General features: G+C 61.9%; 56 protein-coding genes (1 of these 56 only partly in view). 18 read left to right on the top strand and 38 right to left on the bottom strand.

All coding sequences use genetic code 11. The features are described from left to right. A protein-coding gene (locus NKH67_RS22105; RefSeq protein ID WP_352502398.1) for a molybdopterin molybdotransferase MoeA crosses the window boundary here: on the top strand, positions 1–715 show its 3' portion. It extends 491 nt beyond the left edge of the window; 715 of the gene's 1,206 nt are visible here — the last part of the coding sequence; the start codon falls outside the window, past its left edge; the stop codon is at positions 713–715. Positions 716–722: 7 nt separating this feature from the next. On the opposite strand, the gene NKH67_RS22100 is transcribed toward NKH67_RS22105, so the two are convergent. Together NKH67_RS22100 and kynU are read right to left on the bottom strand one after the other, a co-directional pair. Then, positions 723–1,553 (bottom strand): hormone-sensitive lipase, encoded by an 831-nt coding sequence (locus NKH67_RS22100; protein ID WP_352502397.1) that lies wholly within the window; start codon positions 1,551–1,553, stop codon positions 723–725. A gap of 95 nt (positions 1,554–1,648) precedes the next feature. Beyond that, entirely contained in the window at positions 1,649–2,896 is a 1,248-nt protein-coding gene (gene kynU, locus NKH67_RS22095; RefSeq protein WP_352502396.1) for a kynureninase, read from the bottom strand. Positions 2,897–3,343: 447 nt separating this feature from the next. Between kynU and lexA the strand changes: the two genes are divergently transcribed. Then, complete coding sequence (gene lexA, locus NKH67_RS22090) at positions 3,344–4,078, top strand: transcriptional repressor LexA (RefSeq protein ID WP_023674949.1); 735 nt, start codon at positions 3,344–3,346, stop codon at positions 4,076–4,078. Here the strand turns inward: lexA and NKH67_RS22085 are convergent. Next, positions 4,072–6,537, bottom strand: a complete 2,466-nt coding sequence (locus tag NKH67_RS22085; RefSeq protein WP_352502395.1) for a ComEC/Rec2 family competence protein — start codon at positions 6,535–6,537, stop codon at positions 4,072–4,074. The two genes, lexA and NKH67_RS22085, sit on opposite strands and share 7 nt — an antisense overlap. Before the next feature lie 96 nt (positions 6,538–6,633). Here NKH67_RS22085 and gltX point away from each other — a divergent pair, with 96 nt between their 5' ends. Next, on the top strand, positions 6,634–8,055 hold the full coding sequence (gltX, locus tag NKH67_RS22080) for a glutamate--tRNA ligase (RefSeq protein ID WP_352502394.1): 1,422 nt from the start codon (positions 6,634–6,636) through the stop codon (positions 8,053–8,055). A 179-nt stretch (positions 8,056–8,234) separates the two neighbouring features. Then, complete coding sequence (gene gltA, locus NKH67_RS22075) at positions 8,235–9,563, top strand: citrate synthase (protein WP_023674946.1); 1,329 nt, start codon at positions 8,235–8,237, stop codon at positions 9,561–9,563. 120 nt (positions 9,564–9,683) lie between these two features. On the opposite strand, the gene lpxB is transcribed toward gltA, so the two are convergent. The 13 genes from lpxB to NKH67_RS22010 form a co-directional block, all read right to left on the bottom strand. Beyond that, entirely contained in the window at positions 9,684–10,850 is a 1,167-nt protein-coding gene (gene lpxB, locus NKH67_RS22070) for a lipid-A-disaccharide synthase (protein ID WP_352613724.1), read from the bottom strand. Beyond that, positions 10,840–11,742, bottom strand: coding sequence for an LpxI family protein (locus NKH67_RS22065; protein ID WP_352502392.1), 903 nt, complete (start codon positions 11,740–11,742; stop codon positions 10,840–10,842). Before NKH67_RS22065 ends, lpxB begins: the two co-directional genes overlap by 11 nt. Positions 11,743–11,748: 6 nt before the next feature. After that, a complete protein-coding gene (gene lpxA, locus NKH67_RS22060; RefSeq protein WP_352474276.1) occupies positions 11,749–12,582 on the bottom strand; it encodes an acyl-ACP--UDP-N-acetylglucosamine O-acyltransferase in 834 nt (277 codons plus the stop codon). Between the two features lie 13 nt (positions 12,583–12,595). Then, entirely contained in the window at positions 12,596–13,060 is a 465-nt protein-coding gene (gene fabZ, locus NKH67_RS22055) for a 3-hydroxyacyl-ACP dehydratase FabZ (RefSeq protein ID WP_352502391.1), read from the bottom strand. Then, entirely contained in the window at positions 13,053–14,111 is a 1,059-nt protein-coding gene (gene lpxD, locus NKH67_RS22050; RefSeq protein ID WP_352474278.1) for a UDP-3-O-(3-hydroxymyristoyl)glucosamine N-acyltransferase, read from the bottom strand. The genes fabZ and lpxD overlap by 8 nt, the downstream gene beginning before the upstream one ends. A gap of 179 nt (positions 14,112–14,290) precedes the next feature. Beyond that, the gene (gene bamA / locus NKH67_RS22045) at positions 14,291–16,654 is read right to left on the bottom strand and encodes an outer membrane protein assembly factor BamA (protein ID WP_352474279.1); all 2,364 of its coding nucleotides are present in this window, start codon (positions 16,652–16,654) and stop codon (positions 14,291–14,293) included. Positions 16,655–16,871: 217 nt separating this feature from the next. After that, positions 16,872–18,014: an RIP metalloprotease RseP gene (gene rseP / locus NKH67_RS22040; RefSeq protein WP_023674938.1), complete on the bottom strand. Its 1,143-nt coding sequence runs from the start codon at positions 18,012–18,014 to the stop codon at positions 16,872–16,874. 104 nt (positions 18,015–18,118) lie between these two features. Beyond that, positions 18,119–18,952, bottom strand: coding sequence for a phosphatidate cytidylyltransferase (locus tag NKH67_RS22035; RefSeq protein ID WP_352448820.1), 834 nt, complete (start codon positions 18,950–18,952; stop codon positions 18,119–18,121). Positions 18,953–18,955: 3 nt separating this feature from the next. Then, a complete protein-coding gene (locus tag NKH67_RS22030) occupies positions 18,956–19,678 on the bottom strand; it encodes an isoprenyl transferase (RefSeq protein WP_023674936.1) in 723 nt (240 codons plus the stop codon). Positions 19,679–19,710: 32 nt separating this feature from the next. Continuing rightward, positions 19,711–20,265: a ribosome recycling factor gene (frr, locus tag NKH67_RS22025; protein ID WP_084640965.1), complete on the bottom strand. Its 555-nt coding sequence runs from the start codon at positions 20,263–20,265 to the stop codon at positions 19,711–19,713. 91 nt (positions 20,266–20,356) lie between these two features. Beyond that, positions 20,357–21,079, bottom strand: coding sequence for a UMP kinase (pyrH, locus tag NKH67_RS22020; protein WP_352502390.1), 723 nt, complete (start codon positions 21,077–21,079; stop codon positions 20,357–20,359). 132 nt (positions 21,080–21,211) lie between these two features. After that, on the bottom strand, positions 21,212–22,318 hold the full coding sequence (locus tag NKH67_RS22015) for an aldo/keto reductase (RefSeq protein ID WP_352502389.1): 1,107 nt from the start codon (positions 22,316–22,318) through the stop codon (positions 21,212–21,214). Between the two features lie 53 nt (positions 22,319–22,371). Continuing rightward, on the bottom strand, positions 22,372–22,800 hold the full coding sequence (locus tag NKH67_RS22010) for a nuclear transport factor 2 family protein (RefSeq protein WP_352502388.1): 429 nt from the start codon (positions 22,798–22,800) through the stop codon (positions 22,372–22,374). A 114-nt stretch (positions 22,801–22,914) separates the two neighbouring features. On the opposite strand from NKH67_RS22010, the gene NKH67_RS22005 reads away from it, so the two are divergent. Then, positions 22,915–23,865: a LysR family transcriptional regulator gene (locus tag NKH67_RS22005; RefSeq protein WP_352502387.1), complete on the top strand. Its 951-nt coding sequence runs from the start codon at positions 22,915–22,917 to the stop codon at positions 23,863–23,865. Here the strand turns inward: NKH67_RS22005 and tsf are convergent. The 5 genes from tsf to NKH67_RS21980 form a co-directional block, all read right to left on the bottom strand. After that, positions 23,855–24,778 (bottom strand): translation elongation factor Ts, encoded by a 924-nt coding sequence (tsf, locus tag NKH67_RS22000; protein ID WP_352471655.1) that lies wholly within the window; start codon positions 24,776–24,778, stop codon positions 23,855–23,857. The genes NKH67_RS22005 and tsf overlap by 11 nt on opposite strands. A gap of 119 nt (positions 24,779–24,897) precedes the next feature. Then, entirely contained in the window at positions 24,898–25,695 is a 798-nt protein-coding gene (gene rpsB, locus NKH67_RS21995) for a 30S ribosomal protein S2 (RefSeq protein WP_031211288.1), read from the bottom strand. A 204-nt stretch (positions 25,696–25,899) separates the two neighbouring features. Continuing rightward, positions 25,900–26,178 carry a DUF4031 domain-containing protein gene (locus tag NKH67_RS21990; protein WP_352471792.1) on the bottom strand — a complete coding sequence of 93 codons (279 nt, stop codon included), beginning with the start codon at positions 26,176–26,178 and terminating at the stop codon, positions 25,900–25,902. Between the two features lie 43 nt (positions 26,179–26,221). After that, a complete protein-coding gene (locus NKH67_RS21985; RefSeq protein ID WP_352502386.1) occupies positions 26,222–27,520 on the bottom strand; it encodes a lysophospholipid acyltransferase family protein in 1,299 nt (432 codons plus the stop codon). A gap of 135 nt (positions 27,521–27,655) precedes the next feature. Continuing rightward, positions 27,656–28,483 (bottom strand): cell envelope integrity EipB family protein, encoded by an 828-nt coding sequence (locus NKH67_RS21980; protein WP_023674927.1) that lies wholly within the window; start codon positions 28,481–28,483, stop codon positions 27,656–27,658. Between the two features lie 138 nt (positions 28,484–28,621). Here NKH67_RS21980 and NKH67_RS21975 point away from each other — a divergent pair, with 138 nt between their 5' ends. The 4 genes from NKH67_RS21975 to NKH67_RS21960 all read left to right on the top strand — a co-directional run bounded on the left by NKH67_RS21975 (position 28,622) and on the right by NKH67_RS21960 (position 31,636). Then, the gene (locus tag NKH67_RS21975) at positions 28,622–29,086 is read left to right on the top strand and encodes a RidA family protein (protein WP_352448812.1); all 465 of its coding nucleotides are present in this window, start codon (positions 28,622–28,624) and stop codon (positions 29,084–29,086) included. A 14-nt stretch (positions 29,087–29,100) separates the two neighbouring features. Continuing rightward, positions 29,101–29,829 carry a glycerophosphodiester phosphodiesterase gene (locus NKH67_RS21970; RefSeq protein WP_023674925.1) on the top strand — a complete coding sequence of 243 codons (729 nt, stop codon included), beginning with the start codon at positions 29,101–29,103 and terminating at the stop codon, positions 29,827–29,829. Positions 29,830–29,869: 40 nt separating this feature from the next. Beyond that, the gene (locus tag NKH67_RS21965) at positions 29,870–31,084 is read left to right on the top strand and encodes a GNAT family N-acetyltransferase (protein ID WP_352502385.1); all 1,215 of its coding nucleotides are present in this window, start codon (positions 29,870–29,872) and stop codon (positions 31,082–31,084) included. 120 nt (positions 31,085–31,204) lie between these two features. After that, positions 31,205–31,636, top strand: coding sequence for an HIT family protein (locus NKH67_RS21960; protein ID WP_352502384.1), 432 nt, complete (start codon positions 31,205–31,207; stop codon positions 31,634–31,636). A gap of 93 nt (positions 31,637–31,729) precedes the next feature. Here the strand turns inward: NKH67_RS21960 and clpA are convergent, their stop codons facing one another. From clpA to NKH67_RS21945, 3 genes are all read right to left on the bottom strand, one after another. Continuing rightward, positions 31,730–34,198 carry an ATP-dependent Clp protease ATP-binding subunit ClpA gene (gene clpA, locus NKH67_RS21955; protein ID WP_352502383.1) on the bottom strand — a complete coding sequence of 823 codons (2,469 nt, stop codon included), beginning with the start codon at positions 34,196–34,198 and terminating at the stop codon, positions 31,730–31,732. A 6-nt stretch (positions 34,199–34,204) separates the two neighbouring features. Continuing rightward, on the bottom strand, positions 34,205–34,531 hold the full coding sequence (clpS, locus tag NKH67_RS21950) for an ATP-dependent Clp protease adapter ClpS (protein ID WP_352502382.1): 327 nt from the start codon (positions 34,529–34,531) through the stop codon (positions 34,205–34,207). 273 nt (positions 34,532–34,804) lie between these two features. Further along, positions 34,805–35,134: a phasin family protein gene (locus tag NKH67_RS21945; protein ID WP_352502381.1), complete on the bottom strand. Its 330-nt coding sequence runs from the start codon at positions 35,132–35,134 to the stop codon at positions 34,805–34,807. 298 nt (positions 35,135–35,432) lie between these two features. Between NKH67_RS21945 and NKH67_RS21940 the strand changes: the two genes are divergently transcribed. Further along, positions 35,433–36,821 (top strand): SPOR domain-containing protein, encoded by a 1,389-nt coding sequence (locus NKH67_RS21940; protein WP_352502380.1) that lies wholly within the window; start codon positions 35,433–35,435, stop codon positions 36,819–36,821. A gap of 48 nt (positions 36,822–36,869) precedes the next feature. Here the strand turns inward: NKH67_RS21940 and NKH67_RS21935 are convergent, their stop codons facing one another. The 4 genes from NKH67_RS21935 to NKH67_RS21920 form a co-directional block, all read right to left on the bottom strand. Beyond that, the gene (locus tag NKH67_RS21935; RefSeq protein ID WP_352448805.1) at positions 36,870–37,568 is read right to left on the bottom strand and encodes a DnaJ domain-containing protein; all 699 of its coding nucleotides are present in this window, start codon (positions 37,566–37,568) and stop codon (positions 36,870–36,872) included. Then, positions 37,568–38,299: a vWA domain-containing protein gene (locus tag NKH67_RS21930; protein ID WP_352502379.1), complete on the bottom strand. Its 732-nt coding sequence runs from the start codon at positions 38,297–38,299 to the stop codon at positions 37,568–37,570. The genes NKH67_RS21935 and NKH67_RS21930 overlap by 1 nt, the downstream gene beginning before the upstream one ends. 125 nt (positions 38,300–38,424) lie before the next feature. Beyond that, positions 38,425–38,862: a DUF1489 family protein gene (locus NKH67_RS21925; protein ID WP_352466463.1), complete on the bottom strand. Its 438-nt coding sequence runs from the start codon at positions 38,860–38,862 to the stop codon at positions 38,425–38,427. An 85-nt stretch (positions 38,863–38,947) separates the two neighbouring features. Further along, complete coding sequence (locus NKH67_RS21920) at positions 38,948–40,351, bottom strand: L-serine ammonia-lyase (RefSeq protein ID WP_352502378.1); 1,404 nt, start codon at positions 40,349–40,351, stop codon at positions 38,948–38,950. 170 nt (positions 40,352–40,521) lie between these two features. Between NKH67_RS21920 and NKH67_RS21915 the strand changes: the two genes are divergently transcribed. Further along, positions 40,522–41,277: a DUF599 domain-containing protein gene (locus tag NKH67_RS21915; RefSeq protein WP_352502377.1), complete on the top strand. Its 756-nt coding sequence runs from the start codon at positions 40,522–40,524 to the stop codon at positions 41,275–41,277. Here NKH67_RS21915 and NKH67_RS21910 read toward each other — a convergent pair. The 6 genes from NKH67_RS21910 to NKH67_RS21885 form a co-directional block, all read right to left on the bottom strand. After that, entirely contained in the window at positions 41,214–42,023 is an 810-nt protein-coding gene (locus NKH67_RS21910; protein ID WP_352502376.1) for a YdcF family protein, read from the bottom strand. The two genes, NKH67_RS21915 and NKH67_RS21910, sit on opposite strands and share 64 nt — an antisense overlap. Positions 42,024–42,051: 28 nt before the next feature. Next, positions 42,052–43,617: an amidase gene (locus tag NKH67_RS21905; RefSeq protein ID WP_352502375.1), complete on the bottom strand. Its 1,566-nt coding sequence runs from the start codon at positions 43,615–43,617 to the stop codon at positions 42,052–42,054. Continuing rightward, entirely contained in the window at positions 43,617–44,075 is a 459-nt protein-coding gene (locus NKH67_RS21900; protein WP_352502374.1) for a GNAT family N-acetyltransferase, read from the bottom strand. Before NKH67_RS21900 ends, NKH67_RS21905 begins: the two co-directional genes overlap by 1 nt. Before the next feature lie 7 nt (positions 44,076–44,082). Then, positions 44,083–44,370 carry an Asp-tRNA(Asn)/Glu-tRNA(Gln) amidotransferase subunit GatC gene (gene gatC / locus NKH67_RS21895; RefSeq protein WP_023674910.1) on the bottom strand — a complete coding sequence of 96 codons (288 nt, stop codon included), beginning with the start codon at positions 44,368–44,370 and terminating at the stop codon, positions 44,083–44,085. Positions 44,371–44,445: 75 nt separating this feature from the next. Next, entirely contained in the window at positions 44,446–44,862 is a 417-nt protein-coding gene (locus NKH67_RS21890; RefSeq protein WP_352471669.1) for a hypothetical protein, read from the bottom strand. 24 nt (positions 44,863–44,886) lie between these two features. Continuing rightward, a complete protein-coding gene (locus tag NKH67_RS21885; RefSeq protein WP_352471670.1) occupies positions 44,887–45,594 on the bottom strand; it encodes a metal-dependent hydrolase in 708 nt (235 codons plus the stop codon). A gap of 116 nt (positions 45,595–45,710) precedes the next feature. On the opposite strand from NKH67_RS21885, the gene ruvX reads away from it, so the two are divergent. After that, the gene (gene ruvX / locus NKH67_RS21880) at positions 45,711–46,196 is read left to right on the top strand and encodes a Holliday junction resolvase RuvX (RefSeq protein WP_352471671.1); all 486 of its coding nucleotides are present in this window, start codon (positions 45,711–45,713) and stop codon (positions 46,194–46,196) included. Here ruvX and NKH67_RS21875 read toward each other — a convergent pair. The 3 genes from NKH67_RS21875 to NKH67_RS21865 form a co-directional block, all read right to left on the bottom strand. Beyond that, positions 46,163–46,474 (bottom strand): DUF6105 family protein, encoded by a 312-nt coding sequence (locus tag NKH67_RS21875; RefSeq protein ID WP_352502373.1) that lies wholly within the window; start codon positions 46,472–46,474, stop codon positions 46,163–46,165. The genes ruvX and NKH67_RS21875 overlap by 34 nt on opposite strands. Further along, positions 46,474–47,028 carry a hypothetical protein gene (locus NKH67_RS21870; RefSeq protein ID WP_352502372.1) on the bottom strand — a complete coding sequence of 185 codons (555 nt, stop codon included), beginning with the start codon at positions 47,026–47,028 and terminating at the stop codon, positions 46,474–46,476. The genes NKH67_RS21875 and NKH67_RS21870 overlap by 1 nt, the downstream gene beginning before the upstream one ends. Positions 47,029–47,187: 159 nt before the next feature. Then, positions 47,188–48,816 carry a DNA alkylation response protein gene (locus NKH67_RS21865; RefSeq protein ID WP_352502371.1) on the bottom strand — a complete coding sequence of 543 codons (1,629 nt, stop codon included), beginning with the start codon at positions 48,814–48,816 and terminating at the stop codon, positions 47,188–47,190. 155 nt (positions 48,817–48,971) lie between these two features. Here NKH67_RS21865 and NKH67_RS21860 point away from each other — a divergent pair, with 155 nt between their 5' ends. From NKH67_RS21860 to NKH67_RS21840, 5 genes are read left to right on the top strand one after another with little or no spacing between them, the layout of a single operon-like run. Next, complete coding sequence (locus NKH67_RS21860) at positions 48,972–49,934, top strand: aspartate carbamoyltransferase catalytic subunit (protein ID WP_352502370.1); 963 nt, start codon at positions 48,972–48,974, stop codon at positions 49,932–49,934. Then, on the top strand, positions 49,934–51,220 hold the full coding sequence (locus NKH67_RS21855) for a dihydroorotase (RefSeq protein WP_352502369.1): 1,287 nt from the start codon (positions 49,934–49,936) through the stop codon (positions 51,218–51,220). Before NKH67_RS21860 ends, NKH67_RS21855 begins: the two co-directional genes overlap by 1 nt. Before the next feature lie 58 nt (positions 51,221–51,278). Beyond that, on the top strand, positions 51,279–51,866 hold the full coding sequence (gene plsY / locus NKH67_RS21850) for a glycerol-3-phosphate 1-O-acyltransferase PlsY (protein ID WP_352502368.1): 588 nt from the start codon (positions 51,279–51,281) through the stop codon (positions 51,864–51,866). After that, on the top strand, positions 51,863–52,987 hold the full coding sequence (gene dprA / locus NKH67_RS21845; RefSeq protein WP_352502367.1) for a DNA-processing protein DprA: 1,125 nt from the start codon (positions 51,863–51,865) through the stop codon (positions 52,985–52,987). Before plsY ends, dprA begins: the two co-directional genes overlap by 4 nt. A gap of 46 nt (positions 52,988–53,033) precedes the next feature. Continuing rightward, entirely contained in the window at positions 53,034–53,429 is a 396-nt protein-coding gene (locus NKH67_RS21840) for a hypothetical protein (RefSeq protein ID WP_352502366.1), read from the top strand. Positions 53,430–53,594: 165 nt separating this feature from the next. On the opposite strand, the gene NKH67_RS21835 is transcribed toward NKH67_RS21840, so the two are convergent. Beyond that, complete coding sequence (locus tag NKH67_RS21835) at positions 53,595–54,671, bottom strand: type I restriction enzyme HsdR N-terminal domain-containing protein (protein ID WP_352502365.1); 1,077 nt, start codon at positions 54,669–54,671, stop codon at positions 53,595–53,597. 309 nt (positions 54,672–54,980) lie between these two features. Here NKH67_RS21835 and NKH67_RS21830 point away from each other — a divergent pair, with 309 nt between their 5' ends. Next, the gene (locus NKH67_RS21830) at positions 54,981–56,153 is read left to right on the top strand and encodes a TIR domain-containing protein (RefSeq protein WP_352502364.1); all 1,173 of its coding nucleotides are present in this window, start codon (positions 54,981–54,983) and stop codon (positions 56,151–56,153) included. Positions 56,154–56,352 lie beyond the last annotated feature (199 nt).

Genomic DNA, 56,352 nt, shown 5'->3' with positions numbered 1-56,352 from the left:
CAATCACCCCGAGGTGCGCGTGGTCAAACGGCCGCTGGTGGCCATCATCGCCACCGGCGACGAATTACTGCCGCCGGGCAGCGATCTTGGCCCCGACCAGATCATCTCCTCCAACGCCTATGGTGTCGCCGCTGCCGCACAGTCGGTCGGTGCGCGCGCGCTCGACCTTGGCATCGCGCCGGACCGCAGGGAGGCGATCGCTGCGCTGGTTGAAAAGGCCGTGAAGGCTGGCGCGAACGTCATCGTCACGCTGGGCGGTGCCTCGGTCGGTGACCACGACTTCGTCCATGAGGTGCTGACCGGGCAAGGCATGACGCTCGATTTCTGGAAGATCGCCATGCGGCCGGGCAAGCCACTGATGTTCGGGCGGCTGGGAGACATTCGCTGCATCGGCCTGCCCGGCAATCCGGTGGCAAGCCTGGTCTGCACTCAGCTCTTCCTGAAGCCGCTGCTGGCGCGGCTCGGCGGCCGCGCCTTTCAGCAGGATATACGTCGGGCACGGCTCGGTGCCGCCATGCCGGCCAATGATCTCAGGCAAGATTATGTGCGGGCTGTTGTCATAGATGACGCCGGTACGCCCGTGGCGACGCCGTTCGGCATCCAGGACTCCTCGATGCTGAAAATCCTGGCCGATGCCAACGGGCTGATCGTTCGCGCGCCGTTCGCGCCTGCCGCGGCGGCGGGCTCCCCCTGCGACGTGCTGATGTTACGCTGAACCTGCCTCACTCCGAAATCAAGGTCCGGGTCAGCGGATGGTCTGGATCGGCCAAACCGTCGATGATGTTGAAATGATGCCGGTCAGGTTCGACCACCGAGCTGGTCGCGGAACCCAGGCCGATCCAGATGTTGGCCAGCAACGCGCTCTGACGCAGGAATTCGGCGCGCTCGCCGCCGCCGGCCCAGCAGGTCAGGCGGGCCTTGTCCATCGGGCGCAGCAGCACCGGACTTTCGGCCTGCGCCTCGGCCTCATCGATCGCCAGCGTCTCGTTCATGCCGGTGCGCATGATCGGGCGCAAATCGTGCACCCCCGAGATCGACACCACATGACGAACGCGCCGGACCACTTCGGTCGCCAGCGGCGTCGTCGCCGTAACCATCCGGCTAACAAGATGGCCGCCGGCCGAGTGCCCGGTCAGCATCAGCGGCCCTGCAACCATCGCCGCCGCCTTGCCGATCGCCGCGCCGACCTCCTTGACGATGCCGCCAATGCGTATCTGCGGACAGAGCGTGTAGGACGGCATCGCCACCGCATAGCCGCGATCAACAGGGCCAGCGGCAAGATGCGACCAGAAATTCTTGTCGAATTCCATCCAGTAGCCGCCATGAACGAACACCACGAGTCCCTTAGGCTTGATGGCCGGCAGGAAAAGATCGAGCCGGTTGCGTGGATTGTCGCCATAGGCCATGTCGAGCCGCGCCCTGCCCTCGGTCGAAAGCACGTCGCGGAAAACCCGCGCGGGCTCGATCCAGGCCGCCGGCCAGCGATCGCTGCCGGCTATGTTGGCGCCGTTGGCATAGGCGTTGTCCCAATCGGCAATGTGACGTTCGAACACCCTGCGCCCTCCCTGGCATATGGCCTTGCAGCGTAGCCGTAAGCATCGCGCGGCGCGTCGTCGCCAGCCTCACGATTCCAGCTCTCGCATCAATCTCAAGTGACAGCTGCTTTGATGGCGAAGCGCGCATCCTTCCACGCACCGGTGTGCAGGATGTCCTCAAGCACTTTGACGGCCTGCCAGACATCGGCGTAGCCGACATAGAGCGGGGTGAAGCCGAAGCGCATGGTCGATGGCGCGCGAAAATCGCCGATCACGCCTCGTTCGATCAGCGCGCGCATGACCTGGTAGCCATGCTCATGCATGAATGAAATCTGGCTGCCGCGTTTTTCCCCATCGCGCGTGCTTTCGAGCGTGAGCCCGTAAGTGCCGCACTTTGCCTCGACAAGCTCGATGAACAGATCCGCCAGCGCGATGCTCTTCTTGCGCACCGCCGTCATGTCGACATCGTTCCAGATGTCGAGCGCGCCCTTCAGCGTGCGCATCGACAGGACCGGCTGTGTGCCGCACAGAAACTGGCGGATGCCGGTGCCGGCCGCATAGCCTGGCTCGAAGGCGAAGGGCCGTGCATGGCCCCACCAGCCGGTGAGCGGCTGCTGGATGTCGGAAAGATGCCGCTCAGCCGCATAGATGAAGGCAGGCGCGCCCGGGCCGCCATTCAGATATTTGTAGGTGCAGCCAACGGCAAAATCGGCGTTTGCCTTGTCGAGTTCGACTGGCATCGCGCCGGCGGTGTGGCAGAGATCCCAGACGATCATCGCCCCGGCTTCCTGAGCCCTGCGCGTCAGCGCCGGCATGTCGCGCAGTTCGCCCGACTTATAGTTGACGTGGTTGACCAGCACCACAGCGGTGCGTTCGTCGATCAGCTCTTCGATGGTCGGCGCGTCGACTCCCGAGAGGCGCAGCAGCGTATCTTTTCGCGTCGAAACCACACCCTCGGCCATGTAGAGGTCCGTCGGAAAACTATCGCCCTCGGCGACGATGACCTGCCGCTCCGGTCGCATGGCCATGGCGGCGTGCAGCAGCTTGTAGATATTGACCGATGTCGTGTCGCAGACCACTGTCTGGCCGGCCGCGGCCCCGATCAGGCGCCCGAGCTGGTCGCCAAGTTCAAGCGGCATGTTGAACCAGCCGGCCGTGTTCCATGCGCGGATGAGATCATGCGACCATTCTTCGGTCGCGGCCTTGTGCAGTTCATCGAAAGCGGCACGTGAAGCAGCTCCTAGCGAATTGCCGTCGAGATAGATCACTCCTTGCGGCAACACAAAGCGGTCGCGCATCGCGCGCAGCGGATCCGCGGCATCCATCGCCTTTATGGCCACGAGATCGGGAATTCCTGTCATGATTTGTCTGCTCCCCCAAGATCCAACGCAACGCCGGACACGCATCGACTGTTCTTCCATTACTTGGTTGCGCGCAGCAAGGCTCCACCGGCGAGAAGCAGCCTGACCAGGCGGTGGAAACCGGGACTTAACCCGAGGTTGGCGTTTTGAGTTCGTTTCGTTCACGGTGCATTGACCAAACCGCACAGTCGATACGGGTTCAATTCCGTGCCTTTTGCCGACCGACGGCCGATGCCAGTGCCGCCTTCTAGGAGGCCAGAAGGGCGCAAACGAAAGCAGAATCAAGGCGATGAGGCTCGCGGCGGTGAAAATGCGTTACGCCGGTAGGGGACGTCGTTTGTTTCCCGAGCCTTAACGCATTCATTAAACTTTAAACAGTTGCGGAACACAACTGGAACAGATAGTGTTTGTTCTGGGTTTGTTTTTCTGATTCTGTTGGGGGTCGCTATGCTGACACGCAAACAACACGAACTGCTTATGTTCATCCACGAAAGGTTGAAGGAAAGCGGTATCCCGCCTTCATTCGACGAGATGAAGGAAGCGCTCGACCTGGCTTCCAAATCCGGAATCCACCGGCTGATTACGGCGCTGGAGGAGCGCGGCTTCATTCGCCGTTTGCCCAACCGGGCCCGTGCGCTGGAGGTGCTACGCCTGCCTGACTCGATCGCCCCCGGCCTCAATGCGGCACGCAAGTTCTCGCCGAGTGTCATCCAGGGCAGCCTTGGGCAAGGCGCCCCTCGGCAGGGCAAGCCGACATCGTCGCGCGTGCCCGCAGCCGGAAATGACGACGATGTCGTCGCCGCCGTTTCGATCCCGGTAATGGGCCGCATCGCTGCCGGTGTGCCGATCGACGCCATCCAGCACCAGACGCATTCGATTTCGGTGCCGCCGGATATGATCATGGGCGGCGAGCATTATGCGCTCGAGGTCAAAGGCGATTCGATGATCGAGGCCGGCATTTTCGACGGCGACACGGTGATCATCCGCAATGCCGATACGGCGAGCCCCGGTGAGATCGTGGTGGCACTGGTCGACGAGGAGGAAGCGACGCTGAAGCGGTTCCGCCGCAAGGGCGCCTCGATCGCCCTGGAAGCCGCCAATCCGGCCTACGAGACGCGCATCTTCGGACCAGACAGGGTCAAGGTGCAGGGCAAGCTCGTCGGACTGATCCGCCGCTACTGAGTTCCGCCCTTGGCGCCGGCTTTGGGATTGTCGGCCCTGCGGTATGGCGGCAGGCCCCGTGCCGCGCGTGAAAATTTCCGTTGCACGTGCCAGGGCCGGTATGATTTTTCGACGGCGAAGCGGATCTCGGCGCGTGTTGCCGCTTGTGGATCGAAATAGACGGCGGCACTTCCCGCGCGCGCCAGTTGCCGTTTGGTGACGACGAGGACCAGCCGGTCGTAGTAGCAGGGGTTATGGGCGGTGGCGTCGTCGATGACGATCAAGCTGGCAAAGGCGCAGGCTGGCCGCGCAGTATCGCGGTCCGTGGCTTGCGCGATGATCGCGCCGGATGGATGCCTGGCAAGGCAGAGGCCGTCCGTGCAAATGAACGGCATGCCCGGCGGCAGGTCGGCCGGATCGGCAATGTCGAATTGCGGGTCGTTCTTTCCAGGGGTTTCCGGCGCGACGATGGCCTCCGATGTGAGCGCGCGTTTCCAGTTGTCGATGGTGAACTCATTCGGGCGTGCCCGGTTGACCGCGAGTTCACCGCTGCCGATCGACAGCGCGACCAGCCGTGCGTCCTCCGAGACCAATACGTCGGGAATGCGTGTCTGCGTTGTCGTCAGCAAGCCGGCGAGCGCAAAAGGAAGTGCCGCCAGCCGCAACCACGTCGTCGCCATGCTGGCAATGACGAGGGCGATCGTCACCAGAAGGACGGATCTCAGCGAAATCAGCCCGACCGCATCGATCGGCGAGCGCTCCGAGATCCACCCGGACAGGGCGATCATCGCCGTCAGCCCCTTGCCCATGACATAGAGGAAAGGGCCATCCGCACCGAACGGCATCGCCAGCGCGCTGAGAACGGCGAAGGGCATGACGACCAGTGAGACGATGGGCATGATGGCCAGATTGGCGAACAGGCTGAGCGGCGCCACGCGCTGGAAATGCCATATGGCGAAAAGCGCCGTGGCGCTCCCTGCAATGATCGAGGTCATCGCCAGACCGCACATGCCCAGCAGGACCTTTCGAGTGGCAAGGCGTAGCGGCGACTGCCGCGGCGGCGGCGTGGTGGCCCTCCCGGCGCGGTAATCGGACCAGCCTGCATAGGCGCCGACAAGGGCCGCCGTCGCGGCGAAGGACATCTGGAAACTCGGACCGACCACCTCGTGCGGCGACACCAGGATGACCGCGATGGCCGAGATCGCCAGGTTGCGCATGGTGAGCGCGGCCCGGTCGACCAGCACGGCGATAAGCATCACCGCCAGCATGATGAAGCTGCGTTCGGCCGCCACGACAATGCCGGAAAAGACGAGGTAGGCCGCAATCGAAAAAAGCGCGGCGGCCGCGGCATACTTCTTGACCGGCCGTCGCGATGAGAAATCGGGAAACAGCGCAAAGGCACCCCGCAGCAGCGCCATGATGGTGCCGGCGACCAACGCCATATGCAGCCCCGAGATAGAGATGATGTGGTAGATGCCGGTGCGCCGCATCGCTTCGTTGATCTCCTCGGGAATGCCGGCGCGCACGCCGACGATCAGCGCAGCAGCAATCTCGCCCTCGGCACCGCCGATGCGGCTGCGGATATGGTCGGCGATGGATTCGCGCGCGTCTTCGATCGCGGAAGAAAGCTGCGCGGCAAGCGGCATGCTGCCCGACGACACGACTTTCGGATTGCCGAGAAAAAAGCCGCTGCCGCCGATACCGGCGAAATAGCTGTCGAACGAGAAATCATAGCTGTCGGGCCGCACCGGGCCGGTCGGCGGCAGCAGCAGCACATAGCCGGTGATCTCGGAACCGGCGGTCAGCTCAGCCGGTATCTTCATCGCCGAAACGCGGACCCGTTCCGGCATGTAGCGCAGTGTCGGCCTGGCCGTTGAGATCACATCGATTGTCAGCCTGATGCGGCCGCTCGCCATGGGCTCGTACGATACAACGCGACCCGTCAGCCGCGTCGAGATTTCGGAGCCGAGCATATGCGTTCCGACACGCCATGTCTCGAACTTGGCGGCAAGTACGCCAAGCGCGCAGAGCAGCGCCACCATGAAGCACAGGCGCGTCCTGGGCCATGACCGCGAGACGACGGCACAAAGGGTCGCGAGGAGCGCGATTGCGATCGGCTGTGGAAAGGCCGGCTCCACCGACAGCCCGAAATAAACGACCACCCCGCATGCGAGGAACACCGGCACCAGCAGGAAGGCGATGCCGCGGTCGAGTTCCAGACCGGCCGCCGTGGTTACGCTGTTGCGGATACGGGACGGTGACGGGAGGCGGAAACGCCTGGGCAGGCGTACGATGGGCTCGCCCGCGGGCACGAGAACCGTTGCTGGGTCGCTGGCCGGCAGCGACGGAGCATCGAAGCGCGGAGCAGGTAGCAATGCCGGTGCCGGCAGGACAGGCGGGGGAGCGGCAAACAGCAAGCGTTCGCTGACGTCGCTGCCAACGTCCTCGCCCTCGCCCGCACCACGGCCTCGCACAGCCATCGGGTCTGCCCCTTGCGCCCTCGACCTCCTATGCTACATGAACGCGCAACGCGCGAAAGTCCGCAAACCCACTTCCTTCGCCCGCCTGAGAGTTCCATGCCCGATAAGGTCGTCACCCGTTTTGCCCCCTCGCCCACCGGCTATCTGCACATTGGCGGCGCGCGCACGGCGCTGTTCAACTGGCTGTACGCCAAGCACACGGGCGGCACGATGCTGCTGCGCATCGAGGATACCGACCGTGAGCGGTCGACGGATGCGGCGACGGCAGCCATTCTCGACGGACTTTCCTGGCTCGGACTCACCTGGGACGGCGCGCCTGTCTCGCAGTTCGAGCGCGCGCCGCGCCATCGCGAGGTGGCCGAGGAGCTGGTGCGCGTGGGCAAGGCCTATTACTGCTACGCGACGCCGGCGGAGCTGGAGGCGATGCGCGAGGCAGCGCGAGCCAAGGGGCTTCCGCCCCGCTATGATGGGCGCTGGCGCGACCGCGACCCGTCGGAGGCGCCGCCCGGCGCCAAGGGGGCGATCCGCATCAAGGCGCCGACAGACGGCGAGACGGTGGTGCATGACCGCGTCCAGGGCGACGTGCGCTTTCCCAACAAGGATCTCGACGATTTCATTATTCTGCGCTCGGACGGCAATCCCACCTACATGCATGCCGTCGTCGTCGACGATCACGACATGGGCATCACCCACATCATCCGCGGCGACGATCATTTGACCAACGCCGCACGCCAGACCGTAATCTATCAGGCCATGGGCTGGGAGGTGCCGTCGATGTCGCATATCCCGCTGATCCACGGTGCCGACGGCGCCAAGCTGTCGAAGCGGCACGGTGCGCTTGGCGTCGAAGCCTATCGCGCCATGGGCTACCTGCCGGAGGCGCTGCTCAACTATCTGGCGAGGCTTGGCTGGAGCCACGGCGACGATGAGATCATGTCGATCGCCGACATGATTACATGGTTCGACATTGGCGACGTCAACAAGGGCGCCGCCCGTTTCGACTTCGCCAAGCTCGAGGCGCTTAACGGCGTGCATATGCGCCGGATGAACGACGCGGCGCTGCTCGACATCTTCATCGCCACTCTGCCCTATCTAGAAGGCGGCCCGGCAATCGCCGCTCGCCTCGACGACAGACGCAGGGCGCAACTGCTTGCCGCGTTGCCGGGCCTGAAGGAGCGCGCCAAAACGCTGGTCGAACTTGTTGAAGGGGCTGCATTCCTTTTCGTCGAACGGCCGCTGCCGGTCGACGAGAAGGCGGCGGCGCTGCTCAGCGGTGAGGCGCGCGCGATCCTGCGGGGCGCTCATGCGGCACTAGCCACGGTTTCGGGGTGGTCTGCCGCCTCAGCCGAAGCCGCGATCCGCGACTATGCGCAGGCCGCCGGCCATAAACTCGGCGCCGTGGCCCAACCTTTGCGCGCCGCGCTCACCGGCAAAAGTACCTCGCCAGGTGTGTTTGATGTGCTTGCCGTGCTTGGCCGCGAGGAAAGCCTGGCGCGGATCGCTGATCAAATCGATTAGCAAACTGGCCCAAGAAGATTGGCATTGAAAGGTGTGTTTCGCAGTGCAACATTGGGTCTTGGCCTAATCTGCCGCGCAGATTCAATTGCGGGCGCAAATGTGCGTATTCCGATGCTTTTGACGTGTTGGGTTCAGATATTTTGCCTTTGCCGGCCTGAGGAAACAAAAAGGAGTTTGCTATGACCGAACCTGCGACAAAAATGGAATTTGGCGGCAAAACCCAGGCATCGACGGCCAAGCTGGAACTCGGCGGCAAAACCCATGAATTCAAGATACGAAGTGGTTCGGTAGGACCGGACGTCATCGACATCGGTTCGCTCTACAACACCGCCGGCGTCTTTACCTACGATCCCGGTTTTACGTCGACGGCGAGCTGCGAATCGGAAATCACCTTCATCGATGGCGATGCTGGCATTCTTTTGCACCGCGGCTACCCGATCGACCAATTGGCCGAGCACGGCGACTTCCTCGAAGTCTGCTATCTCTTGCTCTATGGTGAACTCCCGACCAAGGCGCAGAAGGACGATTTCGACTACCGGGTGACGCGCCACACTATGGTGCATGAGCAGATGTCGCGCTTTTTCACCGGCTTCCGCCGTGATGCGCATCCGATGGCGGTGATGTGCGGCGTGGTCGGCGCGCTGTCGGCCTTCTATCACGATTCCACCGATATCTCGGACCCCTATCAACGCATGGTCGCGTCAATGCGGCTGATCGCCAAGATGCCGACGATCGCGGCGATGGCCTATAAATACCACATCGGCCAGCCATTCATTTACCCGAAGAACGAGCTGAATTTCGCAGCCAACTTCCTGCATATGTGCTTCGCCGTGCCTTGCGAGGAATACAAGATCAATCCGGTGCTGGCCCGCGCGATGGAGCGCATCTTCATCCTGCACGCCGATCACGAACAGAACGCCTCGACTTCGACCGTCCGCCTGGCCGGCTCGTCGGGCGCCAATCCTTTTGCCTGTATCGCTGCCGGCATCGCCTGCCTGTGGGGTCCCGCACATGGCGGCGCCAACGAGGCAGCCCTGAACATGCTGGGCGAGATCGGTCATGTCGATCACATCCCGGAATTCATTGCGCGCGCCAAGGATAAGAACGATCCGTTCCGATTGATGGGATTTGGCCACCGCGTTTACAAGAATTACGATCCGCGCGCCAAGATCATGCAGAAGACCGCGCACGAGGTCCTGGGCGAGCTCGGCATCAAGGACGATCCACTGCTCGACATCGCCATGGAGCTGGAAAGGATCGCACTGACCGATTCCTATTTCATCGAGAAGAAGCTCTATCCGAACGTCGATTTCTATTCCGGCATCACGCTGAAGGCGCTGGGCTTTCCCACCACCATGTTCACCGTGCTGTTCGCGGTCGCCCGCACCGTCGGCTGGATCGCGCAGTGGAAGGAGATGATCGAGGATCCGCACCAGAAGATCGGTCGCCCGCGCCAGCTCTATACCGGCGCGCCGGAACGGGACTACGTGCCAATCGCGAAGCGGTGAAGGTGGTGAATGGTGAATGGTGAATGGTGAATGGTGAATGGTGAATGGGAGTAGCGAAGCGTCGCTCCCTGTCCATAGAAACCGCTATTCACAATTCACTATTCACAATTCATAATTCACTCACTTCCTCACCATCCCCATCACCACCCCCGCGGCAATCTCGCCTGACGGCTTGGCGGTTGCCATACGCCCGGCAATGTCGGCAAAACCATGCTTCTGCCAGGTGCGGTAGGCGGTATCGGAGCACAGCGCTTCCAACTGCCGCGCCAGATAATGCGGCCGCACATATTGATTGTAGTGTTCCGGCACAACCGGTCGGTCGGCAATGAGATTGGGCAAGGCTGCGCTCCATACTTTGATCAGCGGCTGCGCCATGCGCATGACCGGATCGAGCCGGTAGCAGGAGATCATTGGCACACCCGCCAGTGCCAGTTCCAGCGATACCGTCCCCGACGCGATCAGCGCCGCATCCGCCTTGCCGAAGGCCTGCCATTTGCGTTCGGCATCAAGGATGATCTCCGGCTTCTCGTCCCAGCTCGCGACCGAGGTCCTGACCAGGTCGGCGACGTGCGGCACCGTCGGCAACAGCAGGCGCAAGCGGTGCCCGCGCGCCCGCAGGATCGACAGCGTTTCGCCGAACGGCCCGACCAGGCGCCGCACCTCGCCGCGACGCGAACCTGGCAGTACAAGCAACGTTTTGACGTGATCTGCGGACAGGTCACGCGGCTGCGCCTGCGCCCTGGCGGCACTGATTATGCCCGGATCGTGTGCAAGGCGATGCCCGACATAGGTGCCGGGCGGCCCGCCCAGGCGAGCGAGTTCCTTCACCTCGAACGGCAGGATGCAAAGAATGTGATCGACATATGGCTTCATCGCCGCCGCCCTGCCCGGCCGCCACGCCCACACGCTCGGGCAGACATAGTGGACGATCGGGATAGTCGGATCGGCGGCACGCACCTTCTTGGCGACGCGCAGCGAGAAATCCGGACTGTCGATGGTGATAAGGCAATCGGGCTTTTCACCGGCAATCGCGTTTGCCGTCTGGCCGATCCGCCGTATCAGGCGCGGCAGGTCGCGCAGGATGGCGCTAAGCCCCATCAGTGCGATCTCGCTGCCGTCGAACAATGGCGCCAGGCCGAGCGCCTGCAAATGGCGGCCGCCGATGCCGACAAGCCGAACTTCGCGCCCGGTCATGCGCTTGAGCGCCTGCACAAGGTCGGCGCCAAGCAGGTCGCCGGACTCCTCGCCGGCGATGATGGCTATCTTCAACGGCCGCTCATTCGCCATGCGCCGGCTCCGCAGCAGGCAGGCCAATCACGAACAGGCCGAGCGCATTGGCACGTCCGATGGTGGCGGGACCTTCGAGCACTAGCGAGCGACCGGCTTCGACGGCAATGCCGGCCAGTCCGGCGGCATGCGCCGCCTCGACTGTCAGCGGGCCGATGGAGGGCAGATCGGCACGCAGTTCCTGACCGGGCTTGGCGCATTTGACCAGAACACCGCGGCTCCCGCCGGCCAGCCTGCCGTGCCCGCGCAACTCCCTTGTCCGCTCGAGCAGCCCGTCGGTGCCTTCGACGCCTTCCAACGCAATGGCGCGGCCGCCGACCGCAACAGCCGCTTGGCCGATATCCAGCGCGCCGATGGCTTGTGCCGCCGCGTGCGCCGCCTCGATGTCGCGCCAGTCGGATTTGCGTGGCGCCGCCTTGGTCAGCAGGCCTTCGGCGGCGACCAGCTCCGGCACGATCTCGTGAGCGCCGACGACCTTGATGCCGCTGCGCTCGATCCTGCGCACGAACAGTTTCAGCACCGTATCGTCCCCCCGGGTTACACCGACGAAGAGGCTGGGTAGCCACGCGAGCAGGCCCAAATTGAGGCGCATGGCGCTCAGCCTGGGGCGGCGCGTGATATGACCCGCGGTTACGAGATGCGTGACGTGGTGCCGCTTAAGGATCGGCAGCAGCGAGCCGACGTCTTCCAGCCTCAAGGTTGCCTGCTCATAGGGCTCGAAATCGCCTATGCGATCGACCTCGCCGGCCGCCATCACGACGAAGGGCAATTTGCCTTGCCGGGCGAGCGCTCGGGCAATTTCGACCGGGAGACTGCCGCCGCCGGCGATGATGCCGACCTTGGCATCTGGCGCGAGATCAAGGCCTTTTCCGGCAGCCTCAATCTTCGTCATCTGCCCTCAGTCTTCATCATCGGTATCGTCGCCGTCGCTACCCTTGAGGGACGGCACGGCGTAGTGCCGCTTGCCGCGACCGGCGATGAAGTCGACGATCTTCATGGCAGTCGGCGACGAGGCGAATTCCGCCTTGGCAAATTCGATGTTTTCGCCGACGGTCCGGGAGCGATCGAAGATCGTCTTGTAGGCTTTGCGCAGCAAGTGGATCTCCGAACGCGGCAGGCCGGCGCGCTTCAGGCCAATGATGTTGAGGCCGCGAAGGCTGGCACGGTTGCCAACGGCGATGGCGTAAGGAATGACGTCGCCGACGATCGCCGAGCAACCGCCGAGAAAGGCGTTATCGCCGATGCGGACAAACTGATGAACCGCGGTAAGGCCGCCGATGTAGACATTGTCACCGACTTCGCAATGCCCGCCTAACGTCGCTTGATTGGCGAAGGTGGCGTTCTTGCCGACCACGCAGTCATGGGCAATATGGGCATAGGCAAGGAAATTGCCGTTGTCGCCGATCGTCGTCTCGCCGCGGCTGGAATCGGTGCCGACATGCATGGTGACACCTTCGCGGATCGTGCAGTTCTCGCCGATCACCAGCGTGGTACGGCCGCCCTTGTGCTTGGTGTTCTGCGGCGGCCCGCCCAGTATCGCCATCGGATAGACCTTGGTCGATGCACCGATGGTGGTCGCGCCAATCACCGAGACATGGCTGACCAGTTCGACGCGGTCGCCGATCACGGCGTCGGGGCCGACGTGACAGAAGGGCCCGATGCGGGCGCCTTCGCCGATTTGGGCGCCTGCCTCGATGACCGAGGATGGATGGATGACTGTCTGGATTTTCATTAGCATTCGTTTGTCAGCCGCTTGCGACCATCATCGCCGAGATCTCGGCTTCCGCCGCCTTGGCGCCATCGACGAGGGCCTCGCAAGCGAATTTGAGAAGATTGCCGCGTTTCTTGATTTTCTTCACATGAATTTTCAGCTGGTCGCCTGGAACGACCGGCTTCCGGAACTTGGCATTGTCGATGGTCAGGAAATAAACCAGCGACGGCTTTTCCGTACCAAGGCTGCGGATGCAGATGGCGCCGGCCGTCTGCGCCATCGCCTCGATGATCAGCACGCCGGGCATGACCGGCTGGTCGGGGAAATGACCTTGGAAATGCGGCTCGTTTATGGTGACGTTCTTGATGCCGACGGCGGATTCGTCGCCATCTATGTCGACAATACGGTCGATCATCAAGAACGGATAGCGGTGCGGCAGGAGCTTCATCAGCCGCATTATGTCAACCGCTTCGAGCGTCGCCGCTGCGATGTCAGCCATTTCCCCCCTCACCCTGTTTGCGCGTCCGTGCAAGTCTGCGCAAGGCCGCTATCTCGCGCATGGCTTCCGCCATCGGCTGCGCCGGATATCCTCCCCAAATCTCACCGGCAGGCACATTGCTCATAAACCCGCTTCTTGCCGCAAGCTTGGCCCCGGACCCGATGGTCAAATGATCCGCAAGGCCGACACCGCCACCCATGGTGACGTTGTCGCCTACCGTCACGGAACCGGAAATACCCGAAAGCCCGGCTATAATGCAATTGCGGCCGATGCGAACGTTGTGCGCGATCTGCACCAGATTGTCGATCTTGGTGCCCTGGCCGATGATCGTGTCGGACATGGCGCCGCGATCGACGGTCGTATTCGACCCGATCTCGACGTCGTCCTGGATGATGACACGGCCGATCTGCGGAACCCGCTCCGGACCCTTGGCGCCGGCCACGAAACCGAAGCCATCCTGGCCGATCCTGGCACCGCCATGGATGATGACGCGATTGCCAATCAACGCATATTGCACGCTGGCACCTGGACCGACATAGCCGTCACGGCCAATCTGCGAGGACGGACCGATGACCGCATGCGGGGCAATGACGGTCCCGCTGCCGATGGCAGCGCGAGGTCCGATGATCGCACCCGCTTCGATGATCGCACCGGCCTCGACATGGGCGGTCGCATCGATATGGGCGTGCGGCGAGATACCGGTTTCGCCGGTCATCGGTCCAGGCGTTGCAGCGGCCGGAAAAAGCAGACGCCCGACCATTGCGAAGGCCTGCTGCGGGCGCGGATGCACCAGCACCGCGATGCCCGCCGGCGCCTTGCCGGCAAATTCGGCAGGGCAGAGAACCGCCGCCGCCCGCAGTGACTGCATCAGGGCGAAATTGCGCCTGCCATCGACGAAGACAAGGGCGTTCTCGCCGCCTTCGTTGGCGGGCGCCAGAGCCTCGATCGATACATCGAAGAGACCGGAATCAACAAGCGTCGAGCCGGTCAGATTCGCGACTTCGCCGGCCGTATACCGGCGTGAGGGCGCGAAGAACACCGGATCGGTCATTCCAGAAGCAATATCCAGCTAGCGCATGACCCCGAAATCGGAAATCGACCCTCGGAAAGGATCATGCGCAAATCAAAATGCTACAACGTCCTTTGCGCGTCCGATAGGACGCGCTGCGCTGTAGTGTCGGATCACTGCCATCCGGATCCAAACGAGCCGGAAGCATCATTGCCCGCACATCAGAAGCGGGTCGATATGCCGAAGTTGAATTCCTGCACGTCGTCGGTCTTTTCCTTCTTGACCGGGATCGCATAGTCGATGCGGATCGGGCCGAAAGGCGATGCCCACATCAAACCGACACCGACGGAAGCGCGCCATTCCATGCCGGTTGTCGAAGAATTGACAAGGCCACTTGCGATTTTGCTGCCGTAGAGCGTTGCCGCATCGGCGAACACAGCGCCACGCAAACCGAAGCTTTCGGGGATGACCGGCAGCGGGAACTGAGCTTCCGCCGAGGCATTGAAGTAGGTGGTGCCGCCGAGATGGTCATTGCTGTTGTCCGAAGCAACCGGGCCGATGCCGCCGTATTCGAAACCGCGGATCATACGGTCGCTGCTCTGGAAATGGTCGAAGACGCGCAGATCGCCGTTGCCATAGCCTTGGACATGGCCGGCGCCGCCCGAAATGAGGCCCACCAGGTCCAATTGTTCGGACAGCGTCTGATAAATGCTGCCGCGCGCCGTGACCTTGATGAACTTGGCATCGCCGCCGACGCCAGCCACTTCGGTGCCGACATTGGCATAAATACCGTCATGCGGGTTCTTCATGTCGTCGATGGTATTGTAGATCAGGCCGAGGCTGACCGAGGACTTGAGCCATGGGCTCTCTTCAACGCCGTTTACGATCGCCTGGGAGACGTCGCAGGTGCCACCATTGATAACGGGAACGCAGCCCTCGTCGAACTCGTACTTCTCTTGCGCAATATTATAAGCCAGCTGCGTTGAGATATTGTCGGTGATCGGCAGACCGAAGCGGACGGTCGCGCCTGTCGTGTCGCTGTCGTAATGGTCGTAGTTTCGGCTCTGCTTGTAGATGTCGAAGCCGGCCGCGATCCGGCGGCCGAGGAAATAGGGTTCGGTGAAAGAGAAGCTGTAGTCGCGCGAGTTCTTGCCACCGCCCGCCGCCACCTTGATGAATTGGCCGCGACCGAGGAAGTTGCGCTCACTGACGGAACCTTCGACGGACGGACCTGACGTTTCACCGCCGCTCGAATAACCGGCGCCGACCGTGAACTCACCGGTCGATTTCTCGACCACATCTACCACCAGCACAACCTGGTCCGGCTCAGAACCCGGAACGGTGGAAATTTCGACTTTTTCAAAATAATCGAGCGCTTCCAGCCGCCTCTTCGCGCGCTGGATGAGCACCTGATTGAAAGCATCGCCTTCGCTGACATCGAACTCGCGGCGAATGACGTAGTCGCGCGTCCGATCGTTGCCGCGAATCTCGATGCGCTCGATATAGGCCTTGGTCCCCTGATCGACCGTATAGACGACCGAGATCGTGTGGTTCTCGAAGTTGCGGTCGCCGCGCGGCGTCACCTGGGCGAAGGCATAGCCGGATCCAGCGACCTTTTCGGTCAAGGCGATGATCGTGTCCTCGACGTTCTTGGCGTTGTAGACATCGCCCTTGTGGGTCTCGACCACCGATTCAAGTGACTTGGCGTCGACCTCGGGGATCGTGCTTTCGACGCTGACATCCCCGAACGTATAACGCTCGCCCTCCTGTACCGTGATGGTGACGGTGTATTTGTTGGTGGTGTCGTCGAGTTCGCCGACAGCCGAGACGACCTGGAAGTCGGCATAGCCGTGATTATAATAGAAGCGGCGCAGCAGCTCCTGGTCGGCGCGCAGCTTGTCCTCGTCATAAACGTCGTCGCGCAGCACGAACGACAGGAAGGACGAACGCTTGGTGGAGATGATGTCCGACAGCCGGCGGCTCGAATAGGCGCTGTTGCCGACGAAATTGATCGCTGCGATCTGGGTGCGGCCGCCTTCGTTGATGTTGAAGACCACGTTTACCCGGTTGTCGCCGAGATCCATGATCTGGGTGGTCACGGCGGCATCGTCGCGGCCGATACGCCGGTATGCGGCCTTGACCGCCTCGACATCGGCATCGAGCTGCTGTTGCGAGAAGGTGCCGCGCGGCTTCAATTGCACCGCGGCCTCAAGCGCGTTGTCCTTGAGCTTCTTGTTGCCCTGGAACAGCACCTGGTTGACGACCTGGTATTCGGACACCTTGATGACCAGCGTCGATCCGACCTGGTTGATCTGCACATCCGAAAACAGCCCGGTGCCAAACAGCGCCTTGACCGCATCGTCGATATCCGAACTGGAAAACGCCTTGCCGGGCTTGATCGTCACGTAATTGCGGATGGTGTCCGCGTCGACACGCTGATTGCCGGTGACTTCGACTCTGGAGACGACAGCCGCCTCGGCGGCCGATGTGGCAACGAACTGCACTGCGAGCGCGCCTGGTACAACCAGAGCGGCGGACATAGCCACCGCGGACGCGGCGCTCAGAAACTTGGATGCTGCCTTCATCGGGCTTTTGTACCTTTTCTCGAAGTCCCCACGGCGAGAAAACCGGACGTGCGGTAATTTCCCCTACCGTATTAACCGGATTTTCCCTACACGCAAGGCTTCTGGTTAATTTGTATTTACTTAACCCTGCGGCGTGGCTTTCGCGTCACGCATATCCCCACGCATGGTAAACGGCGTCTCAACATTGCTCGTGCCGAAGCCAAATTCCTTCATGATTTCAGCACCCAAACAGATCGTTCCAGAAAACAAAGCCCATGAACCCGAGCACCAATATGAGGCCGCTTCGGTAAGCCATTTCCATCATGCGTTCGGACACCGGCCGCCGGATGACAGCCTCCACGCCGTAGAACAGAAGATGCCCTCCGTCGAGGGGGGGAATCGGCAAAAGGTTGAGAATCCCTATCCCGACTGACAGGAATGCAACAAGCTGCACGAGCCATTCAAAGCCGAGCTTTGCCGCCTGACCCGACATCTTGGCGATCTTGATGGGGCCGCCCAGCTGGCACTTGTCCTCGCGACCGACAACGAAACGTTGCAGGAACTGGCCGGTACGCTGGATGACGTGTCCGGTTTCCTGGACCGCTGCCCCGACCGCCCCGGCCGGACTATAGGTGATCAGCCGCGGCTGGCCGAGTTCCTTGTTGTTGACGACGCCGATCACGGCCACCTGGACCTTGTTGCCCAGTGCGTCTTGTTGTTCCATCAAGCGCGGCGTCGCCGTGACGGTGATTTCCTTGCCGGCGCGTAGCATGACGAAGGTGATGCTGTCGCCGGCGCGGCCAGAGACCAGACGCTGGACGTCGGCGAAGGTCTCGACCTTGCTGCCGTCGACGCTGACGAATCGGTCGCCGGGCATGATGCCGGCCGCGGCGGCCGGACTGCCGACAGTGACCTCAGCCACCATCGGCTCCAGCACGGGCCGGCCATGGACGGAAAACAGCACGGCAAAGACGGCGATCGTCAGCAGGAAGTTGAACAGCGGCCCCGCCACGACGGTCGCCGCCCGCTTCCAGATCGGCTGCGTGTGGAAGGCGACCTTGCGTTCCTCGTCGCTCAGCGCCTCGATCTCCTCGGAGCTGGGCTGGCTCGACGTCGCGTTCATGTCGCCGACGAACTTGACGTAGCCCCCGAGCGGTATGGCGCAAAGCTTCCAGCGCGTGCCGCGGCTATCGTTGAAGCCGATGATCTCTGGGCCGAAACCGATCGAAAAGGCCTTTGCGCCGATACCGCACCAGCGCCCGACGAGGTAATGGCCCATTTCGTGGACAAAAACGACCACGGTCAGCACGAACAGGAAAGGCACCAGCGTGCCGAGGACAAAGCCCTCTGTGCTGAAAACCGCGTGAAAAATCTCGTTCAATTCATGCCCTCAAATTCATCCACGGCACAGATCACGCCGCGACTGTGACATCAATCCAGGCGAATCCATGACGCAGCCCCGCGCCGGCCCACCGACGATGCCGTTCAAACCGGAAACAGACCCTGTGCCGGATGGTCGGCGGTCGCGGAAATCCAGCCGATGACGTATAGGGCGAAAGCCGCCGCGACAAGCCCATCTACCCGATCCATGATGCCGCCATGGCCGGGTATCAGCGTGCCGGAATCTTTACGGCCGTGGCGTCGCTTGACCCATGATTCGAACAGGTCGCCGGCCTGCGCGACAATCGAAAGCACCAGTGCGACCACGCCAAGCACGACGAGGTTGCCCGTTCCGGCTACGGCGGCCAGAAGCAGCCCGGCCACTACGCCGCCGACCAACCCACCGAGCGCCCCGCTCCGCGTCTTGCCCGGCGAGATCGACGGCGCCAGCCTTGGACCACCGATGGAGCGGCCGACGAAATAGGCAAAGATATCGGTCGCCCAAACCACGGCGAATAGGAACAGAATGGCCAGCAGCCCTGAATGGTCGCCGTCACGCAAGAAGGCCAGCGACAAGCCGGACACGGCCGCATAGGCAAGGCCGGATGCTTCCCACGGTCCTGCCCTGCGCATGGAAGAAGCGACGGCAGTGACAGCAACCAGAGCCGCGACGAGCGGCAGCAGCAAAGACGCAGGCAGGCCGGCGACGAGGGCACCAATAAAGACCACGATCAGCGCCTCGGGCAGAAAGCCGAGACCTGCCGTAGCACCAGCACCTGCCGGGGCAACGGGGCGGCTCATCCGCGTCCACTCGTAGAAGATGACCGCCGCCATGGCAGCGCAAAGCAACCGGAAGGACAGTCCGCCGAGCCAGGTCAGGGCAAGCGTGACGATGGCAAGCACGACGGCCGAAATGACCCGGAGTTGGAGGTTGCTCATTCCTCAGCCTGAGGCGACATCTTGGGCGGCAAGTCCGCCGAAGCGGCGCTCGCGGCCGGCGAAATCGCGCAGTGCATCGGACAGGTGCTCGCGACTGAAGTCGGGCCAGTAGCAAGGCAGGAAAACGAGTTCGCTATAGGCGGCCTGCCATAACAGGAAGTTGGACAGCCGAAGCTCGCCGCTGGTGCGGATGACCAGTTCCGGGTCTGGAATGCCCTCTGTATCGAGCGAGCTGGCAAAGGAATCGGCCGTGATCGCCTCGCTCTCGATCTCACCGCGCGCCACCGCCGCTGCGAGCTTGCGCGCGGTGCGCACGATCTCGTCGCGCCCGCCGTAATTGAAGGCAATGACCAGTGTCAGCGCCTCGTTGCTGAGAGTGAGCGTTTCGGCTTCCTCGAGCAGCCCCCTTATGTCGGGCTGCAGCCCCGCCCTGTCACCGATGACCCTGATCCGCACCCCACTCTGGTGCAGCTCGGCGAGGTCACGTCGGATGAAAAGCTTAAGCAGGCCCATGAGGTCGCTGACTTCGGATTTCGGCCGTGACCAGTTTTCCGACGAAAAAGCGTAGACGGTCAGGAAGGAGATGCCGAGGCCGGGTGCGGCGCGCACTGTCTTGCGCAGCGCCTCGACGCCGGCGCGGTGACCGGCCAGCCGCGGTAAGCCGCGCGCCTTGGCCCAGCGTCCGTTTCCGTCCATGATGATCGCGACATGCGCGGGCGTTGCCATATTCTCGCTTCCGGGCCAGGCGTGGCCAGACCCTAGACCTGCATGATTTCCGCTTCCTTGTCGGAAAGCAGGTGGTCGATGGTGCTGATTGTCTCGTCGGTCAGTTTCTGAACCTGGTCGGCCCGTTTGCGATGGTCGTCCTCACTGATGTCGCCGTCCTTTTCCGCCTTTTTCAGAAAGTCCATGCCGTCCCGGCGAACGTGGCGTGCGGCGACGCGGGCATTCTCGGCATAACCGTGCGAGATCTTGACCAGCTCCTTGCGGCGCTGTTCGTTGAGCTCGGGCAGCGGAATCCTGAGATTGGTACCGTCGACGATAGGATTGAAGCCGAGATTGGCTTCACGGATGGCGCGGTCGACTGCGCTGACCATCGACTTGTCCCAGACCGAAACCGAAATCATGCGCGGTTCCGGCACCGACACTGTTGCCACCTGGTTGATCGGCATGGTGGTGCCATAGGCCTGCACCTGGACGGCATCGAGCAGGTTGCTCGACGCGCGGCCGGTGCGCAGCGAAGCCAGATCATGCTTGAACGCGGCGATCGCCCCGTCCATGCGCCGTTTGAGATCGTCGTACTCGCCACTCATCATCGTCTCCTCGACCCGTTAACCCGGGTTCACTGCTTAGGCCCTGTTCGAGCCTCATCCGCAACCGGTCCCTTTCGGGTTCATGGTCCGGTCAATCGTCTGCGACAACCGTGCAACGGCCGCCGCCCCTCAGGATATCGCCGAAGCCACCCTTCTCGTGGATCGAATAGACGATTATCGGAATGTTGTTTTCGCGCGCAAGTGCAATCGCCGCCGTATCCATGATCGAAAGCCCGCGTCTGATGACTTCGTCATGGCTGATCCGCTCGAAACGTGTCGCATCCGGGTCCTTCTTGGGATCAGCCGAATAGACACCATCGACCTGGGTGCCCTTGAACAGAGCATCGGCGCCGATCTCGGCGGCGCGAAGGGCTGCAGCCGAATCGGTGGTGAAGAACGGATTGCCGGTGCCGCCGGCGAAGATGACGACCTTGCCCTGGTTCATGTAGGCGGTCGCCTGACGCTGCGAAAAACTTTCGCAAAGCTCGGGCATGGCGATCGCCGACAGCACCACGGCGTCGACGCCGATCTTGTTGAGCGAGGTGCGCAGCGCCAGCGAATTGATAACCGTGGCAAGCATGCCCATATGGTCGCCGGTGACGCGGTCTCCGCCTTTTGACGCAACCGCGACGCCACGGAAGATGTTGCCGCCGCCTATGACGACACCGACTTCGATGCCCAATGCGCGGGCCTCGGCGATGTCGGCGGCGATGCGGTCGACCACCGATACGTCGATGCCGAAATGCTGCTCGCCCATCAACGCTTCGCCCGACGCTTTCAGCAAGACACGTCGGTAGAGGGGCTTCACCGTCATCTGGTCCTCGTCATCGTGCGTGTGACGCGTTTCGGTGCGCCCCGAAACACTGGGCGTTCCGATACACGAAGGGCGCCGCGATGTCACGCGGCGCTCGAGCCGGAAAGTTGAGATCGTGGACCGGGATAGCCGTCAGCTCACGCCGGCAAAAGTGCCTCGCATGAGCAGATCCGGCAGATAGCTTGCCGGCTTACCGCCAACCGCCTGCCCACCGGTCAGGCCGGCTTGTATTTCAGGGCCGAAGAACGAATACGGAAAGGGCGTGACCGGCCGGCTCACCGCATCGAGCCGTGCCCGAAGATCTTCGGGAATGTCGAAATCAAGCGCGCCGAGATTGTCCTTGAGCTGGTCAAGCCTGGTGGCGCCGACGATGACGGACGCAATGCCTGGCCTGTTTGCCGTCCAGTTCAGGGCGACCTGGGCCATGCTGCGGCCGAGCTGGCCGGCAACCCTCTCCAGTTCGGCGACGATTTGCCAGTTGCGATCGGTGAATTTCTGGAAACCGGGATTGGTCGAACCACGCATTGTCTCCAGCCGGCCACCATCTTTGACGATTGTATCGAAACGGTATTTTCCGCTGAGCAGGCCACTGGCCAATGGACTCCAGACCATGATTCCAGCGCCATAGCGCGTGCCGAACGGCACGAACTCGTGCTCGATGTTGCGCTCGGCCAGCGAATATTCGAGCTGAAGCGCCGAAACCGGTTCATAGCCGCGATGCTCGGCGACGGCCTGCGCCCGGCTTGCGTACCAGGCCGGCACGTCGGACAGACCGACATGCCGGATCTTTCCGGCGCGCACCAGATCGTCCAGCGTCCGCATCACCTCCTCCGGCGGCGTCAGCCTGTCCCAGGTATGGAGGATGTAGAGGTCGATGTAGTCGGTGCCGAGCCGCTTCAGCGAACCGTCTATCGCCCGCAGGATGTTCTTGCGGCCGTTGCCCCCGGCGTTCGGGTTGCCCGGTTCGGCGTTGTAGGTGAATTTGGTACTGATCACCGCCTTGTCGCGCAGCCCACGCTCGGCGATGAATTCGCCGAGCCAGGTTTCGGCCGTGCCACCGGTATAGAGATCGGCGGTATCGAAGAAATTGCCACCGGCTTCGACATAGGCATCAACCAAGGCGCGTGCGGTTTCCTTCTCCGCGCCCCAGCCCCATTCCGTGCCGAACGTCATGGTGCCGAGCGCCAGGCGGGTGACACGCAGCCCGCTGTTGCCGAGCGTGTAGTAGGACATGGTCATGATTTCTCCTGAAGTTTGAAAAGCGGGATTGAGGTCTTGCCTGGGATACGCAGTCAGGCCTTGGCCAGAGCATCGACCACCACCTGGAAGCGGCGCGGATCGAAATAGTCGTGGTAGGCGCTGATCAGACCGCTCTTGAAGTGGAAAATCGCGATATTGCTGTTGGTGTATTCAGTGCCGCCGATCAGCACCGCGCGGTTCTTGTACTTAACGACGATCGCGTCCGAATCCGCTGCCGGATAGATGGCTGTCAGCTGCGAATCGAAGGATTCGAAATTACCGAAGGGGCCTCGGAAGGCCGCCAGGATCGCGGCCTTACCATCGATGCTGTTTCCAAATCCTGCCGGCGGGTAGAAGACAAGTATCCGGCCATCTTCAGCCCAAAGGTCGCCCCATGCCTCAATGTCCTTGCTGTGCATCAGATCAAAGAATTTACGCACGGTCTCGATATTACGGGTTCGTCCGGAATCGAGGTCGGTCATTAGACGTCTCCTTGGCTGCTCGGCGATTGCCGTGTGATGTAGCCAAAGATGCGCCCTCCTTTCCCCACCGATAAGATTGCATTATCCGAATGGACTATGCGATATCATGCATGAATGGACCGCGATCTGCTTAGCCACCTACCTGTAATCGTTGCCGTCGCGCGGCGTGGCGGCTTCGCGCCGGCAGCCGCCGAGCTCGGCATGAGCCCGTCAGCGGTCAGCCATGCGGTTCGGCTGGTAGAGGAGCGAATCGGCCAGCCGTTGTTTGCCCGCACCACGCGCAGCGTCTCGCTGACCGAGGCTGGCACCGCGCTTGTCGCTGCGGCGGAGCCGGCGCTGGAAGACATTGCCGACCGGATCGAACGTATCCGCTCTGTCAAAGGCCGGGCAAGCGGACTGCTCAGGATCAACGCGCCGCGTTTGGCGCTGCCTCTGGCGCTGATGCCCATCCTGACGGCGATGGCGGAACGTTACCCTGACGTGACGGTGGAGATCGTCACCGACGAACGTCTGAGCGATATCGTCGGCGAGGGTTTTGACGCCGGCATCCGGCTGGGCGAGATGATCGCCGAGGATATGGTGACGGTGCGACTGACAGGGCCTTTCCGCAGCATCATCGTTGCCTCGCCGGCCTATGTCGCCCGGCGCGGGCGGCCATGGGCGTTGGCCGATCTCGCCGTGCACAACTGCATCGGCTATCGGCTGTTGCGATCACGTGCGCTCTATCACTGGGATCTATCCGATCAGGGCAAGGATATCAGCGTCGAGACACGCGGCAGCGTGGTCGTCAGCGATCCGCTGTCGGCAAGGGAAATGGCGCTTGCCGGCATCGGCCTCGCCTATCTGTTCGAGCCGCTTGTCAAGCCTGACATCGAGGCAGGCCGGCTGGTCGAAGTCCTTGGCGAGGCATCGATCGAGGAACCGGGACTGTTCCTCTATTTCCCGCGCCGCGCCGCGATGGCCCCGAAGCTCCGCGCCTTCATCGACACCGTGCAAGAAATCGGCCGGGCATCCTCGCGGATACCCGGCCGAAAAAAGCCTTTCAAACGAATAGTTACTTCTTGACCGCTGCCGCGACTTCCGCCGCGAAATCGGTCTCTTCCTTCTCGATACCCTCACCGAGCGCGAAGCGCAGATAGGCAGCGATTTTGGCTGGCGCGCCTATTTCGCTCTCGGCATCCTTCAGCGCCTTCTCGACGGTAATGTCGGGATTGAGCACGAAAGCCTGCTTGAGCAGCACGACCTCTTCATAGAACTTGCGCAAACGGCCTTCGACCATCTTCTCGATGATCGCTTCCGGCTTGCCGGACTGGCGCGCCTGGTCGGCGAAGATCGCCTTCTCGCGTTCCACTGCGGCCGGATCGAGCTCTTCGGTGGTCAGGGCCATCGGATTGGTGGCAGCGACATGCATGGCAACCTGACGGGCGAAGGCGTTGGCGGCATGCGCGTTGCCTGTCGTCTCGATGGCCACCAGCACGCCGAGCTTGCCAAGGCCGTCGGCGACCGCATTGTGAACGTAGGTTGCGACGGCGCCGTGCTCGACGGTGAGCTTGGCCGAGCGGCGGAACCCCAGATTCTCGCCGATGGTGCCGACAGCGTCCTTGATGGTCTCGGCGACCGACTTGCCCGAGCCCGGATAGGGAGCGGCGGCAACGGCCTCGGTCTTGCCGCCATAGGCAAGCGCGACCTTCGCGACATTGGCGACGATCTCCTGGAACGCAGCATTGCGGGCAACGAAGTCCGTCTCGGAATTGACCTCGACGATCGCTGCCTCGCGGACGCCGGAATCTACGCCGATCAGGCCTTCGGCAGCGGTACGGCCAGCCTTCTTGTCGGCCTTGGAAATGCCCTTCTTGCGCAGCCAGTCGATGGCTTCTTCCATATTGCCGTTGGTCTCGTTCAACGCCGCCTTGCAGTCCATCATGCCCGCGCCGGTCAAGTCGCGGAGTTCTTTGACCTGTGCAGCCGAAATGCTCATTGTCGCCTCTTTGTCTAAATGCACTGACGCACCATCGATTTTCGATGATGCGCCTGGTGCTGGTAGCGCTTACCGCGCCAACATATTGGAAAGATGAAGGCCGCAGCCGGCCTTCGCTACTATGCTTCCGGGGTCTGGGCTGCCGGGCTCTCGGCGGCCGGGGTCTGATCGAGCGCCGGCTCGACCGGAGCCTCGACCGATGCGCCGATATCGACACCGAGCGCGCCCTGCTGACGGGCGATGCCGTCGATAGCTGCCTTGGCGATCAAATCGCAATACAGCTGGATGGCGCGGGCCGCGTCGTCATTGCCGGGGATCGGGAAGTCGATCTTGTCCGGGTCGCAGTTGGAATCGATGATGGCAACGACCGGGATGCCGAGACGCTTGGCCTCGAGAATGGCGATCGCTTCCTTGTTGGTGTCGATCACGAACATCAAATCGGGCGTCGAACCCATATCCTTGATGCCGCCCAGCGCCTTGTCGAGCTTCTCACGCTCGCGGTCGAGGTTGAGGCGCTCTTTCTTGGTCAGGCCCTGAGCCTCGCCGGCCAGCATTTCGTCGAGCTTGCGCAGGCGCTGGATGGAATTCGAGATCGTCTTCCAGTTGGTCAGCATGCCGCCGAGCCAACGCGAGTTGACATAGTACTGGGCCGAGCGCTGCGCGGCATCGGCGACGATGTCGGAGGCCTGGCGCTTGGTGCCGACGAACAGCACGCGGCCGCCCTTGGCAACAGTGTCGGAAACCTGCTTCAGCGCCTGGTGCAGCAAAGGCACTGTCTGCGAGAGGTCGATGATGTGGATGTTGTTGCGGGCGCCGTAGATATAGGGCGCCATTTTCGGGTTCCAGCGGTGGGTCTGGTGGCCGAAGTGAATGCCAGCTTCCAATAGCTGGCGCATGCTGAAATCAGGCAGAGCCATTCTTATTTCCTTTCCGGTTAGCCTCCACGGACACAGGCATTTTTGGACTTTGTCCTCGAACGCCACCGGAGGTTTCAGCCGGATTTCTCCCGGGCAGACACCAAAGTCCGTGTGTGGAATGAGCGCGCATATAGAGGGGAAGCGCGACAAACGCAAGCGTTGTGGCGTCTTGTGGTTCAGCGTGCGGCGATCAGCGCACCGGTGTCATCGCCGCATCTTCCCCTTCGGCACCCGCACACGCCGGAAAACGGCGACGATCTCCTCGCGGCTGCATTCGATGGCGCCTAACCGCACTGCGCGGTCGCGCTCGAACCCGGTTATGTCATAATGCGGTGCCGATGTCTTCGGCGGTCCTTGGTAGGACGCGCGCTTGATGCCGAGCTGCCCGGCAAAGCGATGCAGCTCGTCGGTGTCGTCTGCCAGCAGATGACACCAGCGGTGGCCGACCCATTTCCAGATCGCCGCATCGACATAGACCGCCATGAGGCTTGCCGCACTCCTTCATCTTGCGCCGACCAACACATCGCTAACGATGATAGAAGGGATTGGCATAGAAAATGAAGCCGCCGCCGGCCTCGAGTTGCGTCATCGTCCTGGTGACGGTCTCCTGCATCCGGTCGTGCAGTTCGGCGAGTGCCTCCTCGACGGAGTCTTGATAGGCGTGCAAGCCTACCGGCTCCGGTACCCGGACATAGGCGCGGCGTGGGCCTGCCGGCTGCGGCACGAAACGGTTGATCGTATCGCGCAGCGTACCCTTGCAATAATCGTTGCGGATCCGCTTCAAATGTTCGGCGATCTCCTCCTGCGTGATGCGCGGGTTGGCTGAAGCCCACGGCCCGACACGCTGCACGCGCTGGATTGTATCCGCCAGCATTCGGACCTGCTTCTGGCTTCCGCTGCCATCCGTGTTTTCCCGCAGCCAGCGCCGCGAACGGCGCAAAAGCTCGGCATTGTCGAGCGTGCCGGCGTCGACCGAGACAAGTTCGGCAAGGCGACGGCCGAGTTCGGTCAGCAGGTCCTTTTGACGTGCGTCGTACGAAGCCCGCTCATCGGACCGCAGGCCATATGCAGCCTCATCGCGCGACAGCAACGTCGCATAGATATGATGGATGCGCTCCGGCAGCGAATCGGCGGCACGGCGTTCGATCTTCAGGCTGTGCTCGACATAGGCGCATTCCTTTGCCAGCGCTGCCTCGATATTCCCCGTGAAAGCAAGCTTCCATATCACGGGCGCGATCCAAACCTTGAAATCCGGATCCGTCAGGCGGCCGCGCTTCAGCGCCTCGAACCCCATTTCGACCGCGCCCGGCAGCAGCGGGGCAATCATGTTGGCATGCCAGCCGACACCGCCTTCGGGATGCAGGAGCACGCCGTGCCCCTTCAGCGCCCAGGCCACCGAATGTTCCTTGGCGGCCGCGCTGTTGCCCGGGATTTGCGCGATCAGATTGTTGGCCAACCAGAATTTCTGCATCAGCCGGCCAAGCCCGTTGACGACGCCGTGCGTGGCCCAGGATGCCGCCAGCGGGCTTACCCGCGAGACGACCTCCTTGTCGATCATCCAGTCGGTAAAGAATTCGGGATGGTTGGGCGTGATGAACGTCGCCTTGCCCGCGCCGCAACAAGCCTTCAGCCTTTGCCGGTCATCCTCTGGAAAATCGATGTGGCGGACATTGGCGACGCCGCGCAAACCGGCCAGACGGTTGAATGGCAACAGGTCGCGAAAGCCTGGAATGCCGTGCAGCATGACAATCCGGTTGACCAATGTCATAGCGTTGATCAGCGTCGCATTGGGCCGCGGCGCCACAAAAACGTCGATCCTGCTCAACCTGCTCCCCCGCGGCGCATACCGTCATAAGACGTTGATAGGCAATTGCGGCATGCTCAAGTCGATGCGACTTGCCCCGCAAGATTAAGCGCTACTATCCCGGATAGCGGCCGGCGGCTTGCCGTTCACTCGAGCTTATTTAGACGGGCAGGTCTTAGGCTGATCGAACAGTGACAGATTGACCAATTTGCCGGTCATCGAGAACTCGCCATAGTCCATGACGAGATCGCGCGTGATGCCGTTCTTGTGCAGCTTGAAGCTGATCCGGTATTCCGGCACCTCCTCGCCCCCTTTGTCGGCATCATCGAAATAGGCGATGTCGACCGGCCAGTATTTGTCGGTGGCGAGCTTGGCCAGCGCCGGCGCTTCCGGATCGGCATTGTCGGCATCGGCTTGCTTGCCGACGACGACGGTGGTGGTCACCACCTTGTTGGCGTCCTCAGAGCCGTCGAACAGGTTGGTTTCGTAGAAACGCTCGCCCTTTTCCGCCTTGCCGATCATTTCGACCATTTGCTGGGTCGGGAACTGGGTCGGCGCGAGTTCCAGGCTGTTCTTCTCGGGCTTGTCGATATCGACCTTGAGACCGTTGGCTTCCTTCGTTGCGGTACCCTTGACCTCCTTGTCGAGGTTCTGGTCGACAAAGGATTTGTTCACGAAGGAGAAGGTCTTGCCCTCGGCATCCTCGAAGGTGGTCATCTGCTGGTCGGTCAGCCTTGTGTTGTCGCTGGTTACGATCTGGGTCACCAAACGGAACTTTACCGTATAGCCCTCGCAAGGCGAGCCGTTGAACTCGTAGACCATGCGGCCGGTGATGCCGGTAATGCCGGAACGGTCTGAAGCCTTGTCGAGTGAAATGTCGTAAACAGCACGATGCGCCTGCAGCGCAGGCACCGCAAAAGCGGGAGCCGCCCAGGAAGCCGCTGTCAAGAGAACGGCGTTGAATGCGAGGCGCGTTGCGCGCATGGGGTGCTCCGATCATCGCGGCTAGTGGCAAGCCGCATGGAAAGATGGTCCAGCTTAAAAAAAGTCGTGGCGGAAGCGAGGCAAAAATAGCAATTTCGGCCCGGCCTGCGCGGCACCTTCAAGCAATAGGGAAATAGCATGAGCGAAACAATCGAAAAGCGGCTAAGCGATCTCGGCGTGACGCTGCCGGCCGCCGCCGCGCCCGCCGCCAATTACGTGCCCTATTGCCGGACCGGCAATCTGCTGTTCACCGCCGGGCAGTTGCCGCTCAAGGAGGGCAAGCTCCAGGCGAGCGGACTGCTTGGCCGCGATGTCGACACCGCGACCGGCAAGGAAGCCGCAAAATACTGTGCGATCAACATATTGGCCCAGGCTCAGGCGGCACTTGGCGATCTCGAGAAAATCCGTCGCTTGGTGAAGATCACCGTCTTCGTCGCCTCGGCACCGGATTTTGTCGAACAGCATCTGGTTGCCAACGGCGCCTCGGATTTTCTCGCCGCCGTGCTCGGCGATCGTGGCAAGCACGCTCGCTCCGCCGTCGGCACCGCCTCCCTGCCGCTTAATGCCGCAGTGGAAATCGAAGCGATCTTCGAAGTCGAATGACCGGGACTGCAACCATGACCGATCTTTCCTGGCTGACCGCCCGGCCCGTCGCCCATCGCGGCCTCCACGACATGAACAAGACGCGCTGGGAGAACACCCTTTCCGCCTTCGCTGCGGCGGCCGAGCGCGGCTACGCGATCGAATGCGATGTGCACCTGTCATCCGACGGCGTCCCCGTCATCATCCACGATGGCGATCTGCGGCGGCTGACCGGCGAGGACGGCTTCGTCTGGCAGCGTACGGCTGCAGAGATCACGGCGCTGAAGGTCGGCGGCACCGCCGACCATTTGCCGACGCTGCAGCAGGCGCTTGATCTGGTCGACGGCCGTGTGCCGATGGTTGTCGAACTGAAAGGTGCTGCCGGGCATGACGAAGGCCTGGTCGAAAGCGTCGGCAAGATGCTCAAGCATTACAAGGGCAAGACCGCGATCATGTCGTTCGACCATTGGCTGATCCGCGAGTTCCCGAAATATGCACCCGGCATACCCGGCGGGTTGACCGCCTACGGCAACGACAACCACCTGATCGAGGCGCATTTCGCCATGCTGGCGCATGATATTGCCTTCACCTCCTACGCTGCCGGCGACCTGCCGAACCGGTTCGTCTCCTTCGTGCGAGAGAGACTCGGTATGCCGGTGATCACCTGGACCGTGCACGACCAGCCTGCCGTCGACCTGACCTTCAAATATGCCGACCAGATGACGTTCGAAGGATTCGAGCCCGATCTGGTACGGCTTGCCTGAGCGGGCTTGTATGGGTCCGCAGCGAGCTTAAGTAAGCCTCATGGATCAAGGGGACGACTGTGAAAGACAAACGGCGAATGCGGAGCTGTCGATCCGCATCGCCGCGGGCATCGGCGCCTTTACCAGCGCTGAATGGGACAGCCTCGGCGGCACTACACGCGGCGATGCAGAATACGGCTACAACCCGCTTGTCTCATTCGCTTTTTTGAGCGCGCTGGAAGATTCCGGCTGCGCTGTTCGGCGCACAGGCTGGCAAGGCCATCACCTCAGGCTGGAAACCGCGCGAGGCATGTTGCTCGGAGCGGTCCCCTGCTATCTGAAGTCGCACAGCCAGGGCGAATATGTCTTCGACCATGGCTGGTCGGACGCGTTCGAACGCGCCGGCGGGCGCTACTATCCGAAGCTGCAATGCGCGGTGCCGTTCACACCCGTCACCGGCCCTCGCCTGCTGGTCGGCAGGGGCGAGGACATCCCCACCGTCAAGGCCGGTCTTGCGACCGGCCTGAAGGCGGTGACGGATAAGCTCGGCGTGTCTTCCGCGCATGTTACTTTCGCGCCGGAGGACGACGTCCAGGTATTGGCGGCGGCCGGCTTCCTGCATCGCACCGACCAGCAGTTTCACTTCTTCAACGAAGGCTTTTCGAGCTACGACGATTTTCTCGCAACGTTAGCCTCGCGCAAGCGCAAGGCAATGAAGAAAGAGCGGCGCGAGGCCCTCGCCGACGGCATCTCGATCGACTGGCTGACCGGCAAGGATCTGACCGAAAAGGCCTGGGACGACTTTTTCGCGTTCTACATGGATACCGGCAGCAGGAAATGGGGCCGGCCCTACCTCAACCGCGATTTCTTCTCGCTTATCGGCGAACGCATGGCCGACGACATCCTGCTGGTCATGGCCAAACGCAGCGGGCGCTACATTGCAGGTGCCATCAACTTCATCGGTTCAGACGCGCTCTACGGCCGCAATTGGGGCTGCATCGAGGACCACCCGTTCCTGCATTTCGAGGTCTGCTACCATCAGGCGATCGATTTCGCCATCTCGCGCAAGCTGAAGGTGGTTGAAGCCGGTGCGCAGGGCGAGCACAAGCTGGCGCGCGGCTACCGGCCCGTGACGATGCATTCGGCGCACTACATCGCCCATCCAGGTCTGCGCAATGCAGTGGCCGACTACCTCCAGCGCGAGCGGCGCGAAGTCGAGCGGATGAGCGAATATCTGGAAGAGCACACCCCGTTCCGCAAGGACATGGCGGAGTAGAGTAGCGAGCCCCAATCGCTCAGCCGAGCGGGCCGGCACGGCCGATGTCGACCGATCGTCTTGCCCGCCCGGAACAGCTTCGCTACACGAGACAGCGAGCCAAGAACCGGAGCGCGCGCCATGGCCGAAGCAACCTATGACAGCAGCAACATCTTCGCCAAAATCCTGCGCGGAGAAATCCCTTCGCACCGCGTCTACGAGGATGACGCGGTCATTGTCTTCATGGATGTGATGCCGCAAGGACAGGGTCACACGCTGGTGGTGCCGAAAGCGCCGTCGCGCAACCTGCTTGACGCGGATCCGGCGGTGCTTGGCCCGCTCTTCGCTCACGTCCAGAAAGTTGCGCGGGCCGTAAAGAAGGCCTTCGATGCCGATGGCGTCACGGTTATGCAGTTCAACGAACCAGCTTCGGGGCAGACTATCTTTCACCTTCACGTCCATGTCATTCCGCGCTTCGAGGGCATTCCCCTGAAACCGCACAGCGGACAGATGGAAAAGCCTGAAGTCCTGGCCGAAAACGCCGGCAAGATACGGATGGCGCTGGCAAGCTGAACCGGTGCAACCGCTCTGGCGGGCGCCGGGCGGTTAACCGGAAGGTGTCACAAAAAAAGCCCCGTTTCCGGGGCTTTTTTACTGGCTGGTTCGTCAGTTCTTACGCGGCAGTTGCGGCACAAGGCTGCGCTTGCCACCATCCTTGCCTTTCGGCTCCGGCTTCGGCGCCACCGCCTTTTTCGCGGCGGGCTTCTTCGCCACGGCCTTCTTGGCCTTCGGCACGTCGTCCGGCTCTTCCTTCTTCGGCCTCACCGGCGCCTCGTCGGCGAGCGATTCGAGCTTCAGGCCGGTCTCGCCGGTTTCCTTCTTCTCGACGGTGACACGTACCGTGCCGCCCTTCTTGAGCTTGCCGAACAGCACCTCGTCGGCCAGCGGCTTCTTGATGTGCTCCTGGATGACACGGCCAAGCGGCCGGGCGCCCATGCGCTCGTCATAGCCCTTGTCGGCCAGCCATGCGATCGCCTCCTGCGACAGGTCGAATGTCACGCCGCGCTCGGAAAGCTGCGCTTCCAGCTGCATGACGAACTTCTGCACCACCTGATGGATGACCGGCACCGGCAGCGAGCCGAACGGAATGATCGCATCGAGACGGTTACGGAACTCCGGCGTGAACAGCCGGTTGATCGCCTCGACATCGTCGCCTTCGCGCTTGGTCGAACCGAAACCGATGGCCGCGCGCTGCGCGTCGGACGCGCCCGCATTGGTGGTCATGATCAGGATGACATTGCGGAAGTCGATCTGCTTGCCGTTGTGGTCGGTCAGCTTGCCGTGATCCATGACCTGCAACAGGATGTTGAACAGGTCCGGATGCGCCTTCTCCACTTCGTCCAGCAACAGCACGCAATGCGGATGCTGGTCGACGCCGTCGGTCAGAAGGCCGCCCTGGTCGAAGCCGACATAGCCGGGAGGCGCGCCGATCAGCCGTGAAACGGTGTGGCGTTCCATATATTCCGACATGTCGAAGCGGATCAGCTCCACGCCGAGCGAGGCGGCGAGCTGCTTGGCCACTTCCGTCTTGCCGACACCGGTCGGACCCGAGAACAGGTACGAGCCGATCGGCTTTTCCGGTTCGCGCAGGCCGGCCCGCGCCAGCTTGATGGCCGAGGTCAGCGCTGTGATCGCGGTGTCCTGGCCGTAAACGACGCGCTTCAACTCGATGTCGAGGCCTTGCAGCACCTTCTCGTCGTCGGCGGAAACTGTCTTCGGCGGGATGCGCGCCATCGTGGCGATCGTCGCTTCGATCTCCTTGATGCCGATGGTCTTCTTGCGCTTGGCTTCCGGCACCAGCATCTGCGAGGCGCCGGTCTCGTCGATCACGTCGATCGCCTTGTCCGGCAGCTTGCGGTCGTTGATGTAACGCGCCGAGAGTTCGACCGAAGCCTTGATCGCCTCGCTCGTGTAGCGGACCTTGTGGAACTCCTCGAAATAGGGCTTGAGGCCCTTCATGATCTCGATGGCGTCCTCGACGGTCGGCTCGTTGACGTCGATCTTCTGGAAGCGCCGCACCAGCGCGCGGTCCTTCTCGAAGAACTGACGGAACTCCTTGTAGGTGGTCGAGCCGATGCAGCGGATCGCGCCCGAAGACAGCGCCGGCTTCAACAGGTTCGACGCATCCATGGCGCCGCCGGAGGTGGCCCCTGCCCCGATCACGGTGTGGATTTCGTCGATGAACAGCACGGCGCCGGGATAATCCTCGAGCTCCTTGACGACCTGCTTCAGCCGCTCCTCGAAATCGCCGCGATAGCGGGTGCCGGCCAGCAACGTGCCCATGTCGAGCGCGAAGATGGTGGCATTGTGCAGCACTTCGGGAACGTCGCCCTCGACGATGCGCTTGGCGAGGCCTTCGGCGATTGCCGTCTTGCCGACGCCAGGATCACCGACATAGAGCGGGTTGTTCTTGGAGCGGCGGCACAGCACCTGGATGGTCCGGTTGATCTCGCTCTCGCGACCGATCAATGGATCGATCTTGCCGGCCTTGGCCTTGTTGTTCAGGTTGACGCAATAGGCAGTCAGCGCGTCCTGCTGCTGCTTCTTCTTGCCGCCTTCCTCTTGCGGCTCGGCTCCGCTCTGGCTGCCTTGCTCGTCGTCGGCGCCGCGCGGCGTCCGCGTCTCGGAAGCGCCGGGGCGCTTGGCGATGCCATGCGAGATGTAGTTGACCGCGTCGTAGCGGGTCATCTGCTGTTCCTGCAGGAAGTAAGCGGCGTGGCTCTCGCGCTCGGCGAAGATGGCGACGAGCACGTTGGCGCCGGACACTTCCTCGCGGCCTGACGACTGCACGTGGATCACCGCGCGCTGGATGACGCGCTGGAAACCGGCAGTCGGCTTGGAATCTTCATCGTAGCCGGTGACGAGGTTGTCGAGCTCGGTGTCGATATAGGTGAGGACCGTATGCTTCAACTCGTCGAGATCGACGTTGCAGGCACGCATGACAGCGGCCGCCTCGGTGTCGTCGATCAGGGCGAGCAGCAAATGTTCAAGGGTTGCATATTCATGGTGCCGCTCATTGGCGAGCGTCAGCGCTTGGTGAAGCGCCTTTTCCAGGCCTTGGGAGAAAGCCGGCATGTTACCTCACTTCTTCTCCATCACGCATTGCAGCGGATGCTGATTCTGTCGGGCGAAATCCATGACCTGAGACACTTTGGTCTCGGCCACCTCGAATGTATAGACCCCGCACTCGCCCACCCCATGATTGTGAACATGAAGCATTATGCGTGTGGCGGCTTCGCGGTCCTTCTGGAAAAAGCGCTCCAGCACGTGGACCACGAATTCCATGGGTGTGTAGTCGTCGTTAAGAATGAGGACCCGATACAGACTGGGCTTCTTGATCTTGGTTTTTGTGCGCGTGATGACGGCCGTGCCGCGACCGGCCTCATTGCCGTTGCTGCCGTTCTGCATTCGCACCACGTAGCTCGTGGCAGTCAAACCTATAGTCACGTAGTCCTGCCTCTTTCGAATCCTCATGCATGCTCGACATGTAGGTGTTCGATGGACGATTTTAAGCCCTTCTGTTTAGCTGACAATATGGCTAGGTGGCCAAACTTGACCGATTTTTCAAATCGTGAAGACCGCAGGCCCCCGATTTCGGGCCGGCATGAAAAAACCCGGCCGCGCGTTCGCGACCGGGTCTGTCTTTGCAAGCCCAAGGCCGGCTCGGAATGTTCGTCGAATTTACTTCGCCTTGGCGACGATCGATTCGAACGGCTTGTAAGCTTCCTTGGCGAGTTCGGCATAGAGATCGCCAAGCTTGGTGGCCTCGGTGACGAAGCTCTCATAGGACTGCTTGGCATAGTCGGACTGGATATCGATCGCCTTGTCCAGCGACTTGGCGGAAAAGAGCTTCTCGACAGCGGCGCTACCGGCTTCGAAGCTTTTCTTGGTGTACTCACCCGCCTCGGCGGCGATAGCCTGCGCCCCCTTGGACAGCGAGGCGAAGCTCTTCAATCCGGTATCCGCAAATTCCCTGCCGTATTTGCTGAAATCTTCATAGGTCTGGGTCATTTCACGCATTCCCTTGAACGGTTGCCTTGGACGATAGACGCGGCTTGTCCGGGCCGCGTTGTGCAATGCGTGTAAATATATTGTGCAGTGCACAAAAGTCAAGATTCCCGCGGCAATGCGGATCGTGAGCTGCCGGCATTCGCTAAGATTCGAATAAAGAGAAGCTCAATCCCACAGAAAATGGTGAACGCGGCGGTTACCATAAACGGATTGGTAACGCTGCCTGCGTTAGCGTGGCCGGAGGTGAGGCAGGACCCTTTGCCGCCTCCAAGGCAACGGAAATTCAAAGGAACTATCAGTGCGTAAGGCGTTGTCGGGCTTCGTTTCCAAATCCGTGTCCCCCTTCAAAACGATCATGATCCTCGCCATGGCGATGAGCTTCGTCGTCGCGGACGCGGCTTCATCCATGGCGGCCAAGTCGGCGGCCATCGTCATCGATGCCAAGACCGGCAAGGTGCTTTATTCGTCGGATGCCGATGGCCGGCGCTATCCGGCCTCGCTTACCAAGATGATGACGCTCTATCTGACGTTCGAGGCGTTGGCGAAGGGCAGGATCAGCAAGAATTCCCCGGTCGTGTTCTCGGCCAATGCCGCTGCCGAGCCGCCGACGAAGCTCGGCGTCAAGCGGGGCGGCTCGGTCACGGTCGAGACCGCGATCCTGTCGATGGTGACCAAATCGGCAAACGATTCCGCAACGGCGCTTGGCGAGACGCTCGGCGGCAACGAAGCCAATTTCGCCCGCATGATGACCGCCAAGGCGCGGGCGCTGGGCATGAGGGGAACCGTTTTCCGCAACGCCAACGGCTTGCCTGATCCCGGCCAGTTCACGACCGCGCGCGACATGGCGATCCTCGGCATCGCCCTGAGAGAGCATTTCCCGCAATACTACGGCTATTTCTCGCAGCGCTCTTTTCTTTACGGGCGGCAGCGCATCAACGGCCACAATCGTCTGCTCGGACGCATCAAGGGCGTCGACGGCATCAAGACCGGTTACACCCGCGCCTCCGGTTACAATCTGGTCTCCTCGGTCTCGGATGGCGATCGGCGCATCGTAGCGGTGGTCATGGGCGGCAGGTCCGGAGGCAGCCGCGACAGCCAGATGGCCGGGTTGATCAATGCCTACATGCCGCAGGCGTCGTCGCGCGGCGGCGGCGTGCTGATTGCCAAGGCCGGCGGCGGCAATCCGATTTCAGCCTTGGCCAAGGTGCTTCTACCGAAGCATGACGCGCCGACACCGGACAGTAAGCCGGACGACGATGCCGTTGCCTCTCTTGTCGAGGAAAATGCGCCCGTCGTTGAAGAGACCGCTCCGGTCGTTCAGGCCAAGAGGGTCAAGACGACGGCTGTGTCGACGGTGGACGACGTGGCGACAGCCCGGGTCGCCGCAGCCTATGCCGAACCGGCGGCAGAGGTCGATCCGGTCAGCACGGCGTCGGTGCCATCCGGCTGGGCAATACAGGTCGCCTCTTCGCCAAAACAGGCCGAAGCGAAGGCTTTCCTCGACAAAGCGACGAAGCAGGCGCCCTCCGTTCTGACCGATGCCTCCGGTTTCACCGTCGCCTTCGACAAGGACGGTGTCACCTACTACCGCGCCCGGTTCGGTGGTTTCGGTTCGAAGACGGCTGCCTGGAAAGCCTGCAACGCTTTGAAAAAGAAGAAGATCGAGTGCTACGCCGTCCAGCAGTAAGCGGCGCGCGAAACGATATCTGTCCCGAAGTTCTTGCGTCGAAGGAGACTAGTTGTGATTGGAGAGCAAGACGTCCTTGGCTTCATTGATCCGCGCCGCCAGGAAAGACGTGCCACCGATATCGGGGTGCAGGCGCTGCATCAGGCGGCGGTGCGCCTTGCGGACATCCGCCGCGGCAGCCCCCGCTTCAAGACCAAGGATCTTGTAGGCCTCCTCCTTAGTCATGGCGCCAGAACCTGGCGCAACACCCAGCCCTTCGCCACCATTCGCATCAGCGTCTTTGCGCCAGATGGGAAATCTGCCGTCAAGATACGTCTCTAGCAATTGGCGGCTCTCCGGATCGCCGGAGAGTTCGCGATAGAGTTGCTGCAATTCGGCAAGCCCCATCGAGCCAAGCATCTTGCCTTCATGGCGCCCGGCCAGCACAAGGCCTTCGAGGCCGCCGGTATCGTGATCGAGTTCCATCTCAAGCGCCGCCGTACGAACTGTCGAACGCTTGCCTGCCGCCAGTTTGGCTGCCGGCCGATTCATGCGCATGGAGCCGTACCAGGCGAGCGCAGCCGACAGGATCAAGCCCCCGATGCCCTCGCGCCCGACCAGCAGCACGGCGACGCCGACCAGCCCGAGCAGCACAGGTCCAAGCGTCCTCATGCCGCCTGCAAGCTTCGCCGGATCGGCGCGCAGGAAGATGGTGAGCATGCCGAGAAACACCAGAAGCAATGCTACGAAAGCGATAATCGCGCCCATCAGTTTCCGCCGCCCCGCATATGCTCGATCATCAGTCGGTCCTCCGGCCTGCCCCGGGCCTCCAGTGCCTTCAGCCCGCCGGTGGCAAACACGGCGACGGACGAAAGCAGGCCGGCCAACGTCGCGGCAGCCCGCCGATCGAACCTGAACCAGGCCCCTTTCGACAGCCGCGCAATTTCCTTGAACGCCTTTTCCGCAGCGGCATCATGGCCCTCCTGAAAGACGAAGACAGGAACGCCGTGCAGACCGAGGCTGCCGGCCTTTTCGGCCAGATCATCTATGTTTTCTTCCATCGCGTCGCCGATATAGACCAGCGCGTTGACCTTGGCCGCCGCCGTCTGTTTCAGCGCGTGGGCGAGCACCTTGCCGATCTGGGTACGGCCGCTGCGGCAGTTGATGCGCGTCATCAGCTGTTTCACAGCTGCGGTATCGGTGACGAATGCGGATGAGCGGCACTCGCCAAGGCCGCGAAAATAGACAAGTTGAACCTTGAGCGCCCCGGCCTTGCCGACGGCGTCGAACATCTCGGCCTGCAGCGCACAGGCGAGATCCCAGGTCGGCTGGCGGCTCATTGTCGCGTCGAGGGACAGGATCAGCCTGCCTGAACCGGTGGCGGATGCAGCGAGCGTCCTTGCCTGACGGAGAAACGCGTCGATCTCGCCGGTGCTCGATTGAGACTCGACCGGCGCAGGATTGGCCCTTGCAGGCACGGGCTGCTTCTTGTCGCTCATGACATTCAAGATGTGGCGTTGTCCCCGGGCTTGCAAGCCCAGATGAGGCGACCTGGAGGACCTGTGATGATGGCACCCTGCGGACAGCGCTTCGGCTGGTGGTCTTGGCGTTGCGTTTCTCGGCGTCAGAGCAGGCCGAGATCGGCAAGCTCACGCCTGAGCTTCGGCGGCATCTCGATCAGCCCGGCTTTGCCCTTGCCGAGATCGGCCGGCGCGTCCGCCGGCTTCAGGTAGCGCCACCCCTGGAATGCACGGCGCGGTTGCCAGTCAGTGCGCACGACCTCGGGATCGAGGATCAGATGGCAACGGCCGATGCCCTCGTCATCGGTGAAGGGCCGGATTTCGGTGATCAGCTGGCGGCATTGGACATTGCCCTTGATCACCCAGTAGAGCGAGCCGCCGTCGGTAATCTCGGCGCCACGCGTCGGCACCATGCGGGTGGTGTGGTAGTGCTCGGCCGGTTCGCCGGCGCGGCGCCGCTCGTCGAGACGGAAGGCAATCCACTCTTCCAGATCCTCGACGCTGTCACAGCCGACGCAAAGCTTTATGAGATTGAGAGACATCGTTTAAGGTTTAGTCCAGCACGCGAACGCGTCAACGGCCTGATCGACTTCTCCACAGTGGTGGCCCATGCCGCCAGATTGGCGCTCAGCACTCCACGACATTGACGGCCAATCCGCCAAGGCTGGTTTCTTTGTACTTTTCGTTCATGTCGAGGCCGGTCTGGCGCATCGTCTCGATCGCGGCATCGAGCGGCACGAAATGAACGCCGTCGCCCTTGATGGCCAGCGAAGCGGCGGTCACCGCCTTGACGGCACCAAGCGCGTTGCGCTCGATACACGGCACCTGCACCAGGCCGCCGACCGGATCGCAGGTCATGCCGAGATGATGTTCCAGCGCGATCTCGGCAGCATTCTCGACCTGCTCGGGCGTGCCGCCCATGACGGCGCACAATCCCGCCGCAGCCATTGCCGAAGCCGAACCGACCTCGCCTTGGCAGCCGACTTCCGCCCCCGAGATCGAAGCATTGGTTTTGATGATGCCGCCGACGGCCGCCGCCGTCAGCAGGAAATCGCGAATGCTGGGCTGGTCGGCTTCGGGATGGAAATGCAACCAGTAGCGCAGCACTGCGGGCAGAGTGCCGGCCGCCCCATTGGTTGGCGCGGTGACGACACGGCCGCCGGCAGCGTTCTCCTCATTGACCGCCATCGCATAGATCGACAGCCAGTCGTTGGCGAGCAGCGGGTTAGGCCGGTTCTGCTGCCATTGCTCCTGCAGCTTGTCGTGCAGCATCCGGGCACGGCGGCGCACCTTGAGTCCGCCCGGCATGATGCCGTCTTGCGACAGGCCGCGCTCGATGCAGCCCTTCATGGCGCTCCAGATGCCGTCGAGGCCGGCGTCGAGCTCCCCGCGCGACATCTGTGTCTCCTCGTTGACGCGCTTCATCTCGGCAATGGAAAGCCCGCTTTTCGCTGCCATGGACAGCATTTCGACGGCGTTCTTGAACGGATACGGAACCTTCTTGCCTTCGGTTGTCGCCGAGCCCCTTGCTTTCATCCGCTGCAGTTCTTCCTCGGACACTACGAAGCCGCCGCCGATCGAATAATAGACGCGCCTCAGCAGCAACCGGTCGCCGGCATCATGGGCAGAGAAGGCCATGCCGTTGGCGTGACCCGGCAGCGGCGTCTTGCGATCCAGCACAAGATCCGTTGCCGGGTCGAAACGGTAGGACGGATGGCCGGGCGGCGAAATCCGTTTCTCGGCGGCGATGCCAGCGACGATGCCGTCTGCTAGGTCGGGATCCACCGTCTGCGGCGTCTGGCCCGCGAGGCCGAGCACCACGGCTCGGTCGGAGCCATGGCCGATGCCGGTGTAGGCGAGCGAGCCATGCAGGCTGGCAGCGATCCGGTCGACCTTGGCGCCGGCCGGGCGCGGCCAGTCGTCTCCCGCAATCTCGTCGAGAAACCGCCGCGCGGCCGTCATCGGCCCCATCGTGTGCGAACTCGATGGGCCGATGCCGATCTTGAACAAGTCGAAAACCGAAAGGAACACGTGGGCGTTTTCTCCTGGGACCCTGTTGAGGTCTACATAGAGGAATTCCCATGATGTTTTCCGCTGTTTTGAAGATTGCGGCGCTGCGCCTGCCGACCTTGTTTGCTCCGGCAGCGACATTCCAACTTCGGCCATCGAAGCATTACTGCCGCCTGTGGTAAAAGCAACGCATGAGCGATTCCTTTCACCTATCGACGGCCGACCTTGCGGCGCTGGGGTTCTTCCTTGCCGCGTGGGTGCTGCATACGCTCGCCGCCGACGGAATGCTGGTCAGCCGCATGTCGCTGACGAGGGCGATGAACGCGCAGCGCGAGGCCTGGATGCGGACCATGGCTGAGCGCGAGATCCGCATCGTCGACACCGCCATCATGAGCGGCCTGCAGCAGGGAACCGCCTTCTTTGCCTCGAGTTCGCTGATTGCGATCGGCGGCTGTTTTGCCCTGCTCGGCGCCTCCGATCAGGTTCTGACCGTGTTGACCGACCTGCCGTTTGGCGCCACGTCTTCACGCGCGGCCTTCCAGACGAAGGTATTCGGGCTGGTGCTGATCCTGGCTTTTTCCTTCTTCAAGTTCGGCTGGGCTTACCGGCTGTTCAACTATTGCTCGATCCTGATCGGCGCCGTGCCGATTCCACATGGCGAGGCGTCGCGCAATCCGGTCACCGAAACGGCGGTGTGGCGTGCCGCGCGCATGAACATGTTGGCCGGAAAGCATTTCAATTCGGGCCTGCGCGGCGTGTTCTTCTCGATTGGCTATCTTGGCTGGTTCGTCGATCCCGCGGTATTCGTCCTGTCGACGCTGCTGCTCCTGGCGGTGCTGGTGCGTCGCCAGTTTTTCTCGGCGGCGCGGCAGGCGGTGCTCGGTCAGCCGCCCGGCCCAACATCCGGCGCCGGAAAAGGCCGGTCTATCCGGCCTGACAGCCAGTAGGCAATCAGCCCGATCCATTCACGGGTCGCGATGGTTGTGGTCTGCAGTGCTTCGTTGGCATCCGTGCGGAACAGGCCGATGCCTTCCCTGCCGGAGGTGCGGTAGTCGACCGGCCACGGAACCGTCGCAAAACCGGCTTTGTCGAACAGCGCCTTGGCGCGTGGCATGTGGAAGGCCGAGGTCACCAGCAGCCAGGTCTCGCCCGGTTTTGGCGTGATCAGTTGCTTGGTGAAGACCGCATTCTCGTAGGTGTTGCGTGATTTGCCCTCAAGGACCAGCCGATCGGCCGTCACGCCGAGCGCAGTGAACAGGCGTGGAGCTGTCGCCGCATCGCCCTCGTCTTCGCGGACCATTGCAATGGGGCCACCTGAAATGACGACCCTCGCTGTCGGAAAACGCCGTGCCAGCACGGCTGCCTCGACCAATCGGTCGCCACTGGCGTTGAGTTCATAGCCACCGCGGACGAAGTTGATGGCGCTCTCCATACCGCCGCCGAGCACAACGATTCCGTCAACTCGTTCCGGCAGCGGTGGCTTGGGGAAACGCTCCTCGAGCGGATTAAGCATCACTGCGCCGAGCGAGGTCCACGCCGAGAGTGCAAGGACAAGGAATGCCAGCACGCTGCCGGTGGCAAACAGCCTCTTGCGCCCGACCAATGCCGCAAGCAATCCAGCCAGCAGCAGGATGATCGCGAGATTAAGCGGCTGGACGAAGAGCCAGAGAATCTTGGAGGCATAGAAGAACATCCCTCACCCCCTCAGATGAGAAACGATCCTACCACCATTTTTCCGGCTGAAATGTGCCGGCCGCCTGTTCGATGACGTGGGCGGTCTGGAACAGCGTTTCCTCGTCGAAAGGCCGGCCGATCAGCTGCAGGCCGAGCGGCAGCCCCTTGGCGTCGAGCCCGGCTGGAACCGCTATACCGGGCAAGCCGGCCATGTTCACCGTCACCGTAAAAATGTCATTGAGATACATCTTGACCGGGTCGGCGGCCATGTCCTCGTCGGCGATGCCGAAGGCAGCGGAAGGTGTTGCCGGCGTCAGGATGACGTCGACGCCTGCTGCAAACACATTTTCGAAGTCACGCTTGATCAGGGTTCGAACCTTCTGCGCCTGCAGATAGTAGGCATCGTAATAGCCGGCGGAAAGCACATAGGTGCCTATCATGATGCGGCGCTTGACCTCCCGCCCGAAGCCGGCGGCGCGGGTCTTTTCATACATGTCGACAATGTCCTTGCCGGGCACGCGCAAGCCATAGCGGACGCCGTCGTAACGGGCGAGGTTGGACGAGGCTTCGGCCGGCGCCACGATGTAATAGGCAGGCAGCGCGTATTTTGTGTGCGGTAGCGAGATATCGACGATCTCGGCGCCGGCATCCCGCAGCCAGGCAATGCCTTTCTGCCACAGCGCCTCGATCTCCGCGGGCATGTCGTCGACACGATATTCCTTTGGGATGCCGACCTTCATGCCTTTGATCGGGCGGCCGATCGCCGCCTCGTAGTCCGGCACCGGCAGGTCGACGGACGTCGTGTCCTTCGGGTCGACCGAAGCCATCGACTTCAACAGGATCGCGGCATCGCGGACGTCGCGCGCGATCGGCCCGGCCTGGTCGAGCGAAGAGGCGAAAGCTACGATTCCCCAACGCGAGCAGCGGCCATAGGTCGGCTTGATGCCGACTGTGCCAGTGAAGGCGGCGGGCTGGCGGATCGAGCCGCCGGTGTCGGTCGCGGTAGCGCCGGCGCACAGGAAGGCCGAGACGGCTGACGCCGAGCCCCCGGACGAACCGCCCGGCACCAGTTGGGCATTGTCCAACGTGCGCGCGGTCCTGGTGCCACCGGCCGAAACGAAACCGCCCTCGCCCTGATGTGTCGTCGGCATTACCACCGTGTCGAAGCGCGAACGCCGCCACGGATTGATGACCGGCCCGTAATGCGAGGTCTCGTTGGACGAGCCCATGGCGAACTCGTCCATGTTGAGCTTGCCGAGCATGACGGCACCATCCGCCCACAGATTGGCGGTGACCGTCGATTCGTAGCGCGGTTTGAAGCCGTCCAGCACATGGCTGCAGGCCTGGGTGTGGACGCCTTCGGTGCCGAACAAATCTTTGATGCCGAGCGGGATACCCTCGAGCGACCCGCCCTCGCCCTTGGCCAGTTTCGCGTCGGAGGTCTTGGCCATGTCGCGCGCCTTGTCGTCGGTGACCACGACGTAGGCATTGAGCGCCGGATTGGCTCGCTCGACCGCCGATAGATAAGCCTCGGTGATTTCGGTGGCTGTGATCTCCCTGGAGCGCAATTTGGCGCGGGCCTGCGAAATCGTCAGCTGGGTAAGGTCGCTCATCAGGCAAGGCTCTTTTCGTAAAACACCGACCACTCGGAATCGGGATAATCCAGTACCGGGCCGCAGCGCGAAAAACCGGCGCGTTCGTAGACGGTCCAGGCGGCGGGATGACGGTCGCCCGTCTCCAGCACCAGACGCTTAAGCCCTTCTTGGCGCGCCAGCGCCTCGATACGCTCGACAATCTTCGCGCCGATCTTGTGGCCGCGATGCGACGGTCGCGTATACATGCGCTTGACCTCGCCTACGACAGCATCGTGGCGCTTCAGTGCGCCGCACCCGATGGCAAGGCCGTTGTCGCGGGCGATGAAGACGGTCGTGTTGCGGTCCGCCATCTGCTCGACCGTCAAGTGGTAGCAATGCTCTGGCGGCGTCAGCTCCAGCAATGTGGCGTTGAGCTCCTCGATCAGCCCACGCACATCGTCCTGCAGCGGCGTCTCAGCCGCGATGTCGATTGCCATCGGTCTGCTACTCCACGACCTTCGGCACAAGGAAGAAATTTTCTTCGGTCGCCGGTGCATTGGCGACGATGTCGGCTGCCTTGCCGCCGTCGGTGACGACGTCCTGGCGCTTTTTCATCGCCATCGGCGTGACCGAGGTCATCGGCTCGACGCCGGAAACATCGACCTCGTTCAACTGCTCGACAAAGCCCAAAATGGCGTTCAATTCGCCGGTCATGCGCTCTGCATCCTCCTCGCTCACCGCAATACGGGCAAGATGCGCGACGCGCTTCACAGTTTTTATATCAACGGACATGTTTGTGCCTCGGGAAAACCAGCGCTATAGCGGCGCGGCGCGTGCCACGCAACATGCATCGTGCCTTCAACTGCCCTATGGCATCGCCACGCCGTCGCAGAGGAAATAACTGCCGCCGTTGCCGCTCTGCTCGCCTTCGTCGGCGGCAGGCCGAACCGATACCAGGTCGATCTGCTTCGGGCTCATCTGTGTCAGTGAGAGAACATCGGGAAAGACGTAGCCCGGCTCCTGGCATATAGCGGTCACCGCCCAGCTCGGTGAGCGTGTCGCTTTGGTGATCTGCAGGAATTCACAATTATATTCGATGCTTTCCAGGCCATTTGCCGACAGCACGATATTGCCGCCCTCGATCACCGTCTGCAGCGTATCCTTTTTGGCCTGCGCGCAGAGGTCCTCCGATTGCAGATAGACGCCCTCGATGAAATTTTCCGCGGCCAGCGTCGGCGACGCGGCAACCAGCATTGAAATGCAAAGAGAATTTCTCAAGCGCATCGTATCGTTCCGGACCGGCTTTCTTTACAGCGTAATCGTCTCGCCGATCTTCGGCAACGCAACTTTCACACCCGATCCATCCAGCCCGGCCACGAATTTGTCGGCGGTCTGATCGATCATCGGAAATGTGCCGAAGTGAGCGGGAACGACCGTCTCGAACTTGAAGAAACGCTGGCAGGCAAGGGCTGCTACCGCGCCACCCATGGTGAAGCGGTCGCCGATCGGCACGATGCCGATCTTCGGTTCGTGCAACTCGTTGATCAGCGCCATGTCGGAAAAAATGTCGGTGTCGCCCATATGATAAAGCGTCTTGTCCTCGGGAAAGTGCAGGACGAGCCCGCCCGGATTGCCGAGATAGGTATTCTGGCCACCCTCGCCCGGAAAGGACGATGAATGCAGAGCCTGAACGAAGGTGGTGGTGAAGCCGCCGCAATCGACGGTGCCGCCGATATTGCCGGGATTGATCTGCTTGTCACCGACACCCTTGCCGACCAGGTACATGCAAATCTCGAAATTGGCGACCAGCATCGCGCCGCTCTTCTTGAGCACTTCGACGGCGCCGCTGATGTGGTCACTGTGGCCATGGGTGAGCAACACGTGCGTGATCCCTTCGGCCGGCCCTTCCCAGCCGCCCGCCCATGACGGATTGCCGACCAGATAGGGGTCGATGAGGATTTTCGCGCCTTCGATTTCGATTCTGAATGCCGAATGTCCGTACCAGGTCAGTTTCATCAATGCTTTCCTCGATTTTTGCTTCGGTAGAGGATAGAACGCCGACGGCGAAATTAAAGTGCCGCGCACGCTTTGCGCGTATAGGACGTGCGGCGTCGCGGTCAAAGGAAAAGCCGTTGGGCATCATCACCATCGAGGAGTTGCCGGCCCGGCTGGGCGGCGGCAAGACCCTGGCCGGTCTCGACCTTGGCGACAAAACGATCGGCGTGGCGGTTTCGGACCGCGGCTTGTCGTTCGCGCACCCGCGCCCCGTCATCATGCGCAGGAAATTCTCGCTCGATGCCGCAGTGCTGCTCGCCCTGTTGCAGAAGGAGAATGCCGGCGCCGTGGCAATCGGCCTCCCCATCAACATGGACGGCTCGGAAGGCCCGCGCGCCCAAAAATCCCGCGCTTTCGTCCGCAACATGGCTGGATTGACCGATCTGCCGTTCGTCTTTTGGGACGAAAGGCTGTCGACGGTGGCGGCCGAGCGAACACTGATCGAGATGGATTTTTCCCGCAAGAAACGCGCCGGCAAGATCGATTCAGCGGCGGCCGCTTTCATCCTCCAGGGCGTTCTCGACCGGCTTCAGGCGCTCGGCGTCGATGCCTGGTCGAAATAGCGGTTGCGCATCGCCGTGATCCAGCCACCAATCGTCTTGCGGCGGCGAAATGCCCAGAACACCACCAGCAGCACGCCGTCGAATACGCAAGCTTTCGCCACCATGCCCGGAATGAGCGCCGGATCGACGCCCAGCATCTGTCCATAGAGCTGGAAGACGAGATCGTGTAATTGGCGGCTCAGCATGACATAGCCGAAATTGATGTCGTTGAGCGACAGAAAGAACCAGCCCCAAAACAAGAGGAGCGGAGCCGCCCACAGCGCGAACAAGGTGCGCATCAGCGGTCATCCCTCGAATCCAGCCGGCCGGAAATGCGGGCAAGCGAGGAATTATGCGCCGCTGCCTTGGCCATGACATGCGCGGCCGCTCGGATTTCGCCGGTCCCTGGAGCTGCCGCGGCAACGGTCGACCGCCGCTCCGCGAGCACCGCGACATAGGACGCCAGAAGTGCTGCCAATTGCACCGCGACAATCATGAACAGCCCATTGATGCCTTGCGCGGCGCCGCCGATGACGATCAGCGACAGCACGCCTAAGGCGGAAATGAAGGCGATTCGCATGACGCTGTCGGCGGAATCCGGGTTGGTCGTGTCGCTGGTCAGTGCTTCAACAAAGGCCCAGCAGAACAGCGCCGCGACGACAAGCAGTGCCACGGCGAGCGGCGCCACGACGACGGCGTTTTCGAGATCGGCAAATCGAGTGTTCTGGACGGGAACGCCCAGTACGCCAAGGGCCGTCGCCACGCCTCGATTCCCGTCGATGCAAATGAACGCCAGCAGGGCGAAAACGGCCGCCCAATGCAATGCCAGAAAAGAGCTCAGAATATGCCGCATGACGCTCCTGCTTCGCAGGGCAAAGCCGCTCAAGCTGAACAATCCTTGCCTTAACCATAACACTGGGCTTTGCCACCGGCCGCCGCAATAGAAACCATTCGTTAAGGTTAACGGCCATCCACAGGGTCGCGAGAGCGGCAGCGAATTGGGCGACGGCCCTTAGTTGATCGGCGGGTAGAGCGTATCGATGATCATGCGCGCATCATGGCGGGAATCGATCATGCCATAGGTATTGCGCCACTGGCCGGCGAGGCGCGTTTCGACGAAGGCGTCGGCGATCCGCCCTGCCCCCAACCTGCGAAGCTCTGCCGCCGCCGCCGACAATGCCAATTGCTCGGTCAAGAGCCGCGCCGAGCCCTCGTCGGTTGCAGCGACCTGCATTGCCGCTTTGAGCACGCCGACGGTGCCGCGTCCGCCGGCGCCGAGATCGCGGTCGATGCCGGCCAGCACGTCATCGAACAGGCCGGGTGCACGCCCCAGCACACGTAGCACGTCGAGCGCCATGACGTTGCCGGATCCCTCCCATATCGCGTTGACCGGAGCTTCGCGATAGTAGCGGGCGAGCGGCCCCTCCTCGACATAGCCATTGCCGCCGAGGCACTCCATCGCTTCATAGAGCAGCGGCGGCGCAATCTTGCAGACCCAGTATTTGACGACCGGCGTCATGGCGCGCGCGAAGGCCGCCTCGCCGCGGTCGCCGGCCGCCTCGTCGAAGGAGCGCGCCAGCCGGAACGACAGCGCAGTAGCGGCGGCAACGTCGAGCGCCATATCGGCCAGCACCCGCTGCATCAGCGGCTGCTCGACCAGATTGGTTCCGAACACCTTGCGGTGGCGCGTGTGGTGGACGGCCTCGGCCAGTCCGGCCCGCATGATCGCCGATGAGGCGACGGCACAGTCGAGCCGCGTCAGGGTCACCATGTCCATGATCGTCTTCACGCCCGCGCCGGGCTCGCCGACCATCTCGCCGATGGCATTGACGAATTCCACCTCCGACGAGGCATTGGATCGGTTGCCGAGCTTGTCCTTCAGCCGTTGAAAACGGAAGCCGTTGCCGGATCCGTCGCCGAGCAGGCGGGGAACGAGAAAGCACGACAGTCCCTCCGGCACCTGTCCGAGCACCAGGAAGGCATCCGACATCGGCGCCGACATGAACCATTTGTGGCCGGTCAGGCGATAAAACCCGCTGCCGGCGCGCTCGGCCCTGGTGACGTTGGCACGGACATCGGTGCCGCCTTGCTTCTCGGTCATGCCCATGCCGAGCGTCAGCCCGGCTTTTTCGACCGGAGGCTTCTGGCTTTGATCGTATTTGCGCGTCGTCACCCGAGGCGCCCATTCGCGAAACAGCTTCGGGCTGGCCATCAGCGCTGCCAGCGAAGCGCTGGTCATGGTGATCGGGCAGAGATGTCCGGTCTCGAGCTCAGCCGTGAGGTAAAAGCGTGCAGCGCGCACCTGGTGGCGCCGGCCGATCTCGGCGTCGCCATTCTCCCAGACCGACGAATGCAGCCCGTTGGCGACCGAGCGGCGCATGAGCGCGTGATAGGCGGGATGGAACTCGACCTGGTCGATGCGCCGGCCCTGGCGGTCGTGGGTCCTGAGCTTCGGCGTCTCGACATTGGCAAGACGGGCCAGTTCCTGCGCCTCATGGGTCAGAACGAAACGGCCAAGCCCGTCGAGGTCCTTGCGCACCGGATCGGAAAAGCGCTCGGCTAGCTGGATCAGCAACGGATCGCCCCGCCAGGCGTTGCCGCCGGCCAGCGGCGGCGGCTGGTTGGTCACGTCGTCGGTCACGCTTCGTCCTTATCACCTGAAGTCTGCGAATCCAAAGTCATCGCGGTTTATAGCCTATGGCCGGCGGCGCGCGACGAAAATACCGGGGAGAACCAATCCAATCCCAAGCCGGTGCTTGCAGCCGCGGAGCCTCCCCCCTATAGCAGCGACTTGAGATGACCGACGCATCGTCCCTGCCGCTTTATCCCCACCGCCATCTTCTGGGCATCCGCGATCTTTCCCCTGCCGACATCGAGCTTCTGCTCGACCGGGCGGACAGGGCCGTTGCCATCTCGCGGCAGTCGGACAAGAAGACATCGACGCTGCGCGGCCGCACCCAGATCAATCTCTTCTACGAAGCCTCGACCCGTACGCAATCGTCATTCGAGCTGGCCGGCAAACGGCTCGGCGCCGACGTCATGAACATGTCCGTAGCGAGTTCGTCGGTGAAAAAGGGCGAGACGCTGATCGATACGGCGATGACGCTGAATGCCATGCGTCCCGACATATTGATCATCCGCCATCAATCGGCCGGCGCGGCAGCACTTCTTGCCCAAAAAGTTGGCTGTTCGGTGGTCAATGCCGGCGACGGCGCCCATGAGCACCCTACCCAGGCGCTGCTCGACGCACTGACCATCCGCCGCGTCAAGGGTCCGCTGTCGAAGCTGATCGTGGCGATCTGCGGCGACATCCTGCATTCGCGCGTGGCCCGCTCCAACATCATCCTGCTCAACGCGCTTGGTGCCCAGGTCAGGGTCGTCGCCCCTTCGACGCTTTTGCCCGCCGGCATCGAGAGGATGGGCGTCATCGTCACACGTTCCATGGCCGAGGGTCTGAAGGACGCCGACGTGGTAATGATGCTGCGCCTGCAGCGCGAACGCATGGAAGGCGCTTTCGTACCGTCGGTGCGCGAATATTTCCGCTATTTCGGCCTCGACGCGGAGAAGCTGAAGGCGGCCAAGGACGGTGCGCTGGTCATGCATCCCGGCCCGATGAACCGCGGCGTCGAGATCGCCTCCGAGATCGCCGACGGCCCGCAAAGCGTTATCCAGGAACAGGTTGAGATGGGCGTCGCCGTGCGCATGGCGGTTATGGAAGCGCTGCTCGACCCCCGTCGAAATCACGAGGGCCGCGCCTGATGAGCATAACGGTCTTCCACCGGGCTCACATCGTCGACCCGTCGCGCGGCGTCGATGAGGTCGGCACCGTCATCGTCGAAGGCCGCAAAATCGTTGCCGCCGGCAGGGCGGCCTTGAACCAGGGCGCGCCCGAAGGCGCCACCATCATCGACTGCGCCGGCAAGACTATCGTCCCTGGATTGATCGACGCGCGCGTCTTCATCGGCGAACCCGGCGGCGAACACCGGGAGACCATTGCTTCGGCGAGCATCGCTGCGGCGGCCGGCGGCGTCACCTCAGTCATCATGATGCCCGATACCGACCCGGTGATCGACAATGTCGCACTGGTCGAGTTCGTGCTGCGCACCGCCAAGGACACCGCAATCGTCAACATCTTGCCGGCAGCAGCGATCACCAAGGGGCTGGAAGGCCGCGAGATGACCGAATTCGGCCTGCTGCGCGAAGCCGGCGCGGTCGCCTTCACCGATGGCCGGCATTCTATTGCCAGCGCGCTGGTGATGCGCCGCGCGCTGACCTATGCGCGCGATTTCGGTGGCGTCATCGCGCATGAAACCCAAGACGCCGACCTCGCTTTGGCAGGCGTGATGAACGAAGGCCTTTACGCAAGCTGGCTTGGCCTTGCCGGCATTCCGCGCGAAGCCGAATCGATCCCCCTGGAGCGCGATCTCGCGCTGGCTCGGCTGACCGGCGGCGCCTATCACGCTGCCAAGATTTCGACGGCTATGGCGGCAAACGCGGTAGCGCGCGCAAAAGCCGATGGCGCCAACGTCACCTCAGGCGTGTCGATCCACAATCTGTCGCTCAACGAGAATGATGTCGGCGAGTACCGCACCTTCTTCCGGCTGACGCCGCCGCTGCGCGCCGAGGAAGATCGGCTGGCGATGATCGAAGCGATCAAGGACGGCACCATCGACCTCATCGTCTCCTCCCACGACCCGCAGGACGTCGACACCAAGCGCCTGCCCTTTGCCGATGCCGCGGCCGGCGCCATCGGGCTGGAAACGCTGCTAGGCGCAGCGCTGCGGCTCTATCACAATGGCGACCTGACGCTGCTCCGGCTAGTCGAGACACTCTCGACCGCGCCGGCAAGATTGTTCGGCCTGCCCGGCGGCACGCTGAAACCGGGGGTATTGGCCGACCTTGCGCTCGTCGATCTGGACGAGCCATGGGTCGTCAGCGAGAGCGGCATCCGCTCACGCTCGAAAAACACCTGTTTCGAAGGCGCGCGACTGCAAGGCAAGGTCTTGCAAACAATGGTGGCGGGCCGCACAGTGTTTTCGGCCTAGGACGAAAACAGGCGTCACGGCTTAAAATCCGCTCAGCCAAGGAAAGTTCGGGGGAACAATGGCTTACAGTCCCGTCTTGGCATTGGTGTTCGGCTATCTTCTCGGCTCGATCCCGTTTGGCCTGCTGATCACCCGTGCCGCCGGCCTCGGCGACGTGCGCAACATCGGCTCCGGCAACATCGGCGCCACCAATGTGCTGCGCACCGGCAACAAGAGCTTGGCCGCGGCCACGCTTCTGCTCGACGCCCTTAAAGGCACCGCGGCGGTGGTGATCGCAGGCCGCTTTGCGCCCGAGCTCGGACTTTGGGCCGGCTTCGGCGCGTTTTTAGGTCATCTCTTTCCGGTCTGGCTCGGCTTCAAGGGGGGCAAGGGTGTCGCCACTTACCTTGGCGTGCTGATCGGCCTTGCCTGGCAGGCGGCGCTGATCTTCGCCGTCGTCTGGCTGGCGGTGGCTTTCCTGTTCCGCTACTCCTCGCTCGCCGCGCTGACGGCAGCAGTCGTGGTGCCCATGGCACTGTATTTCCTGAGCACGCCGCAGATTGCCGGGCTTTTCGCGGCGATGAGCCTAATCGTCATCGTAAAGCACCGCGCCAACATTGCGCGGCTGCTTGCCGGCACCGAGGGTAAGATCGGGGCCAAGGAGTGAGCGAGCCCGACGCTGGGCCGCGCCTCAGCGACCGGCAGCGGCTGAGCTGGCTTCGTCTGATCCGCACGCCGAATGTCGGCCCGGCTTCCTTTCGCGACCTGATCAACCGGTTCGGTTCGGCCGAAGCAGCGCTATCGATGCTGCCCGAGCTGATGATTTCGGGTGGCGCCAAAAAAATCGTCCGCATCCCGTCCATTGCCGAGACCGAGGCGGAGTTGGAGACCGCCCGGCGGGCTGGCGCCCGCTTCGTCGGCATCGGCGAAGCGGATTATCCGCCGCTGATGAAAAGCATGGATCATCCGCCGCCGCTGCTCGCGGTCAGGGGCAATAGCGCGGTGTTCCGCTTGCCAGCGGTCGCCATCGTCGGCGCCCGCAACGCATCGCTGGCGGGCATCAAGATGGCGCGAATGCTGGCGGCGGATCTCGGCCGCGACGGCTATGGCATCGTCTCCGGCCTGGCGCGCGGTATCGATACGGCCGCGCACCAGGGCAGCCTTGCGACTGGCACAATCGGCGTGCTCGCCGGCGGCCTCGATTTGCCCTACCCGCCCGAAAATGCCGGCCTGTGCGACGAGATCGCCGAGCGCGGCGGCGCCGTCATTTCCGAAATGCCGTTTGGCTGGCAGCCGCGCGCACAGGATTTTCCGCGCCGCAACCGGCTCGTCGCCGGTGCTGCATTGGGATTGGTGGTGGTCGAGGCCGCACAGCGCTCCGGCTCACTGATCAGCGCCCGGCTTGCCGGCGAGATGGGCCGGCTGGTTTTCGCCGTTCCCGGTTCGCCGCTCGATCCGCGCGCCGCCGGCACCAATGGCCTGCTCAAGGACGGCGCCATCCTTGTCACCGAGGCCGCCGATATCACCAGTGCGATAGCGCCGCTGGTCGGCGGCTGGTCGCCAAGGACATCGCCGCTTGAAGAGCCGCCCGACTTTTCAGCAACACCGCCGCCGCGCGAGGACGACCGCGACCGCGTCGTCGAGGCGCTCGGCCCGACGCCGGTAGCAGTCGACGAGATCATCCGTCACACCGGCCTGCATCCCGCTCAAGTGTTCATGGTGCTGCTGGAGCTCGACCTCGCCGGACGGCTCGAACGCCATCCCGGCGGCAACGTCTCGCTGATCTGACCGAGAGCTTGCGCATGTCACCGCAAGCAATCCCGACGTGATTCCGATGGCCGATCCGAGCAACAAACCAAAGCAGATGCTGTTCACTCGTATGACGGCCCTCGTCTGGTCAGCGCTGAGTGTCATGCTGGCGCTGCAATGGTCGATGGATCTCGGCATGTCGGGTTTTCCCGACGGCTACATAACGCCCTTCGCAAGAGCGACCAGCACGCTTCTGGGCATTCTGACGGCAGCCTGCATGGCCCAGGGTCTCTACTTTTTCCTGGCCGGTGTGTTCGGCAGGAAGGTAAGCGCCGTCGGTCTTTGCCTGCAAATCCTTGCCGCAGCGGTTCTCACCGTGGTGCCAGTGCTTATCGTGAAGGAATGTCCGAATTCACAGCTGTGCAGCAGAGCCTATGAGGCACTCACCGGCACGATGATGGACGATGGGGTGGGCGGCTAGCGGAAGACTCCGCGCCGGCAACGCCGCAGGCCCAGAGAGAAACCTCGCGTTGACGGCATGTTCCACATGTCGTCGATCTCCTGCAGTCCCACCATATGCGCTTGCCGGACGGCACTGAACATAGTGTGCCGGACTCTTGCTAAGCAGCACAGAGAATGCAGAGGGTCAGGAAACTATCGATGGTGCGGCGATAGCTCCAGCAAGGTATTCCTTCGCGGTCGCTCGCAAGCGATCGGCGTGATCGTAGATTTCGTCCAACGAGTCGATCTTGACTTTGTCTTCCTTCTCGCCATCGAAAAGCCCGAGATATTTTACGGTCCTGTTGAACCATAGTCGGGCCAATGGCTTGCGATTGTTGTTGTCGACAAGGATACCGCAATAGCTCTTCTGGTCGCGCATGATTACCCTTGCCGGTTTCAGAAGGTCGCGAACGATTGCGCGGACGACCATAAACCCCTCGCGTTCGTCCTCAGTGGTGACGACTTCTTCTTCGGCGCCAATTCCGTCCGTGCCAATCTCCGAAACCTCAGTTTCAGCCAATGCAGTGGATAGACGCGACTGGACGGATTCCCGAACAATCTCGCGAAAAGCTGCTTTGACCATAGGTGTGAATTGCTCCTTAACTTGGCCCGTGAATCGACCCTGGTAAAGTCCAACTGTCACCATCCGAACAAAATCCTCAGGCGGATTCTCCATCACACTCCCAATCTCTTTCTTGATTGCAGAAGTGTATTTCAATCGATGAGCGGACTGGAGGATTCCATCTACGTTGAAATCAGCTTTCGCGAATTTCTTCAGTTCTGATGTCAATTGACCTTGTAGGTCTGACAGGTCGAATGTGAGGAACGGACGATCATCGAGCTTGTTCGGTGCAACCAGGTCGGTGTGGAAGTGAAAGGCGCGGCCATTTGTCAGGATAGCAAATTTGGCGTTGGTGACGGAAAAGTATCGGTACAGCTGCGCGAGATGCACTCGATCGAGTACCGTGGTGATCGGTTTGCATTCGACAAGAATCCTGATCTCCCCGTCGATTTTGATGGCGTAGTCTACTTTCTCCCCTTTCTTTCCAACTGCGTCGGCGCAGAACTCGGGGATGACCTCATCAGGATTGAAAACGTCGTAATCTAAAGCTGCCAAAAACGGCAGTACTATTGCCGTCTTTAAGGCCTCCTCGGTAAGCATTGCGCTGGAATGCGTTTTAATACGGTCGGCCAGAACACGGAGTTTTTCTTCAACACTCATAATCCCCTCCCTCGAATGTTGACGGAGGATCGTGCAAAAGAGCCGTTTGCGCAAGTCGATCTGAGCTTTAGGGGCTTGCAGCGTGCTAGATAGGTGAAACGTCCGTTGCCGCATGCCCATCGGCGGTCAACCGTTTCGCCGCCTGGCAAGCATTCGACAATATGCTCCCGCCAACCATTGAGTCCGTCCAAAGAACTTTTTGAAGCCTGCGCTGGTCGCATTTTTGGTCGCCGGCGCTCGGGTTCGCCGCCTAGATTCCGGTGGGTCGCACCCCTATAATTTCGACGATTCGCAAGGGAGGACTGGCTATTGGACAGCACTTTTCAAGTTTTCATTAGCTATGCCAAGCCGGATCGCGAGGCCGCCGGTGAGTTGTACGACTGGCTTAAGCAAAACGGTTTTGACAGCTGGATCGACTTCAAGAAAATCAAGGGTGGGCAAAATTGGGATTTTGAAATTAAACGCGCCCTGGATAGATCAGGCATTATAGTAATTCTTTGGTCGAAAAATTCTCGCGACCGCAGAGGTTATATCCAACGGGAGCTAAGAATTTCCTTGGACAAATACCAAGAGAAGTTGATTGATGACATTTTTATTATACCTGTAATTCTTGACGAAAGTCCTATTCCTGACCAACTGAAGGGTATTCAAGCTTTGTTCGCCATCCAATCTGGCTTCAAAGAGGCGTTATCCGACGCGATAGCGCACCAGATCGAGCGATTGGGTGGTGAGCGGGAGCGCGTGCAGTTGGATCAGGAAATCACCTGGCACCCCACTTTGATAAAGGAAGAGTGGGAGGGAATGCCCGGTTATTCCGTTGAACTTCAAATATTAGAATTCTCCTCCACGACAATTCCAAACATCATACAAATCGGCCAGCATGTTAAAGGTGTATTGCTCGAACACTTATTTTCCAATCGCCGAACTAAATTCGAGCAGGACTCAGCTTCTTACAATTATGCCCAGGATAAATGGTCTCGGACGAACACTTTCGATGCCCGCTGCGGTGACCCCGTGTTTTGCCACAAGGTCCTGACCCTTCTATATCGCATTAATTGGTATGGTGCCGGGGCAGCGCACGCTACGCACGGCCATAGAACTTTGGCGTTTCTGCTCGAACCACTTATCAGAATCGAATCGCTCGAAAGCATTTTCGTTACGCCAGACCTGGCGTTTCCAATTTTACAGAAGGAAATCCGTAAGCGGCTGGTAAATTACAATCCGGGGGGAAACAAGGAGCCAGAGCCCGGCGAAACGGTCGGTCTTGAGGAGGAGTGGGTAAACGGGGGAACTGAGAAGTGGTCCGACTTCGGATCATTCGCTTTCAGCGAGAACAGCCTTGATATTCACTTCTCCTCCTATCAAGTCGCGTCCTACGCAGATGGCACGCCTCACGTCTCAATTCCTTATCCCCTAATCGTAAAAATGATGCGCCAAGAGTATATCATCGCCCTCAACCTGACGAGATACACCTACGACTAGCGCCGCTCTGCCGTGAGCCATCTCGGCAGCTCGCCTGAAGTTGTTACCTATTCGCCATTGAGATCCGCAAATTCAGCAAGACCGGCAGAAAGCTAAACTATTGATTTTGCGCGGCCTGAGACATAGGTGACGTTTTGTACCGGACACATGGGTAACACTTTTGGCTTTTGGCCGGAGGTGTTGATGCCGTGGAGAGAGT

The sequence above is a fragment of the Mesorhizobium sp. M0968 genome (assembly GCF_040319065.1).
Taxonomy (GTDB): Bacteria; Pseudomonadota; Alphaproteobacteria; order Rhizobiales; family Rhizobiaceae; genus Mesorhizobium.
Note: the sequence above shows the minus strand (reverse complement) of the source record. Positions and strands in the feature narration are given on the sequence as shown.

Coding starts and splice junctions, on each gene's coding strand:
- kynU (WP_352502396.1), bottom strand. CDS start 2,896: ATGACAGGAATTCCCGATCTCGTGGCCATAAAGGCGATGGATGCCGCG.
- NKH67_RS21890 (WP_352471669.1), bottom strand. CDS start 44,862: ATGCGCTTGAGAAATTCTCTTTGCATTTCAATGCTGGTTGCCGCGTCG.
- NKH67_RS21860 (WP_352502370.1), top strand. CDS start 48,972: ATGACCGACGCATCGTCCCTGCCGCTTTATCCCCACCGCCATCTTCTG.
- NKH67_RS22005 (WP_352502387.1), top strand. CDS start 22,915: ATGGACCGCGATCTGCTTAGCCACCTACCTGTAATCGTTGCCGTCGCG.
- fabZ (WP_352502391.1), bottom strand. CDS start 13,060: ATGGCTGACATCGCAGCGGCGACGCTCGAAGCGGTTGACATAATGCGG.
- NKH67_RS22085 (WP_352502395.1), bottom strand. CDS start 6,537: ATGGCTGTGCGAGGCCGTGGTGCGGGCGAGGGCGAGGACGTTGGCAGC.
- plsY (WP_352502368.1), top strand. CDS start 51,279: ATGGCTTACAGTCCCGTCTTGGCATTGGTGTTCGGCTATCTTCTCGGC.
- NKH67_RS21885 (WP_352471670.1), bottom strand. CDS start 45,594: ATGAAACTGACCTGGTACGGACATTCGGCATTCAGAATCGAAATCGAA.
- lpxA (WP_352474276.1), bottom strand. CDS start 12,582: ATGAAAATCCAGACAGTCATCCATCCATCCTCGGTCATCGAGGCAGGC.
- NKH67_RS21840 (WP_352502366.1), top strand. CDS start 53,034: ATGGCCGATCCGAGCAACAAACCAAAGCAGATGCTGTTCACTCGTATG.
- gltA (WP_023674946.1), top strand. CDS start 8,235: ATGACCGAACCTGCGACAAAAATGGAATTTGGCGGCAAAACCCAGGCA.
- NKH67_RS21900 (WP_352502374.1), bottom strand. CDS start 44,075: ATGGCAATCGACATCGCGGCTGAGACGCCGCTGCAGGACGATGTGCGT.
- NKH67_RS22030 (WP_023674936.1), bottom strand. CDS start 19,678: ATGGCAACGCCCGCGCATGTCGCGATCATCATGGACGGAAACGGACGC.
- NKH67_RS21870 (WP_352502372.1), bottom strand. CDS start 47,028: ATGCGGCATATTCTGAGCTCTTTTCTGGCATTGCATTGGGCGGCCGTT.
- NKH67_RS22035 (WP_352448820.1), bottom strand. CDS start 18,952: ATGAGCAACCTCCAACTCCGGGTCATTTCGGCCGTCGTGCTTGCCATC.
- NKH67_RS21960 (WP_352502384.1), top strand. CDS start 31,205: ATGGCCGAAGCAACCTATGACAGCAGCAACATCTTCGCCAAAATCCTG.
- NKH67_RS21915 (WP_352502377.1), top strand. CDS start 40,522: ATGAGCGATTCCTTTCACCTATCGACGGCCGACCTTGCGGCGCTGGGG.
- gatC (WP_023674910.1), bottom strand. CDS start 44,370: ATGTCCGTTGATATAAAAACTGTGAAGCGCGTCGCGCATCTTGCCCGT.
- lpxD (WP_352474278.1), bottom strand. CDS start 14,111: ATGACCGATCCGGTGTTCTTCGCGCCCTCACGCCGGTATACGGCCGGC.
- NKH67_RS21965 (WP_352502385.1), top strand. CDS start 29,870: ATGGATCAAGGGGACGACTGTGAAAGACAAACGGCGAATGCGGAGCTG.
- lexA (WP_023674949.1), top strand. CDS start 3,344: ATGCTGACACGCAAACAACACGAACTGCTTATGTTCATCCACGAAAGG.
- NKH67_RS21935 (WP_352448805.1), bottom strand. CDS start 37,568: ATGGGCGCGATTATCGCTTTCGTAGCATTGCTTCTGGTGTTTCTCGGC.
- NKH67_RS21875 (WP_352502373.1), bottom strand. CDS start 46,474: ATGCGCACCTTGTTCGCGCTGTGGGCGGCTCCGCTCCTCTTGTTTTGG.
- tsf (WP_352471655.1), bottom strand. CDS start 24,778: ATGAGCATTTCGGCTGCACAGGTCAAAGAACTCCGCGACTTGACCGGC.
- NKH67_RS21925 (WP_352466463.1), bottom strand. CDS start 38,862: ATGTCTCTCAATCTCATAAAGCTTTGCGTCGGCTGTGACAGCGTCGAG.
- lpxB (WP_352613724.1), bottom strand. CDS start 10,850: ATGGCGAATGAGCGGCCGTTGAAGATAGCCATCATCGCCGGCGAGGAG.
- clpA (WP_352502383.1), bottom strand. CDS start 34,198: ATGCCGGCTTTCTCCCAAGGCCTGGAAAAGGCGCTTCACCAAGCGCTG.
- NKH67_RS22065 (WP_352502392.1), bottom strand. CDS start 11,742: ATGACGAAGATTGAGGCTGCCGGAAAAGGCCTTGATCTCGCGCCAGAT.
- NKH67_RS22010 (WP_352502388.1), bottom strand. CDS start 22,800: ATGACCGACCTCGATTCCGGACGAACCCGTAATATCGAGACCGTGCGT.
- NKH67_RS21970 (WP_023674925.1), top strand. CDS start 29,101: ATGACCGATCTTTCCTGGCTGACCGCCCGGCCCGTCGCCCATCGCGGC.
- NKH67_RS21835 (WP_352502365.1), bottom strand. CDS start 54,671: ATGAGTGTTGAAGAAAAACTCCGTGTTCTGGCCGACCGTATTAAAACG.
- NKH67_RS21990 (WP_352471792.1), bottom strand. CDS start 26,178: ATGGCGGTCTATGTCGATGCGGCGATCTGGAAATGGGTCGGCCACCGC.
- NKH67_RS21855 (WP_352502369.1), top strand. CDS start 49,934: ATGAGCATAACGGTCTTCCACCGGGCTCACATCGTCGACCCGTCGCGC.
- NKH67_RS21975 (WP_352448812.1), top strand. CDS start 28,622: ATGAGCGAAACAATCGAAAAGCGGCTAAGCGATCTCGGCGTGACGCTG.
- pyrH (WP_352502390.1), bottom strand. CDS start 21,079: ATGACGGTGAAGCCCCTCTACCGACGTGTCTTGCTGAAAGCGTCGGGC.
- NKH67_RS22015 (WP_352502389.1), bottom strand. CDS start 22,318: ATGACCATGTCCTACTACACGCTCGGCAACAGCGGGCTGCGTGTCACC.
- NKH67_RS21930 (WP_352502379.1), bottom strand. CDS start 38,299: ATGAGCGACAAGAAGCAGCCCGTGCCTGCAAGGGCCAATCCTGCGCCG.
- clpS (WP_352502382.1), bottom strand. CDS start 34,531: ATGCAGAACGGCAGCAACGGCAATGAGGCCGGTCGCGGCACGGCCGTC.
- gltX (WP_352502394.1), top strand. CDS start 6,634: ATGCCCGATAAGGTCGTCACCCGTTTTGCCCCCTCGCCCACCGGCTAT.
- NKH67_RS21980 (WP_023674927.1), bottom strand. CDS start 28,483: ATGCGCGCAACGCGCCTCGCATTCAACGCCGTTCTCTTGACAGCGGCT.
- NKH67_RS21910 (WP_352502376.1), bottom strand. CDS start 42,023: ATGTTCTTCTATGCCTCCAAGATTCTCTGGCTCTTCGTCCAGCCGCTT.
- NKH67_RS21945 (WP_352502381.1), bottom strand. CDS start 35,134: ATGACCCAGACCTATGAAGATTTCAGCAAATACGGCAGGGAATTTGCG.
- frr (WP_084640965.1), bottom strand. CDS start 20,265: ATGAGTGGCGAGTACGACGATCTCAAACGGCGCATGGACGGGGCGATC.
- bamA (WP_352474279.1), bottom strand. CDS start 16,654: ATGAAGGCAGCATCCAAGTTTCTGAGCGCCGCGTCCGCGGTGGCTATG.
- rpsB (WP_031211288.1), bottom strand. CDS start 25,695: ATGGCTCTGCCTGATTTCAGCATGCGCCAGCTATTGGAAGCTGGCATT.
- NKH67_RS21905 (WP_352502375.1), bottom strand. CDS start 43,617: ATGAGCGACCTTACCCAGCTGACGATTTCGCAGGCCCGCGCCAAATTG.